Origin of the sequence: Vibrio sp. Vb2131, from assembly GCF_033338535.1 — a bacterium.
Lineage (GTDB): Bacteria > Pseudomonadota > Gammaproteobacteria > Enterobacterales > Vibrionaceae > Vibrio > Vibrio alginolyticus.
On the sequence record NZ_JAWOSW010000003.1, the window covers coordinates 313576 to 371246 of the forward strand.

Sequence of the window (57671 nt, forward strand, 5' to 3'; positions counted from 1 at the left end):
TGGTTTGCTTATTCATGATAGGGAAATCACTGAGTGCTGCACCTTGAAGTGAGCGGTAATACGGTGAATGACAGCATACCCATTCCAGGTGTTGCGTTAAATGTTGTTGCTGCCACGCTTCGACTTGTTCCCTTGAACCGAAAGGGCGGTAGCGGGTTCGCCAGAATTCTGAGATAAGCGTTATCACTTCATCCACCCTTCTTTGATTAGCTGCCGGATAGTTTCCTGACAATGTGAAGGCACGAAGCGAACAAAGTGGTGGGTTTGTTGGTAGCAACTTCTCAATTCGGAGAGGGTGTTTTTATAGGCATTTGTGTCATCGCAAAGCATGTTCGCCAGCCAATGCTGATCAATATTTTCACTCAAGCTCTCGATTAACCAGCATGCATCGGCGAGTAAGAATAGCCAACCTTGGTCTCTTTTAACCAGCAAGCCCACTTGGCCAGCTGCATGGCCTGGCAAGCTAACCATATAAATGAATCCGTCGTCGAACATGTCTTTACAGAGCAAATTAACACCTTGGCACTGAGGAAGAATTTGGCTGATTGGTACAGAAAAATCACTATGAATGAATAAGTTAGGTTCAAGCTGTGGAGGAAGTAGAGCTTTTAGGTATCCTTTTCTTACGCCTCCAATTCGACCACTTTTAGTAATTGCATCTACCCCTTTTTGTTGGCAATGCAATTGAGAGTGGGAAAACTCAGACACGGCAGCAATGTGATCAGCATGGAAGTGGGAGAGCACTAAGTGTTCAATATCATGAGGTTTGAGACTTGCTTTTGCTAACTGAGCAACAATTCCGTGTTCTTTTTTATAGCGACAAGGTGTTGTCCAAGCATAAAAACGTTCAGGGAAGGGGCGAGTCGCGCTAAAAAAATGCTCGTGATATCCCGTGTCAAACAGGATGTTGCCTTGTGTTGGGTGCTGAATTAACGCAACGGCTGCCGGAAATGCTCTAGGCTTGATACCAGAACCTGGTTTGACAACAAAGCCTGGGTGTACGCAGTGTCCAGCCTCAAAGATTTTTATTTTTAGACCAGTTTGCATACTGCTGTATTCCTTCTTGAATTGAAAAAAGCGGTTGGTAATTCAGTGTTTGTTTCGCCTTGCTGATATCCAGAGTTTGATGATAGTTAAACAATCCTGCGCTGTATGAGGTGAGCCTTGGTTCTGGCTGATGTGGTAAGTGCCTTCGTATTTGCTCACTGAGCTTTAATAATGGTGATACCACACCGTATGGTAATGATTGTAACGTTACTTTTAGGTTTAACCCCTCACATAAAGCTTGCAGAACAGTCTCAATTGGCATTGGTTCGTTGTTGGAAATGTTGAACACATCACCATGCTGAAGTCGGTCTGCCTGAGTGCAAGCGAGCATCGCTGCATGGGCAACGTTGTCGACATAGGTCAGATCAACCACAGGATTTCTACCCGATGGCAGAAGCAGAGTGTTGTTTTTTATCGCCTTAAGCACTCTTGGGATAATCGCGCGATCATTGGGTCCAAAAATGCCACGCGGTCTTAAAATGATCGCTTTACTTCGACCTTTTACGGCTTCAATTTCTGATAGATATTTTGTGTGTGCGTAATCATTACACCAGTATGAAGCTATGGCGTCGGTTTCTCTAATATTCCAACGGTCTTGATGGTCAAAGTAGACGCTGGTGGACGAAATATGGATAAAACGCGAGATTTGATGCGTATTAGCCGCATTGACGAGGTTTTTGGTGGCATCTACATTGGCTTGATAAAACGCCTGCCACTTTCCCCATGGGCTTGAGAGAGCGGCACAATGGATGACTGCATCCATACCTTGGCATACCGCATGAACTGCTGAGTGGTCTCTTAAATCGACTATATGGGGGATAACATCGAATTGCTCGGCGAGTTGTTTAGCGATGACTGTATTTCGTGCTATAAAATGCAGTTCATGCTGCTGGTGAAACATTCTCAGAATTGCGCTACCCAACATCCCGCTGCCACCAGTGACCAATATCTTCATAGTTTTAGCACTCCCATCCCTAGCGACAACCCTGCGGCGGTGCCAGCTAATAACACATGTTTTCCTGCGGTTTCTGGCTGATTACGCAGCCAGTGTAAGTTAATTGGGAGTGAGGCGGCGACTTGGTTTCCCAAAGTCGAAAAGTGATTAACGGTTTTCTCTGTTGGTAGCCCGGTGAGTGAAGGCAGTTTTTTTAATCCATGCGCGCTGGCTTGATGAGGAAGAAAATAATCAATATCGCCGAGTGTTACCGGAGAGGCGTCAAACCCTTTTTTTAGAAACGCTGGTAAGGCTTTACGCACATGTTTAAAGAGTGCTTTGCCCTCCATCTCAAACTGGCAACTTCTTAAATAGGCTTGATGCTCGGAGGTATGCGGATTGATATGACTACCTCCGCCCTTAATTTGACAAAATGAATACCCGGTATGATGCGTTTCAAAGTGACTGGTGAGCAATCCATCATCGTTGTGTTCTTCGAGCAAAAATGCGGCGGCACCGTCCGCGAATAAGGTTGCAACTTCTGGTTTGAGCGTAAAATTTCGATTCAGTGTGATGCCAGTGGCGAGTTCGCTGGTGACAATAAGAATCCGACGGTACCGTTTTGCTAAGAATAGACTCTGAGCAAGATCAAGCGCAGAGAGAAAGGATAAACAGGTGCTGTTCAAATCAAAGCTTTCTAGCCATGTTGGAGCGTCTAACGCGGCGAGAACCGCTGAAGCGTCGTAGGGTAGAGACTGGTGGTGTGTACCGCTAGCGTAGATAAGGAGATCAACGGAGCTTAAGGTATGTGTGTTTCCTAAACACTGCTCTATTGCCTGCACCGCCATGTAAATAGCGGTCTCTTTTGTATTGGCTACATGACGATATTCAACGTCGAATTTATTTCGGCAGGTCCCTGGCGCTAATTTTAGGAAGTGATCCATCTCTCGATCAGACCATTGATTCGTTGGCAGGTAGCTTCCACTGGAAACGATGTTAAAGCCCATTATTCTCTATACACTTATTAAAAACGTCGTTCAAAATAAACTACGTTGCATATTGAAGCTATGGTGAGCGAGATGAAAAATAAACAGAACAAAACAAATGGGAGTAAGAGCACGCTTTGGGTGCAATGCTGAGAATGAATTTTCAGGAATGAGCCAGGCTTTTATTTGCTGGCTCAATTTGAATAGAGTGAGGGTTACTTCTTAAATTTCGCCAAAATACGATCCAAATGGTTTGCAAATTCGCGTCGATCGGTTTGAGAAAGCGCGGCGGGCCCACCTGTCTGAATTCCGCTTGAACGCATGGTTTCCATAAAGTCGCGGATATTTAGGCGAGCTTTGATGGTGTCTTTTGTATAGAGCTCGCCACGAGAACTGAGGGCTTGAGCGCCTTTAGAGATAACCTCATCTGCAAGCGGAATATCTGACGTGATCACCAAATCGTTGGCTTCTACACGCTTGACGATTTCGTTGTCTGCGATGTCAAATCCCGCAGGGACTTGTAGCGAATGGATGTTGTCTCTTTTCGGCACAGGGACAACGTGGTTAGCGACAAACGTACATTCAATCCCCGTACGCTCGGCGGCACGCACAATGGTTTCGCGAATAACTTTTGGACACGCGTCTGCATCTACCCATAACTTCATGATGATTTCTCACTTAGCTTGGCTTCTAGCTCTTCAATACGAGCCACTAATTTTTTCACCGTGCTTTCTAGCGCTGCAAGACGATCATTATCGGTGTGCGCTTGTGCTGCGACTTCAACCTTGGGAACACGCTGAGCACTTTTCCAACTTTTTATTGCGGTGATTAATGCAGGCATTGGGACGGGCGTTTTCAAGCGTGCTTTCACTAACGCTACGGTTGGTTCTTTTCCTTGTTGTTGCAGTTGTTCCATTACCGCTTCTAATTCTTTAGTAACGTCTTGAGTTAACATTTTTAATCCTTAACAACGATATATCTATCATCATACGTTGAGTGCGCTAATTTGGCGAATGGCATTTTGGAGAGTGTAGTGTGAGAGATCTCTTACATAGGTTGTGAGAGAAAACGATTTCGTAAGCGGGAAAAGAGAAGATAAAGAGCTTAAGTTTATGATAAATAATGATTTAACAACTTGTTAACCAATGTGAGAGCCAAATATTTATCTTGGATAGATTGTCTATTTTTGGAAAAGGCGTAAATTGAGAGTTGTCAGCAGGAAGCAGACATGGAACAGGAAAGCACCAAGGATTTGGTTATCGTCAGGAAGACGATTTGGTTGGTCAGGATGATTAATCAAGCATGGAGCGTAGGACATTGTAAGGATACGATCATCAATAGGATGTTGATGACTAAGGATAGACAATGGACCCTCTAGGATTGAGGTTATGGACAGCATCAGGAAGATGCAAGGGACACCGCTCAAGGAACAAGTGACGTGTGCTAACGAGGAATGTTAGCAGTCAGGATGATAAGGACACCGCTAGGACGGCGACGTAAGGAATAAGCTGACGGAATCAGCCACTATTATGGATGATGCATGGAGCACTTTTAGTAGCCGGACTGCTGCGAGTAAGACCATGACCCCGATACTTATGTGTCGGGGTCTTTCTTATATAAAAACGATATCCAGTGTTCTCATTGAATTAAGCATCTCGATGTTGCTTGGGGATATCAATATCACAAAATATATAAATTCCTAATAACACTTAATAAAAAACAACTCAGATCAATATCCTTTCCAACCAGTTGGTTTAACTTTCGGCTTCTCTACAAGGTGTTATGCCCGCAATCATTGAGCATGTTCAGCTCATCGAGTTTGTGATCTGCGGATAGATTAAGTTTGTTGTAATCAAGGAACAGATGTGGCCATAGTAACCAGAAGAATGCTTCTTCTACCCTACAATGAGTCGTTGCAACTAGAATTCGTCATGCTGAATTGCTGTGCGAAAAACCGTGCTGAATTGAATGGTCCGTATACAGTTGCGTCTGCCAAACAGATGTTTGAGAAAATACTGGATGATGAGAACATTTATAGTATGGCAGTGCTAGAGAGCACCAGTCGTGACTATATGGGGCACGTGTTTATTGCTAATCTCGATTCCGAACCTGAATTAGGGTTTATTTTTGATAAATCATATTGGGGTAAAGGGTTAGCAACAGAAGCACTAAAAGCATTTTTCCCCAAAGCGTGCCGTGAGTTGGGCTTGAATAAGGTGAAAGCTAACGTGAATAGCAATCATCAAGCTTCTATGGCGGTACTGAAAAAGCTGGGATTTGTTAAAACAAAAGAAAGTAAGGATATATATGGTCCTTACTTTGAAATGGAATTTACAAGCGATGCGGTGGTAGGTGAAAGTTCTGCGGCCTGAAACCGACCATGGTTAACTCTCCTTGGTAGCAATCGTCACCAAGAGATGAAAACTCAAATTGATACACCGTATGCCAACGCCAGACTCCGTCTGGCGTTTTTAGTTTATGGGCACCAAAGGCGATGCTGATTAATTGGAGATCCAATTGCTCACATTTACGCGTGATGGCCGCTTTTGCGAGTTCGGCTTGGCGACGCTGTTGCCAAAACAGGTAACAGAAAAAGCAGAGCCCTAAAATTGCTAAAAGATCACCAATCATTCCTGAACCTTTCTTAGCTTTTTGTTGCTTGTTGTAAGCTTACTAGCGCATTTGCTAGTTCCTCTGATGGGTTTGAATGCAGCAAAGGCAATAACACCATTCTTAACTCTGGCAGCATCACTAAATCGGCAAATAACTGATTAAATAGGGCTTGATTACCGGTTTGAGCTAAACGCAGCAAAAACTGTTCTGCTACCTTTTCATTGGCGAGTAAGTGCCAAGCGCGACCCGCCACACCAATCAATACCTCCTGATGGCTTAAACGAGGGCTATGCAATATCGCATCTAATACTGGAGAGGCGACTTCTGTTGGTGCACCAGCAAGGGCTCGGATAAGTGCTGAAAGTAGGAAGAGATCAGGTTCGCTACTTGCGATTTCTTGCTGTGCCTTTTCCGCAATACGTTCTGCTAAACGCTCTTGAAGCTCTACATGCTCAAGCGCACCTAATAGGGCATAAAGTGGCTCATTTGGTAGGTGGTTCAACGCTTTGCGTATCATTACCCCGTTTTGCTCTTTGTCCAAACGAGCGGCCATGTCGGTGATCCCTTGCAGACCTACGGTTTGCCAATTATCCCAGCCTAAACCACCTGAAAAGTAATGCTGAGTGTGCTCATAATATTGGCTGGTAGGAAGATCGAGGTTCGCGCGGACCTGGCTATGAAACACGGCCATTTTGTCTTCGGAAGGTTTGAACGTATATGGGTTATTAGACAGCTTTTGCTGTTGCTCTTCAGAGATATCACCATTGAGGCGTGTTCCCATGGCTTCCACTACGTATTTAATGAAATTGCCGATATCCGCTTGCTTTAACAAACCGCGCTCGTCCAATTCAAACTTTAGAAACCAAATCCAAGGTTGCTTTTGTTCATTCCAATAAGCGATGGCAAGGTGTGCTTTACGCTGCATTGGGAATGGGTACGGTGCTTGACCTTTTTCTACATCGGCAAACTCTTTCTTAGCGATGGTTTTGATACGACGACCAAGATCGAAGATTTGATAATCACAGCGGCTGTTGTTCAACAGTTGAGTGAGGGTTTGAATGTTTTCCATTAAATACGACGTCCTAACGTTCTTTTCACAAGAAATGGTATCATTCTCGGCTAATTCAAGGTTCGAGATAGAATTAATGGTAACAAATACTCAATTGGTCGACTTACTTCACCAACTTGAAACGCAGCTTAAAGAACATAAGTTGTGGCAACACACTAGGCCTTCAGAGCAAGCCTTACAAAGCGTGGAGCCATTTGCGATTGATACATTGCATCCTCATGAGTGGTTGCAGTGGATCTTTATAGACAGAATGCACGTGCTAGTGGAAAACAACCAACCATTGCCAAGAGGGTTTTCTCTCGAGCCCTATTTTTCAGAAGCGTGGAAGCAGGAACCGCAGTTCGCAGAGCTGCTTGTTACAATCCGAACCATTGACGAACTGTGTAAGTAAACTAATGCTAGAACAAAAAATAGCGCGATCTTCAGAACCAGTTGAGCTGGAGATCGTTTATCAGGATGAATATTTTGTAGCGGTCAACAAGCCTGCCGGCATGTTAGTGCATCGCAGTTGGTTAGATAAACACGAAACTCAATTTGTCATGCAAACTTTGCGCGACCAAATTGGTCAGCATGTGTTCCCATTGCATCGTCTGGATCGTCCAACATCTGGTGTGCTTGTGTTTGCGTTGTCGAGTGAAGTCGCATCACAAGTCATGCCGATGTTTGCTGAACATAAAATGGAAAAGACATACCACGCAATAGTACGCGGTTGGATTGAGGAAGAGGGCGTCTTGGATTACGCACTCAAAGTGGAGTTAGACAAGATTGCTGATAAGTTCGCTTCACAAGAAAAAGAAGCGCAAGAAGCGGTGACGGAATATAAGCCGTTGGCTAAAGTGGAGGTTCCCTATTCGACGGGTAAATTTCCTACAACGCGTTATTGCTTAGTTGAGATGAAACCTAAAACGGGGCGTAAGCACCAACTTCGTCGTCATATGGCACATCTACGCCATCCGATCGTGGGTGATACAACGCACGGGGATGGAAAGCACAACAAGCTGTATCGCACAGAGTTTGATTCTCATCGTTTGCTACTGCATGCTTCAGAGTTACGGTTTGTCCATCCATTTACCGATCAAGAGATTGTCATGACGGCCAATCTTGATGAAACTTGGCAGCAATTGTTTACTCGATTTGAGTGGGATGAACCGATAATCGGCGCAGTTAGATCTAGATAATGATTGAGTACAAATAAAAAGGGTTAGCATCAATGCTAACCCTTTTTAATATTTAAGACTTAACGTTTTACTTTAGTTTTTCAAGATCCGCTTCGATCTCTGCGATCTTGCTCGAAACGACTTTTTCTAAATGACGAAGGTCTGAAAGAATTTTCTCTTTTACATCAACCTCAGGTTGTTTCGTTGGCTTAGTGATTTTATTCAGTTCATCAATGACTAATGTGAGGTTACGGTTGATTTCCGTTACTTCTTTATATTTGTGACTGCCACTGTCCACAAGAACATTTTTGATTTGGCGCGGGTATTTGAATTTAACGCTTTTAGCGAACAGTTCGCCTTTTTGCTTGTGGAAATAGATCTTGAGTACGTCTTTGTGTGCTTCTTGGCGTAGGGAATAACGTTCAATCTGCTTAGGGTCGTGAATACCCAAACCAGTGAGGTGGGGATACATAGGCTACCTCTATTACATCGAATTGATATTGATATAACTGTAGCAGCCTATGTATGAGCTAGATAGCTGATATTTAGCCAAAATGCTTAACTTGTGGGCAAGATCGCTCTCGCCCTGAACCGAAAAGATTGGCAGGTTTGATCTAAGCTGCGACCTCATCAGATAACTTTTCGATCAATCTCTCTCTTAGCTCATCCTGTTGTTCTTCACTTAATCTTCCCCCTGCATCACTGGTTAAAATAAACAAGTCTTCTGCTCGCTCACCAATGGTGGTGATTTTTGCACCATGAAGGTTGATATTTAAATCAGCAAACGTACGGCCTACTTTGGCCAACAGCCCTGGTGTGTCTAGCGCGACAAACTCCATTAAAGTGTGTTTTTTACCTTTGGTTGGTAAGAAGTCGACTTTGGTTTTCACGTTAAAGTGCTGAAGTTTGTTCGGAGTACGGCGCGTTTTAATCTTGGTTGGTCGGCCTGCCTCCAGTACATGAGTGAGGTGTTTAATCACCGCGGCGTGACGAGACTCATCGATCGCTTCGCCATGTTGATCGAGTACCATAAAGGTATCAATCACGTGCCCATCTTTGCTGGTCATGATTTGCGCGTCGTGTACATTAAAATTACGCCTATCTAACTCCGCCACGACTGTCGCAAATAAAGCAGGCTGGTCTTTCGTATATACAAACACCTCAGTGCCGCCACGAGTGGCTTTTTTACTGATCAACACCAAAGGCTTAGTCGGATCTTCCATGCGAAGTAAGTGTTCGCAGTGCCACGCGATTTGCGTATGGGTATGACGAAGGAAGTAGTCAGCTTTGAAGCGTTGCCACAATACTTCAATTTCGCGCGCGGCAAACCCCTCTTTGCGCAGCATTGCGGAGGCCATTTGTTGATTGTGGCGAATTCGCTCACGCACATCGACAGGGTTCTCTAGGCCTCTACGTAAAGCACGTTGTGTGGAGTAATACAGCTCCGCAAGTAAAGTTCGTTTCCAAGCATTCCAAAGTTCTGGGTTCGTTGCACAAATATCTGCAACTGTCAGGCATACAAGATAATCGAGAGATTCTTCGTCTCTGACTTTTTTGGCGAATTCGGTAATGACATCGGGATCATAAATGTCTCGGCGCTGTGCGGTGACAGACATTAATAGATGATGTCTTACCAACCAAGCGACAAGTTTGGCCTCGGGCTTCGATAAGCCATGCTCAATGCAGAAGTCGTACGCTTCTCCTTCACCGATAATCGAGTGATCGCCGCCACGACCTTTCCCGATATCGTGGAAAATAGCGGCAATAATCAGCAGCTCTTTCTTTTGCATCCGAGGGTAGACGTCACAGCAAATAGGGTGCTTCGCATGATTTTCTGGGTCACTAAAAGTGTTGATGTGTTTAAGTAAGCGAATACTGTGTTCATCAACGGTGTAGGCATGGAATAAGTCAAACTGCATTTGACCAACAATCTGACTCCATTGCGGTAAATAGGCCGCCATAACCCCTAATCGGTGCATGAGACTGAATGCTTTGTGCAGAGCATTAGGGTGACGACATAACGCCATGAACTTTTCACGCGCAGCAGGAATGGTGTGCAAAAACTTGTTGAGCCGACGGCGAGCGGTGCGAAGTTGACGCAGCGTTGGTGGGCTCACCCCTTCAATAGTTGAGTCGTTAGCAATATGTAAGAACATATCCAGAATAGTTTCTGGGCGAGCTTGGAACAATGCGGGTTTCCGCGCTTCAATTAAAGAACCGCGACGTTGAAAGTCCGTATCGAGAATCTCGGCACTTTCTGTCGCCCCACCATTAATGATCGCTTGGTCAAAGAGTTTGAGTAGCATTTTATTGAGCTCTGCCACACGACGAAGCGTGCGGTAGAACTCTTTCATCATCATTTCTACGCCTCGGTTGCCTTCTCCGACGTAGCCTAGATTTTCCGCAACTTGTGCTTGATGAGCAAAGGTTAAGCGGTTGTCATAGCGGCGAAGCTCCATGTGCAGAGCGAAACGTACTCGCCAAAGGAAGTCCTGACATTCAACCAATTCTCGGTATTCTGCGTCAGTTAAAAATCCGTATCGGCTCATTTCCAACAATGAAGTCGCACCAAAGTGACGTCGAGCGACCCAGCTTAATGTATGAATATCGCGTAGCCCGCCAGGGGTTGATTTAATGTCCGGTTCCAAGTTGTAGGTCGTGTCGTGATAACGCGCATGGCGTTCGCGCTGCTCTTGAATTTTAGCGCGGTAAAACGTCTCACTTGGCCAGAAGGAGTCTGATAACACGACTTTCTTCAGTGCCTGAAAGGTGTCCTCGCTTCCACACAGCAGTCGCGCTTCTTGCAGGTTTGTCGCGACCGTTAGATCGGCTTTACCAATTTCAGCACATTCAGTAACGGTGCGAACAGCGTGTCCGACCTCGAGTTTTAAATCCCACAACAGCGTAATGAATTCGCTGATTTTTGCTTCTAACGCGGTTGGCAGTTTATTGTTCGACAGAATCAAAATATCGATATCGGAGAGCGGATGCAGCTCGCCTCGTCCGTAGCCACCAACGGCAACTAGGGAAATGTTGTAAATATCCTTGAAACCAAAATGTTGCCACAAACGATTGAGAAGCAGATCCATATATTCAGCTCTGGCTAAAACCAAGCTTGTTACCGGATGATGATTGAGAAACTCTTGGTTTTGATTAGAGCTAAACTTCTCTAATTCTTGTTTGAGTTCACCGATATTGATTTGTTCATCGGAAAAGGTAAGAGGGGACTGAAGTGTCATATTTGCCATCCGTGCAAGCTAATCTAATAACAATCTAACAAATTTGCGGCAGATAAAAAATATCCCCGCCGAAGCAGGGATATAGTAAACAACGAGTGGTCGTCAGCTTTACGCGTTTTTCATTAGGCGAGGAATCGTATCGTCGCTACGAAGCGTCAGTACTTCACAACCTTCTTTTGTTACAACAATGGTATGTTCCCATTGCGCAGAGTTCTTGCCGTCGCCCGTGTAAACAGTCCAGTCATCTTGTGCATCAACAGAGCAACCAAATTTACCTGCGTTAATCATCGGCTCAATAGTAAAGCACATGCCTTCTTTTAATACGCGGCGGTCTTTGTTCTTGTAATGAACCACTTGTGGTTCTTCATGGAACTCATCGCCGATACCGTGGCCACAGAAGTCTTTCACAATAGAAAACTTGTTGCGAGGATTGTTCTTGTTATTCTCTTTGATGTACTTCTCGATAGCTGTACCGATGTCACCAACCGTTGAACCTGGCTTAACGGTACGCATACCAACGTACAGTGCTTCTTGAGCTACCATGCACAGACGTTTGTTTGCAGGCGAAACATCACCGACTAGGAACATCTTAGAAGTGTCACCATGGTAACCCTGAGGACGCACGCTCAGATCGGCATTCTCATCATTTGGAACGATTACGGTAATATCAACGTTTAAGATGTCGCCATCTTTTAGTACCGCCGGCTTCATTTGGCCGTTGCTACCGATTTCGTCTTTCTCCGCTGGAATACCATGGCATACGATATGGTTGATTGAAGTACAGATCGACTTAGGGAAACCATGGTAATCAAGCGGAGCAGAGTATGCGCCTTTTTCTAGAGCGTACTCATGACAGATTTTGTTTAACTCTTCTGTCGTCACACCAACTTTGATGTGTGGTTCGATCATTTCTAGAATCTCTGCGGCTAGCTTGCCCGCAATGCGCATGCGTTCTATTTCTTCAGCAGTTTTAATCTTGATTGACATTGGCTTTCTCTACTTATTCCTAAGCACGTAAACGTGCGAATGGCCGCATTCTATCAGACATCGGGGCGTTAACCCAAGTTAGATAGGAATATGCATCATTCTTAATTCGATCATATGTTTAAAGTTTTGCTTATAAATAGGAGAAAGTGGCTCGGTGAAGAAATAATTTTTACTAGCCACAGTGAGCTAAAATATGGTATAAAGCGCGCCGGAATAGAGGACTGTTCTCTTCGTTTAGCAAAGTTAAGCGGCGAAGCAAGCTTCATCCGAATAACCTTTTATCTTTAAATCACACACATTCCGTCACATATTCCGGGGTGCTGAGCAGAAGCTTGGTCGGAGTTATGGGGAATGTGGAGGCCTAACCCCATAGAGGATTTTAAAATGGCAACTGTATCAATGCGCGATATGCTAAAAGCTGGTGTTCACTTCGGTCACCAGACTCGTTACTGGAACCCAAAAATGAAGCCATTCATCTTTGGCGCTCGTAACAAAGTTCATATCATCAACCTAGAAAAAACTGTACCAATGTTCAACGACGCTCTAGCTGAACTAGCTAAAGTTGGCGAGAAGAAAGGTAAGGTTCTATTCGTAGGTACTAAGCGCGCTGCATCTGAAGCTGTTAAAGAAGCTGCAATCGCAAGCAACCAGTTTTACGTAAACAACCGCTGGTTAGGCGGTATGCTTACAAACTACAAAACAGTTCGTCAGTCTATCAAGCGTCTAAAAGAACTAGAGACTCAATCTCAAGACGGTACTTTTGACAAACTAACTAAGAAAGAAGCTCTAATGCGTACTCGCGAAATGGAGAAGCTAGAGAAATCTCTTGGTGGTATCAAAGACATGGGCGGCCTACCAGACGCTCTATTCGTAATCGACGCTGATCACGAACACATTGCAATTAAAGAAGCTAACAACCTAGGTATTCCAGTATACGCTGTGGTAGATACTAACTCTAACCCAGACGGCGTTGACTACGTAATCCCAGGTAACGACGACGCGATCCGCGCTGTACAGCTATACCTGAACGCTGCTGCTTCAGCAGTATCTGAAGGTCGTAACAAAGACGTAGCTGCAGTTGCTGAAAAAGACGGTTTCGTAGAAGCTGAATAATAGCGGCTCTGTGTCACACTTGGTCTATGTGAAACCTTTGTGTAGCATAAACTAAGTTATAGTTAGCAATGGGGGCCGACAATGTTAGGCCCCTGTTTTTTACCTTATTTCGAATCAAACGAGGAAGACAGAATGGCAACTGTAACTGCTGCTCTAGTTAAAGAACTTCGCGAGCGTACTGGCGCTGGCATGATGGAATGTAAGAAAGCGCTTGTAGAAGCAAACGCTGACATCGAACTAGCAATTGAAAACATGCGTAAATCTGGCGCAGCGAAAGCAGCTAAGAAAGCTGGTAACGTTGCAGCTGAAGGCGCAATCATCATCAAAGAAGAAAACGGCGTTGCTGTTCTTCTTGAAGTTAACTGCCAAACTGACTTCGTTGCTAAAGACGGTAACTTCACTGCATTCGCAGAAGAAGTTGCAGCTGCAGCTCTAGCTTCAAAAGCTTCTGTTGAAGAACTACAAGCACAATTCGAAGACGCACGTGTAGCTCTAGTAGCTAAAATCGGTGAAAACATCACTATCCGTCGCGTAGAATACGTTCAAGGCACTGCAATCGCTTCTTACCGTCACGGTGAGAAAATCGGTGTTGTTGTTGCTGGTGAAGGCGACGCAGAAACTCTTAAGCACGTTGCAATGCACGTTGCTGCTTCTAAGCCTGAGTTCGTTAACCCAGAAGACGTACCAGCTGACGTAGTAGAAAAAGAGAAAGCGGTTCAAGTTGAAATCGCAATGAACGAAGGCAAGCCTGCTGAAATCGCTGAGAAGATGGTTGTTGGCCGCATGAAGAAATTCACTGGCGAGATCTCTCTAACAGGTCAAGCTTTCATCATGGAGCCTAAGAAAACTGTAGGCGAAATGCTGAAAGAAAAAGGCGCTTCAGTTTCTACGTTCGTTCGCCTAGAAGTAGGTGAAGGTATCGAGAAGAAAGAAGAAATGAGCTTCGCTGAAGAAGTTGCAGCAGCTCAAAAAGGTTAATCCTTAGAGACTGTATAAAGATTAGACCGTAGCCAAGGCTGCGGTCTTTTTATGAGCAGTGAACGATTAGCCGTGATGAATAGCCATAACTGAAGTTGTGTCTATTCATGACTGTTAATCAACAACTCTCTTTGGAAGGTAAACTCCATGACTACGAACCCTAAACCAGCGTATCAACGTATTCTATTAAAACTGAGTGGTGAAGCTCTTCAAGGTGAAGACGGTTTTGGTATTGATCCTGCGGTCCTTGATCGTATGGCACAAGAAGTTAAAGAACTGGTTGAACTGGGTGTTCAGGTTGGTGTAGTTATCGGTGGCGGTAACTTGTTCCGTGGTGCAGGCCTAGCTGAAGCTGGTATGAACCGCGTAGTTGGTGACCACATGGGTATGCTTGCTACAGTAATGAATGGCCTAGCGATGCGTGATGCTCTTCACCGTGCATACGTAAATGCGCGCGTTATGTCTGCAATCCCTCTAAAAGGCGTATGTGACGACTATAATTGGGCTGATGCGATCCGTGAGCTTCGCCAAGGCCGAGTTGTCATCTTCTCTGCTGGTACTGGTAACCCGTTCTTTACAACGGATTCTGCTGCTTGTTTACGTGGTATCGAAATTGAAGCGGATGTCGTACTAAAAGCGACGAAAGTTGATGGTGTATTTACTGCTGACCCTGTAGCAAACCCAGACGCAGAGCTGTATGATAAGCTATCTTATGCGGAAGTTCTGGATAAAGAGCTGAAAGTTATGGACTTGGCGGCGTTTACGCTAGCTCGTGACCACAAAATGCCAATCCGCGTATTTAATATGAACAAGCCAGGCGCACTACGTCGCGTGGTTATGGGCGAAGCAGAAGGCACGCTCATCAACGAATAAGCTTGGCTTAAGGTGCCACTCCAAAGCGTTAGGGTGGTGCTTGCTTTGCTCAACCGTTTTAGGCTTTCTTCAGGAAAGATGACATTTTTAAGGTGAAACTGTGATTAACGAAATCAAAAAAGACGCGCAAGAGCGCATGGATAAAAGCGTTGAAGCGCTTAAGAACAACCTTTCTAAAATTCGTACAGGTCGTGCACACCCAAGCCTACTATCTGGTATTTCTGTAGAATACTACGGTGCAGCAACACCTCTAAACCAAGTAGCAAACGTTATTGCTGAAGATGCACGTACACTTGCAATCACGGTTTTTGATAAAGAGCTGACGCCGAAAGTAGAAAAAGCGATCATGACGTCTGACCTTGGTCTAAACCCTATGTCAGCTGGCACTATCATCCGCGTTCCACTTCCACCGCTAACGGAAGAACGTCGTAAAGACCTAGTTAAGATCGTCCGTGGTGAAGCTGAAGGTGGTCGTGTTGCTGTTCGTAACATCCGTCGTGACGCAAACAACGATCTTAAAGCGCTTCTAAAAGATAAAGAAATCTCTGAAGATGAAGACCGTAAAGCACAAGACGAAATTCAAAAGCTAACTGACGTTGCAGTTAAGAAGATCGATGAAGTTCTTGCTGCAAAAGAAAAAGAGTTGATGGAAGTTTAATACTCCCACACACATCACTGTTGGAAAACGCTGTGCTCACAGCTCAGCGTTTTTTTATGTTAGTCTATCCAACTGATGGAACTCAATTAACTCCCTATGCAAAATTCTCAAGCCTTCTCTGATTCCCTTCCTAAGCATATTGCCATCATTATGGACGGTAATGGCCGTTGGGCTAAGTCCAAAGGAAAACCTCGCGTATTTGGTCATAAAAAAGGCGTTAGTGCCGTTCGTAAGACCGTGGCTGCTGCTTCAAAACTAGGCATTAGAGCCATGACGCTGTTTGCTTTTAGTAGTGAAAACTGGCGTCGTCCGGAGGAAGAAGTGGGTCTTTTGATGGAACTGTTTATCACGGTCCTGTCTAGTGAAGTAAAAAAACTACACAAAAATAACTTACGGTTGCGCGTGATCGGTGATACCAGTCGATTTAGTGAGCGTCTACAAAAGAAAATTGTAGAAGCAGAAAACCTAACGGCAGATAACACGGGTATGGTGATCAACATTGCAGCCAACTATGGCGGTAAATGGGACATCACAGAAGCTGCTAAAACGTTAGCGCTAAAAGCACGTAACGGTGAAATTCGTGTAGAGGATATCAATGAGCAGCTAATCACTGAGCATTTGACCATGGCAGACCTACCGGAAGTGGATCTTTTAATTCGCACCAGTGGAGAGTGCCGCATCAGCAACTTTATGTTGTGGCAAATGGCTTATGCAGAAATGTACTTTACACCAGAGTACTGGCCAGAATTCGATGAAGACAGTTTGGTAGAAGCTGTGACTTGGTTTATCAACCGAGAACGTCGTTTTGGCTGTACAGGTGAACAAATAAAGGCATTGATGGCAGCTCAATAAGGACTAGTTAGTTTGAAACAGAGAATAATAACAGCACTAATTTTAGCTCCCCTGGTTATTTTAGGCATTTTTAAATTACCGCTAATGGGCTTTATTGCCGCTTTAACTGCAATAACGCTATTAGGTTTTTGGGAGTGGACTCAGTTTACAGGAAGCAACTCTCGCATTGCTGCCCTTGTGCCGGCAATCATTATTACCGGACTTAGTTTTCTATACATCTCGCCTGATGCATATAGCCTCAATCACTTAACGACACCTCATTATGTCGTCTTGGGTATTGGTTTTGTTTGGTGGATTATTGCTAGCTTAATGGCGATTACTTACCCCAAAACGACGAAATCTTGGCAAAGTAATTTTGTTTTACGTCATGTATTTGGTTTTCTGACATTAATCCCATTCCTTTGGAGTGTGATTATTCTCAGAGCGTATGACATCACTGTAGATCCATACCACGGCGCAAAGCTTGTGTTGTACGTTTGTTTCTTGGTATGGGCTGCAGATAGCGGCGCCTACTTTGCAGGCAAAAGCTTAGGCAAACGTAAGATGGCTCCTCATGTAAGCCCCAATAAAACCATTGAAGGGTTAATTGGTGGCATTATCACGGCATTAATCGTAGCGTGGGCATTTGCTGATTGGTTCGATATCCAGTTCACTAGCCCTGTCCATATGGTGCTGATTACGCTGGTTACTGTCGTTGTTTCAGTGCTTGGTGATCTGGTTGAAAGTATGTTCAAACGTGTCTCAGGCATTAAAGACAGCAGTAACATTATCCCAGGGCACGGTGGTGTGCTAGATCGTATCGACAGCCTAACCGCAGCATTCCCAGTTTTTGCTCTTCTTTACTACGTATTCTAATTTATCAGGAGCGGCGTCGTCGCTCCTGAGCTTTCTAACGGTCTTACAACATGCAAAAGTTAACGATTCTTGGTGCTACTGGATCAATTGGTGCAAGCACGCTTAAAGTGGTCGAACAAAACCCAGATCTGTTTTCTGTCGTTGCCTTAGCGGCAAGCACTAACGTTGAAAAGATGATCGGTTTATGTCGTCAGTGGCAACCTAAGTATGCGGTCATGGCAGATAAAGCTGCGGCGTCTCAACTTCAAGCTGAGCTACACTCGGTTTCGCCAGGTACCGAAGTGCTAGGTGGTACTGATGCGCTATGTCATATTGCTTCGCTGGACGAGGTCGACAGTGTAATGGCTGCTATTGTAGGAGCCGCTGGCTTATTGCCTACCATGGCTGCCGTGAAAGCAGGTAAGCGAGTCTTGTTGGCAAATAAAGAAGCACTTGTAATGTCAGGCCAGCTATTTATTGATGCCGTTGAAGAATTTGGCGCAGAGCTACTTCCCGTCGACAGTGAACACAACGCCATTTTCCAATGTTTACCACAGCAAGTACAAACCAGTCTAGGTCGTTGCAATTTACAAGAACATGGCATTTCTCATATTTTGTTGACTGGATCTGGTGGTCCTTTCCGTTACACTGACATCGCAGAACTGGAGCAGGTGACACCCGCGCAGGCGATTGCTCATCCAAACTGGTCGATGGGGCCAAAAATTTCTGTTGACTCTGCCACGATGATGAATAAAGGCCTTGAGTATATCGAAGCTAAGTGGCTATTTAATGCTGATCGCGAACAACTGAAGGTGGTTATTCATCCTCAATCGGTAATTCATTCTATGGTTCAGTATCGTGATGGTTCGGTCTTGGCACAAATGGGAGAAGCGGATATGGCGACGCCAATTGCGCTCACCATGTCATACCCGTCAAGAGTGGAAGCTGGGGTTAAGCCGCTAGACTTCACGAAAGTTGGTGAGCTGACGTTTTTGCAGCCTGATTTTGCTCGTTACCCATGTTTAAAACTCGCAATTGATGCCTGTTATGAAGGTCAACACGCAACAACAGCATTGAATGCAGCTAATGAAGTCGCTGTTGATGCATTTTTAAATAACAGACTAGGTTTTACCGATATTGCTCGCATCAATGAGTCTGTGTTGAATAAAATCAACGCAAGCTGCAAAGCTGAGAATGCGAATAGCTTGGAAAGCTTGCTCGAGCTAGATAGAATGGCACGAACTATTGCCCTAGAAACCATACGCGAGCGTAGCTGATGACTGGTATATTGTGGAATCTCATTTCTTTTATCGTCGCACTGGGCATTCTTGTTGCCGTGCACGAATTTGGGCATTTTTGGGTTGCTCGCCGTTGCGGCGTTAAAGTTGAAAAGTTTTCAATCGGTTTCGGCAAGTCTATTTGGAGTAAAGTAGGCAAAGACGGAACGGAGTACAGCATCTCAATGATCCCTCTCGGCGGCTATGTGAAAATGGTTGATAGCCGTGTCGATGAGGTGCCAGAGCATGAGAAGCACCTAGCGTTTGATAAGAAGCCGTTATGGAAACGAACCTCTATTGTTGCGGCTGGCCCCATCTTTAATTTTCTTTTCGCAATTTTTGCCTATTGGCTGGTATTTCTAATTGGTATCCCAGCAGTTAAGCCTGTAATTGGTGAAGTTACGCCCAATTCGATTGTTGCGGAAGCTGGAATTGAATCTGGAATGGAACTTAAATCGATATCTGGTATCAAAACTCCGGATTGGGAATCAGTAAATATGGGATTGATTTCTCATATTGGCGATGATTTGATGACGGTAACACTAACGTCAGCGAATGAAGTTGGTTCAGAAGTAACGAAAACGCTCGATTTACGTGAGTGGAAGTTCGACCCAGAAACTCAGTCAGCGATGCAGTCGTTAGGTTTTGCTCCGTATACACCGGAGGTGTATCGAGTTATCGAGCAGGTCTCGCAAGGTGGAGCGGCGGAAAAAGCCGGTGTGCTTCCAGGTGATGAGGTTGTCGCAATTGGTCAACAACGCGTAACCGAATGGAAGCAAGTGGTTGAAGCGGTTCGTTCTAATCCTGATACACCGCTTGAATTGACGGTGTTGCGTCAGGGTTATGAGCAAACATTGACGCTGACGCCCGGTAGCCGTGAGCTAGCTAACAAAGAAGTCGTTGGTTTTGCAGGTATTGCACCTAAAGTCGCAGAATGGCCAGAAAGTTATCGCTTCGATCTTCAGTTTGGTGTATTCGAGTCAATAGGTAAAGCAGTAGACAAAACTGGCCAAGTCATTGGTTTGACAATCAGCATGCTTAAGAAGCTGATTGTTGGAGACGTTGGTCTGAATAATCTGAGTGGACCAATATCAATAGCCAAAGGCGCAGGCGCGACAGCAGATTATGGTTTGGTCTACTTTTTAGGTTTTCTCGCTCTAATTAGTGTTAACCTAGGTATTATTAATCTCGTTCCTTTACCAATGTTGGATGGCGGTCATTTGTTGTTTTTTGCAATTGAAGCAGTCATTCGACGTCCTGTTCCTGAGAAAGTGCAGGAAATGGGCTTTAGAATTGGTGGTGCGATCATCTTCTCGCTCATGGCGTTAGCGCTATTTAATGATTTTACTCGTCTGTGATAGTTCAGAGACAAAAGCAGTAGCAAGGAATAATTAGAACAAGTATGGCGATTAAGCGAATTCTATTTGCAAGTTTACTGGCGACCAGTGTATCTGCAAATGGAGCAGAGAACTTCGTAGTTCAAGATATTGAAATCGATGGATTGCAGCGTGTAGCACTGGGTGCTGCATTGTTGAAAATGCCTGTACGTGTCGGTGATACCATTGGCCAAGGCGATGTTGCAGAAATTATCCGCGCCCTGTATGCATCTGGTAACTTTGAAGATGTGAAAGTGTTGCGTGACGGTGGTGTTCTGATGGTTCAAGTCAAAGAACGTCCTACCATTGCAAGCATCTCTTTTTCAGGTAACAAAGCAATCAAGGACGAGCAGCTACAAGAAAACCTGAACGCGTCTGGCGTTCGTGAAGGTGAAGCGCTTGACCGCACCACGCTAAGCAACATTGAAAAAGGCTTAGAAGACTTTTACTACAGCGTAGGTAAATACAACGCAACAGTAAAAGCGGTGGTGACTCCACTACCACGTAATCGTTCTGATCTTAAGTTTGTCTTTACTGAAGGTGTGTCGGCAAAAATTCAGCAAATCAACTTTATCGGTAATGAAGTGTTCAGTGATGAAGAACTGCTTTCGCGCTTTAACTTAAATGTTGATGTACCGTGGTGGAATTTCCTTTCTGATGAAAAGTATCAAAAGCAAGTTCTTGCAGGTGATATTGAAGCACTCAAATCATTCTACCTGGATCGTGGTTACTTAAAATTTAACGTTGATTCGACACAAGTTGCAATCTCTCCTGACAAGAAAGGGGTATACATTACTCTTGGTCTAGAAGAGGGCGAGGTCTACACCGTTAAGGACGTGAAGTTCCGTGGTGATTTGATTGGCGAGGAAGCGACGTTCGAAAGACTTGTGCCATTTGAAGACAATGAGACATACAACGGCTCGTTGGTTACTTCAATGGAAGAAGGGATTAAGCGTGTGCTTGGTGAGTCCGGTTATGCTTATCCTCAAGTGAATACCATTCCTGAGTTTGACGACGAGAATCAAGAAGTTTCTTTGGTCGTTAACGTAGATCCGGGTAACCGAATTTATGTTCGTGACATTCGCTTCACGGGTAATAACTCAACCAAAGATGAAGTCCTTCGTCGTGAAATGCGTCAGATGGAAGGCAGTTGGTTGAACTCGAAATCGATTGAAACGGGTAAAACTCGTCTAAATCGTTTGGGCTACTTTGAAAATGTTGAAGTACAGACGGTTCGAGTTCCTGGTAGTGATGATCAAGTTGACCTAGTTTACTCTGTCAAAGAAGCGAACTCTGGTAGCGTTAACTTCGGTGTTGGCTACGGCACAGAATCGGGTGTGAGCTTCCAGGTTGGCCTGCAACAAGATAACTTCATTGGTAGTGGTAACCGTGTTGGTATCAACGCGATGATGAATGACTACCAGAAAAACATCAGTCTAGATTACCGTGATCCGTACTGGAACTTAGACGGTGTAAGCTTAGGTGGTAAGGTTTTCTATAACGAATTTGAAGCGAAAGAAGCCAATATCGTTGACTATACCAACGAAAGCTATGGCGCGAGCTTAACGTGGGGTTTCCCATTCGATGAGTTGAACCGTTTTGAATTCGGTGTCGGTTATACGCACAACAAGATCGGTAACTTATCGCCTTACTTACAGGTAGAGCAGTTCTTACGAGCACAAGCAGACAACATTGATTCTAGTGGAGCGTTGAACACAAACGATTTCGACTTCAATATCTCTTGGACACGTAATAACTTAAACCGTGGCTACTTCCCTACGGCAGGTAACCATCAGCGTGCATTCTATAAAATGACCGTACCTGGCTCTGACGTTCAATACTTCAAAATGCAGTACGATGTTCGTCAGTATGTGCCATTGACTAAAAAGCACGAGTTTACCCTCTTGTTCCGTGGCCGCTTAGGTTACGGTAATGGTTACGGTCAAACGGATGGCAACGATAACTTGTTCCCATTCTACGAAAACTACTACGCAGGTGGCTTTACATCGCTTCGTGGCTTTGGCTCAAACTCTGTTGGTCCTAAAGCGGTTTACCGTGATACATCTGGTTCAAACAATGGCGCAGATACAGCAACAGATGACTCTGTTGGTGGTAACGCCGTAGCGCTAGCAAGTGTTGAGTTGATTGTCCCAACACCATTTGCATCAGAAGAAGTACAAAACCAAATTCGTACCAGTATCTTCTTTGATATGGCAAGTGTTTGGGATACGGAGTTTGACTACCGCGATTCAGGTGCGGAATATGGTGACCGTTACTACTACGATTACTCAGATCCAACCAACTACCGCTCTTCTTACGGTGCGGCGTTGCAGTGGATGTCTCCAATGGGGCCACTAGTCTTCTCACTAGCGAAACCAATTAAGAAATTTGATGGCGATGATGAAGAGTTCTTCACATTCACTATCGGTAGAACTTTCTAAAGAGGAAAATATTTTGAATAAAATGATCAAAGCGGCTGGGATTGGCCTTCTTGTACTGAGCTCTTCAATGTTTGCAAATGCGGCAGAAGCTGCACAGAAAATTGCTTACGTAAATACAGCTCAAGTCTTTCAAGCTCTTCCTCAACGTGAAGTTGTACTACAAAAAATGCAGAAAGACTTCAAAAGCAAAGCTGATGAACTGAAGTCAATCCAAGCACAAGCTAAAACAAAGATTGAGAAGCTACAACGTGACGGCGAGCTTTTGGGTCAAGACGAAGTTGAAAAGCTACGTATCGATATCGCGAAGCTAGACAGCGAGTACAAAGTGAAAGCACAAGCACTTGAAAAAGCAAGTGCGCGTCGTGAAGCTGAAGAAAAAGCGAAGCTTTTCAAAACGATTCAAGATGCAGTTAAGAAAGTCGCAGACAAAAATGGTTACGATCTTGTGATTGATATCTCTGCTTTGCAGTACGGCAAGCCAGAATACAATATCTCTGAAGACGTAATTAAAGCTCTAAAATAAGAAGTTATGAAGACATTGACATTAGCCGAATTGGCGACAATTACCGGGGGTGAGCTGTTTGGTGACGAGTCTCTCGTTGTAAGCCGTGTTGCCCCAATGGATAAAGCACAAGAAGGTGACGTAACCTTCTTGTCTAACCCAAAATACGCAAAACACCTTTCTGAGTGCCAAGCTACCGTTGTTATGGTAAAGGCTGAGCATAAAGATCAATGCGTTGGAAATGCGCTAGTGGTTTCAGACCCTTATGTCGCATTTGCTCGTGTGGTTCAAGCGATGGATACCACACCAAAACCGGCAGACGATATTGCACCAAGTGCTGTGATTGCCGCTGACGTTAAGATGGGTGAGAACGTTACAATCGGCGCTAACGCTGTGATTGAAACGGGCGTAGAACTCGGCGATAACGTAAGCGTTGGCGCTGGTTGTTTTATCGGTAAGAACGCCAAGCTAGGGAATAACACCAAGCTTTGGGCTAATGTCACTATCTACCATGAAGTGTCATTAGGTGATGACTGTCTTGTTCAATCGGGTACCGTCATTGGCTCTGATGGCTTCGGTTATGCGAATGACAAAGGCGAGTGGATCAAAATCCCTCAGCTTGGTTCAGTGCGTATCGGTAACCGCGTTGAGATTGGTGCTTGTACTACGATTGACCGCGGTGCACTCGAAGATACTATCATTGAAGACAATGTCATTCTGGATAACCAACTTCAAATCGCGCACAACGTGCAGATCGGATATGGTACCGTGATGCCTGGTGGTACTATTGTCGCGGGCAGTACAAAAATTGGTAAGTACTGCCAGATTGGCGGCGCGTCTGTTCTGAATGGCCATATCACTATCGCAGATGGTGTGGCGATTACAGGTATGGGCATGGTAATGCGCAGTATCGAAGAAAAAGGCCTTTACTCATCAGGTATTCCACTACAAACGAACAGAGAGTGGCGTAAAACTGCAACTCGAGTTCACCGTATTGATGAGATGAATAAGCGCCTGAAAGCGGTTGAAAAACAGCTGGAACAGAAAGAAGAAATTTAGAACAAGTTATCTTTCGCTCTGTATTTAACGTGAAAGCTAACAGGCTCTAGTTCCATATTCTGTACGAAGACTCGCGAAATGCGGGTCTTTTTCTTCTATAATGACGCGCTCTAAGTAGATTTAACTCCAAGATGGTGCGTATTTTGCTAGTATATTGCAAAGCGATTCGGCTTTACGACCTGTTGCCACGTTTGCCATCTTGGCGGCAAAAAATTGATATAGGAAGACGACTTTGACTACTGAAAAGAAAACGATGAACATCTCTGAAATTCAAGAGCTACTACCTCATCGCTACCCATTCTTATTGATCGACCGAGTGATAGACTTCCAAGAAGAGAAGTACCTTCACGCGATTAAAAACGTGTCGGTTAACGAACCTCAGTTCACAGGTCACTTTCCTCAACTACCAGTATTCCCAGGTGTTTTGATTTTAGAAGCAATGGCTCAGGCAACAGGCTTACTTGCATTTAAATCATTTGGTGCACCAACAGAAAATGAACTGTACTACTTTGCAAGCGTAGACGGCGCGAAATTCCGTAAACCAGTGGTTCCGGGCGACCAATTGGTTATTGAGGTAGAATTTCTGAAAGAACGTCGCGGCATTGCTGCATTTAGCGGTGTAGCAAAAGTTGACGGCGAAGTGGTATGTTCTGCAGAACTGAAGTGTGCTCGTCGAGAGTTTTAATATGATTCATGAAACCGCTAAAATCCACCCGGCAGCGGTGGTAGAAGAGGGCGCCAAAATTGGTGCTAACGTAACAGTAGGTCCTTTTACGTACATCACCTCTACGGTTGAAATTGGTGAAGGCACAGAAGTGATGTCTCACGTTGTGATCAAAGGTCACACAACTATTGGCAAAGATAACCGTATTTTCCCACATGCTGTCATTGGTGAAGAAAACCAAGACAAAAAATACGGTGGTGAAGACACAACTGTGGTTATCGGTGACCGTAACGTCATTCGTGAAGCGGTCCAAGTTCACCGCGGCACAGTGCAAGACAAAGCAACCACGATCATTGGTGATGACAACTTATTGTGTGTGAATGCACACGTTGCGCATGATGTTGTTATTGGTAACCACACTCATATCGGTAATAACTCGATTCTTGGTGGTCACGTTACTGTTGATGACTATGCCGGTGTGATGGCACTGTCTGCGATTCATCCGTTTTGTACAGTGGGCGCTTACGCATACATTGGCGGCTGTTCAGCTGTGGTGCAAGATGTCCCAGCTTATGTACTCGCGCAAGGTAACCACGCTACTCCATTCGGCTTGAACCTTGTTGGCTTGAAGCGTAATGGCTTTGAGAAACCAGAGATTCGTGCGCTACAAAAAGCGTATAAAGAAATCTACCGTTCAGGTAAGACGCTAGAAGAAGTGAAGCCTATTCTGGCTGAAATGGCTCAAGAGTGGCCGGCTGTGAAGCGTTTCTCAGATATTCTGGAAACGACGGAACGTGGCATTATTCGTTAATTGGCGAATGAACCAATAAATAAAAAGATCGTGACCAAATTTGAGGTTACGATCTTTTTGTGTTTTATGGATAAGGCAAACCGTTATCCATAGCGCACAGGAAAAATAGCGAAGTAGATATGGAAAGACCATTACGTATTGGCATCATTGCCGGAGAATTGTCTGGCGATACGCTAGGTGAAGGCTTTATCAAAGCAGTAAAGCAACAATATCCAGACGCAGAGTTCGTAGGCATTGGTGGTCCGAAAATGATAGCCCAAGGTTGCGAGTCTCTGTTTGATATGGAAGAGCTTGCGGTGATGGGATTAGTCGAGGTTTTAGGCCGCTTACCGAGACTTCTTAAAGTGAAAGCTGAGCTCGTTCAGTATTTTACTCAGAATCCGCCTGATGTTTTCATCGGGATCGATGCTCCTGACTTCAACTTACGCCTGGAGCTTGACCTCAAGCAAGCGGGCATTAAAACCGTTCATTACGTGAGTCCGTCTGTTTGGGCTTGGCGTCAGAAGCGCATCTTTAAAATAGAAGCGGCAACGAACTTGGTGCTAGCATTTCTTCCGTTTGAGAAAGCGTTCTACGACAAATTTAATGTACCTTGCGAGTTCATTGGTCATACCTTGGCTGATGCCATCCCACTAGAATCAGAACAAGCGCCTGCACGTGAGTTGCTTGGTTTAGAACAAGATAAAAAGTGGCTTGCTGTCCTGCCAGGCAGTCGTGGTAGCGAGTTAAAAATGCTCTCAGAGCCATTTATTGAAACCTGCAAGTTACTCCATAAAAAATTTCCAGAACTGGGGTTTGTTGTCGCGCTTGTTAATCAAAAACGCCGTGAGCAGTTTGAACAAGCATGGAAAGAGCTAGCGCCAGAGTTGGACTTCAAGTTAGTTGATGACACCGCACGCAACGTCATCACCGCATCCGATGCCGTGATGTTGGCCTCCGGTACCGTAGCGTTGGAGTGTATGCTTCTCAAGCGTCCAATGGTGGTGGGTTATCGTGTGAATGCATTTACTGCTTTCTTAGCTAAACGTCTATTGAAAACGAAGTATGTGTCATTGCCGAATATCTTGGCGGATGATGAGCTCGTCAAAGAATATCTACAAGATGAGTGCACACCAGACAATTTGTTTACTGAGGTTTCTCGCTTATTGGAAAGCGACAATAAACCGATGTTAGATAAGTTTACGGAAATGCATCATTGGATCCGTAAAGATGCGGATCAACAAGCCGCAAACGCGGTTCTAAAACTGATTGAAAAATAGAGATTTATCATGGCTGTTAAACCAAAAGCGACCAAAACCAAAGTTGAACTCCCTCCGTTTGAATATCCGCAAGGTTACCAGCTTGTGGCCGGAGTCGACGAGGTAGGACGTGGCCCTTTGGTGGGAGACGTCGTCACCGCTGCGGTTATCCTTGATCCTCACAATCCTATTGAAGGGTTGAACGATTCGAAAAAATTGACCGAAAAGAAACGCATGGCGTTGCTTCCTGAAATCAAAGAAAAAGCATTGGCGTGGGCGGTCGGGCGTTGTTCTCCTGAAGAAATCGATCAACTGAATATTTTGCAGGCGACTATGGTTGCGATGCAGCGTGCAGTGGCGGGGTTACAGGTTCAACCTGATTTGGTGTTGATTGATGGTAACCGTTGTCCGGAGCTGCCAATGGATGCTCAAGCTGTAGTAAAAGGCGATCTACGTGTTGCCGAAATCAGTGCGGCTTCAATTATTGCCAAAGTCGTGCGTGACCAAGAGATGGAAGAGTTGGATAAACTTCATCCACAATTTGGCTTCGCGAAGCACAAAGGTTACCCAACTAAAGCGCACTTTGAAGCGATTGAGCAACACGGAGTGATCAGTGAACACCGCAAGAGTTTCAAGCCAGTAAAAAAAGCGTTAGGCATAGAATAATCAAACGATCTAATTGGTGTTATAAACCCAACCTCTTTAGGTTAGAATCCCCAACAAAATAGAGTTACACGGTACCTGTTAATGTCAGATCCCAAATTCATCCACCTGCGTGTTCATAGTGACTTCTCGATGGTGGATGGCCTCAACAAAGTTCCGCCAATCGTAAAGAAAGTTGCTGAGCTCGGTATGCCCGCAATGGCGTTGACCGACTTTACCAACCTATGTGGTTTGGTGAAGTTTTACGGTACGGCGCATGGCAGTGGTGTTAAACCGATCATTGGTGCTGACTTTAAAATGCAGTCGGACGAGTTTGGTGAAGAGCTGACACAAGTGACTTTGCTTGCGGCGGATAATGTAGGTTATAAGAACCTGACGTTATTGATATCAAAAGCGTACTTACGTGGACATGTTCAACACCACCCTGTGATTGATAAAGCCTGGTTGGCTGAAATGTCTGAAGGCTTGATTGTATTATCCGGCGGTAAAAGCGGGGAAATTGGTCGCGGCCTTTTGAAAGGCAACCGTCAAATAGTGCAGGGGTGTGTTGATTTTTATAAACAGCATTTTCCAGATCGCTTTTATCTTGAGCTACTTCGTACCGGTCGTCCAGATGAAGAAACTTATCTTCACTTTGCGGTTGAATTGGCAGAGCAGCAAGACTTGCCAGTAGTGGCGACCAATGAAGTTGTATTCCTGAGTCCAGACCTATTTGATGCTCATGAAATACGCGTAGCGATTCACGATGGTTACACATTAGAAGATCCGCGTAGGCCAAAAAACTACAGTCCGCAGCAATATCTTCGTACAGAAGAAGAAATGTGTGAGCTGTTTGCTGATATTCCTGAAGCGTTAGAAAACAGTGTCGAGATAGCGAAGCGTTGTAACGTGACTGTGCGCTTAGGTGAGTACTTCCTACCAGCTTTCCCAACCGAAGGGATGAAAGAGACTGAGTTCCTAGTCATGAAATCCCGAGAGGGGTTGGAAGAGCGTTTAGAGTTCCTATTTCCAGATGAGGAAGAGAGAAAACGTCGCCGCCCTGAATATGATGAACGTCTTCAGATAGAGCTAGATGTTATCAACCAAATGGGATTTCCTGGTTACTTCTTGATCGTAATGGAGTTCATCCAGTGGTCAAAAGATAATGGAATTCCTGTCGGTCCTGGACGTGGTTCCGGTGCTGGTTCTTTGGTGGCTTACGCACTAAAAATCACCGATCTGGATCCACTAGAATATGACTTGCTGTTCGAACGTTTCTTGAACCCAGAACGTGTTTCGATGCCCGATTTCGACGTCGATTTCTGTATGGATAAACGTGACCAGGTTATTGACCACGTTGCGGAAATGTACGGTCGCGACGCGGTATCTCAGATCATCACGTTTGGTACCATGGCGGCAAAAGCGGTAATCCGTGACGTTGGCCGCGTATTGGGCCACCCATTTGGTTTTGTTGATCGTATTTCAAAGCTGATCCCGCCCGATCCAGGCATGACGCTAGATAAAGCGTTTAAAGCTGAACCTGCACTACCTGAATTGTATGAGGCCGATGAGGAAGTTAAAGAACTCATCGACATGTGTCATATTTTGGAAGGCTGTACGCGAAACGCCGGTAAACACGCTGGTGGAGTTGTAATTTCACCTACAACAATTACCGATTTTGCGCCAATTTATGCAGACGCTGAAGGTCACTTTCCGGTTACTCAATTTGATAAAAACGATGTTGAGACCGCTGGCCTAGTTAAGTTTGACTTCTTGGGTTTACGTACCTTAACCATTATTGACTGGGCGTTAGGACTGATTAACCCACGCCTAGAGCGAGAAGGGAAAGAACCGGTTCAAATTGAATCCATACCGTTAGAAGACCCTGCCTCTTTCCGTTTGTTGCAAAACTCTGAAACGACAGCAGTATTCCAGCTTGAATCTCGAGGCATGAAAGAGCTGATCAAACGACTTCAGCCAGACTGTTTCGAAGACATTATCGCATTGGTAGCACTCTTCCGTCCGGGTCCTTTGCAATCGGGCATGGTAGATAACTTTATCGACCGTAAACATGGTCGAGAAGCGATCTCTTATCCAGATGAAAAGTGGCAACACGAGTCGCTAAAAGAGACGCTTGATCCAACCTACGGCATCATCCTGTATCAAGAGCAGGTAATGCAGATTGCGCAGATCTTAGCAGGTTACACGCTAGGTGGTGCGGACATGCTTCGTCGTGCAATGGGTAAGAAAAAGCCAGAAGAGATGGCAAAACAACGTGCTATCTTTGAAGAAGGTGCGATAAAGAACGGTATCGATGGCGAGTTGGCGATGAAAATCTTCGACTTGGTAGAGAAGTTCGCCGGTTATGGTTTTAACAAATCGCACTCTGCTGCTTATGCATTGGTTTCTTATCAAACTCTTTGGCTGAAAACACATTATCCTGCCGAATTTATGGCTGCGGTAATGACAGCCGATATGGATAACACGGAAAAAGTCGTTGGCTTGGTCGATGAGTGTTTCCGTATGAAGCTCACCGTGCTGCCACCAGACATCAACTCTGGCCTATATCGCTTTAATGTTGATGAAAATGGCGCAATTGTTTACGGTATTGGTGCGATAAAAGGGGTTGGTGAGGGCCCTATCGATGCGATTCTTGAGGCGAGAAATAAAGGTGGTCACTTTAAAGACCTATTTGATTTCTGTGCTCGAGTTGATCTAAAACGTGTCAATAAACGAGTGATAGAGAAGCTGATTTACGCGGGCGCGTTGGATCGACTTGGCCCACACCGCGCTGCGATGATGGCTTCACTCAATGATGCGGTAAAAGCCGCAAGTCAACATCACCAAGCTGAGGCGTTTGGTCAAACGGATATGTTTGGTGTGCTAACGGATGCGCCTGAAGAAGTAGAGCATAAGTATACGCAGGTTCCGCCTTGGCCAGAAAAAGTGTGGTTAGAGGGCGAGCGTGATACCCTAGGCCTATATTTGACAGGGCACCCAATTAACGCCTACGTAAAGGAACTAAACAAATACACCAGTTGTCGACTAAAAGACGCAACGCCCACTCGCCGCGATCAATCTGTCACGGTAGCCGGCCTGGTTATTGCCGCTCGTGTAATGACGACCAAGCGTGGTACACGAATTGGTATTATGACATTGGATGACCGAAGTGGTCGTATGGAAGTGATGTTGTTCTCAGATGCGCTGGATCGATACGCTGAACTTCTCGAAAAAGACAGAATTTTGGTCGTTTCTGGACAGGTCAGCTTTGATGACTTCAACGGTGGCCTTAAAATGTCGGCGCGTGAAGTTATGGATCTTGGCAGTGCGCGCGAGAAATACGCTCGTGGTTTGTCGGTATCGATAGATGCAAATCAGATCAATGATCAGTTTTTTGAGCAGTTCAGCCGTATTTTAGAACCGCACAAAGCCGGAACCGTACCCGTCAATGTATACTACCAGCGTGCCGACGCCAGAGCGCGGTTAACATTGGGCACCGAGTGGCGAGTAACGCCAAGTGATACATTACTCGACGATTTAAAACAGTTACTTGGCAAAAGCCAGGTAGAACTCGAATTTAACTAAAAATTCAGCGCAATATGTTAGACGCTGAGTAAACAAGGATTCATAGATGAGCCTAAACTTTCTTGAATTTGAAAAGCCAATTGCAGAACTAGAAGCGAAAATTGAAGCATTACGTGATGTCTCTCGTCACGGTGGTGATTCTGCGATTGACCTGGATAAAGAAATCGAACAGCTTGAGAAGAAAAGCTTAGAGCTGAAGAAAAAAACCTTCAGCGACCTAGGCGCATGGGAAACAGCTCAACTGGCTCGTCACCCACTACGTCCTTACACGCTGGATTACATCCAACACGCTTTTGAGGAGTTTGATGAATTAGCGGGTGACCGCGCATTTGCAGACGACAAAGCGATTGTGGGTGGCATGGCTCGCCTTGAAGGCCGCCCTGTGATGATCATTGGTCACCAAAAAGGTCGTGAAACCAAAGAGAAAGTGAAACGTAACTTTGGTATGCCAAAACCAGAAGGTTACCGTAAAGCGCTACGTTTGATGGAAATGGCAGAGCGTTTCAACATGCCGATCATCACATTTATCGACACGGCTGGCGCGTATCCAGGTGTGGGCGCAGAAGAGCGTGGTCAATCTGAAGCTATCGCGAAAAACCTAAAAGTGATGTCTGGTCTTAAAGTGCCAGTAATCTGTAACGTTGTTGGTGAAGGCGGTTCTGGTGGTGCACTAGCAATCGGTGTAGGCGACTATGTGAACATGCTTCAGTACTCTACGTACTCAGTAATTTCTCCTGAGGGTTGTGCTTCAATCTTATGGCGTGATTCAGACAAAGCGCCACAAGCGGCAGAGGCAATGGGTCTAACTGCTCCGCGTCTTAAAGAGCTTGAACTGATCGACGAAATCATTGAAGAGCCACTAGGCGGCGCTCATCGCGATCATGTTCAAATGGCAGCGAATATGAAAGCGACACTACTTCGTCAGCTAAAAGATCTAGAACAATTGGATGAAGAGACGCTACGTGAGCGTCGTTACCAGCGTCTAATGAGCTACGGTTACTGTTAATTTCGGTGATTGCTATTAAGCGTTAGCTGATATCTCAAGTGATAACAGTTAAAATAGAAAGGGTTGGATGAGAGTCCAGCCCTTTTTTTGTACCTATCGGATCGCTTATGGAATCGCTTTACCCGCATTTTGCTCAAGTTCTCGGCCGCTACTATCAATTAGGCACTAAGGTTGTCTTGGCGTTTAGCGGAGGAGTGGATTCACGTCTTTTACTCGAATTACTCAGTCGCTACCAACAGGCGCACTCTGCAGAGTGTCACGCTGTGTATGTGCACCATGGTTTAAGCTCGAATGCCGATAATTGGGCCGATAAATGCTTACTTTGGGCACAACAAGTGGGGATATCGTGCTCGATCGAGCGAGTGAGCTTAGACATCAGCAATGGTGAAAGTATTGAACTTCTTGCTCGTGAAGCTCGCTACCAAGCCTTAACTAAGTACATTCAAGAAGGCGATATACTGTTGACTGGTCAACATGCCGACGATCAAATAGAGACTTTTCTCCTTGCGCTTAAGCGCGGCAGCGGGCCTAAAGGGTTATCTTCGATGGCGGAGAGTATGCCGTTTTCTTGCGGATCTCTAGTTCGACCATTGCTTACTATCAAGCGGAAGACCATCGAAGAAGCCGCTACTAAATTAGGCTTGGAGTGGGTGGAAGACGAAAGCAATCAAGATACCCGTTATGATCGTAACTTTCTTCGTCATTGTGTTATTCCTGAATTGTCTGGTCGCTGGCCGAGTATCCATCAAGCGGTTCAGCGCAGTGCAAGTTTATGTGCTCAACAAGAAGCGCTATTGGATGAACTATTGAGCGCGGTGTTTGAACGCGCTTTACAAACGGATCTTAGTTTGAGTATTGAAGAACTGGCTAAGCACAGTGGATTAGCGCGTGCGCGCTTGATTCGTATGTGGCTGGCTAAGCTTAATACTAGTATGCCGACTCAGGTACAACTCAACCTTATCTGGAATGAAGTCGCATTAGCTCAGCAAGATGCCAACCCCAAACTACAACTTAAACAAGGTGAAGTGCGCCGTTTTCGAAATCGTCTCTATTGGGTAACGGAAATGGCTGATGTCACTGAGTGGCAAAGTACGATTCAAGTTGATGCGACTTTGTCGCTGCCTGAGCGGCTAGGGGAGCTGATCTTAACGACGAGTTCTAGCAACGCAACGATTGCGCTACCGAGTCAGCCAGAGTTGCTTCGCGTGACCTTCAATCCGGAAGGCTTATCAGCGCATCCAACCACGCGTAATCACAGTCGAAAACTGAAGAAGTTATTCCAAGAATACAATGTGCCAAGCTGGCTGCGTCGTCAAATTCCGATTTTAATGTACCAAGACCGAGTCGTTGCTGTGGCAGATCTGTTCGTTGATCAGGCGTTTAATGGTCAAGATTGTGAACTTATTTGGCGCAGGTAATGAAAATTCATGCCACAATGTCGATTATAAAATATAAAAATCCTTAAATAATAATTGATTAGGTGAAGCAATGAAGAAAACAATCATGGGTGCAATGGTGGCGTTAACCATGTTCAGTGGGCAGGCTCTAGCTGCGGGAGATGCTGCAGCAGGTCAAGCAAAGTCGGGAGTATGCGCGGCGTGTCATGGCGCTGATGGTATTGCTGTCATTCCGGGTTACCCAAATCTGAAAGGGCAAAATGAGCAATATATTATCAGTTCAATTAAAGCTTATAAAAATAAAGAGCGAACAGGTGGGCTTGCTGCTGTGATGCAAGCTCAAGCTTCATTGTTGTCTGATGAAGATATCGCTAACCTAGCGGCTTACTACGCAAGTTTGAAGTAAACGCGAGTCTGAAAAAGCTTGGACGATTGGGCATTGAGCAGTCCTCATTGGGTTTTATCAACTCACGATATTCGCTATGTTAATTTGCTCAGCCTGGATTTTCGCTGGTGGATCAGAGACAAACATTGAATGTTGCGAAACGCTAAACGATAATAAGCGCAATCGATTGAAGCTTAAGGGATGAACATGAAAAAAATTGAAGCGATTATCAAGCCATTTAAACTGGATGATGTTCGAGAAGCGCTAGCTGAAGTTGGCATTACAGGGATGACCGTCTCTGAAGTGAAAGGTTTTGGTCGCCAAAAAGGTCACACAGAGCTTTACCGTGGTGCAGAGTATATGGTGGACTTTCTACCTAAAGTGAAGCTCGAAATCGTTGTAACGGAAGATGTGGCTGATAAATGCGTAGAGACAATCATTGAAACCGCGCAAACTGGTAAGATTGGTGATGGTAAAATATTCGTCACTGATATTGAGCGTGTGGTTCGTATTCGTACTGGTGAAGAAGACGAAGACGCGATCTAAGGTTTCTTGTCACCTGTTTCGTATTTATTATGCTAAAAGGGAGCCAAGTGGCTCCTTTTTTGTTGTTTGCTTATTAGTGAAATCATTTAACCCGAGATTGGTTGTTCTAGATTTCGGGTGCCTACATTCAGGTTTGTCGTATGTTTAAGCGTTTTTTTCTGGCGTTAGCTTTTCTTATTATGGCGGTATTGGTCGGCTTCCAGGTTATTTTCACCGTACCAGATCAGCCGCAAATCATTACTCAAAGAGGCTCAGAGTTGACGCAGGATATTAGGTGTATCGAATTTAGCGGCTCAAAAGCTCTGGATCAGGGCGGTGAAATCAATGTACTTGTCTGGAATATCTACAAACAGAACCGAACGAATTGGCAAAGTGCACTCAATGAATTCTCTGCTGATAAGCAGCTGCTGTTATTGCAAGAAGCCAGCATGACACCATCATTTAAACAGTGGTTGGTGGATGGTCGCTGGGTTAGTAATCAAGTGAGTGCTTTTAAGGCGCTGGGTAGCGGTGCCGGTGTAATTAGTATTGCTCAAGGGCAACCAGAAAAAGCCTGCGCTTACACCTCTAAAGAGCCGTGGCTTCGCTTACCTAAGTCTGCATTATATAGCCAGTATCACTTGAGTAATGGCGAGAAACTCGCAGTGGTGAATGTACATGCGATTAACTTCACCGTAGGTACAAAAGAGTATATATCTCAGTTAACGGCGCTTGAAATGCTTTTAAAGCATCATGTGGGGCCAATTCTATTTGCTGGAGACTTCAATAGCTGGAGTAAATCTCGCGTTAATGCGATGAGGCAGGCCTTAAAGGCTGCGGACTTACAAGAGGTGACGTTCTTGCCGGATCATCGAGTCCAATTTATAACAGGGTTACCACTGGACCATGTGTTTTACCGAGGTCTGACGCTTAAGTACGCAAAAGCGCCGCAGAGCGACGCTTCCGATCATAACCCATTGTTATTGTCATTTACGTTAAATGACTAGCTTAGGTTACCACAATATAAAGTGCCCAAATAACGTAGAAGAATACCCATGGCAGGCTTGCAATCACCAAAGCTTGGCCACGTTCAAACTCCGTCCACGTCAGTACAACGCCGTAGCCGAGCACAATGTACCAAGGCAGAAGCAAAGGTAACGAGCTAGCGAAATGAGACCATTCGTTAGTAAGAGGCAGCTTTAATAGACCATTGAGGCTATTTAAATCGGCAGCGTAAGTCATTACCTGACCATGCTTGAGTAGCAAGCTCGCGTAACTTGCTACATCGCCCAATACTGCTGGGAATAAGATAGCACACGATGCGGCAAACCATTTCCAGTAACCGTATTGTTGTTTGCTTGCCTTTGTTGCAAGAAAGAACCAAAGCGCGAGCAATAGTAAGGTGGCAAAGCGGTTGAATACATCATTGATGATCGCGCTTGCCATTAGCGTGTTTGGTTCTAATAGCTCAATCTGCTTCGGGTCGATTTGCTGAAATTGCGCAGCAAGTTGGTCACTGAGCCACGTGAAATCGACATTCGAAAAGTAAGCACCCCAGAATAAAAACGGACTAAGCATCAGGAAGATGAACGGTTGCCATCCCCATCCACCGCGTTGATAAAGCGCGAGAAAACAAGATGTTGGAGAACGAAAAATGTCCAACAGCATCACAAGTGGATTGCTTGATGGGTTCATACACTTACCTTCGTTACGTCAACGTACAACTTAAGCTTTTGACCTGGTTGTAAGTATTTTTTCTTGTGTAGCGAGTTCCATTTCACGATGTCGTTCGTTTTTACTTTGAACTTGCTTGCAATGCCGCTAATGGTGTCGCCAGAGCGAACGTTGTAGAAAACGGTACGGATCACAGAACCTTTGTCTGAGTCCTTCCATATCACTAGCTTTTGACCCACAAGCAATGGATCTTTAGGGCTCATACCATTCCATTTAGCTAACGATTTATACGACACTTTATTGTTACGTGCGATTGACCACAAACTTTCTCCAGACTGAACGACATGGGTGAGCTTGAGTTGACCACGAGCACGAGATTGAGTCTTGTTTAATCGGTTTTGTGCCGTTAATGCGTATTTTGCATCGTCTTTTGTTGATGTCGGAATCAACAGGTATTGACCAATACGAATATTGTTATTCGATAGGCCGTTGGCACGTCGAATGACTTTCGTGGTTGTGCCGTATTTATTAGCTAGCACGCTTAAAGAGTCGCCAGATTTCACCTTGTAGCGAGCGACCTTCATCCCTTTACCGCGATTTTTCTCCACCTTGGTGAGAAAAGTCTCTTTTTTCTCTACGGGAATCAAAAGTTGGTGCGGCCCCTCAGGCGCTGTCGACCACTGGTTGTATGCTGGGTTGTAACTCTGCAACTCTTTTACGCTAATGCCGGCATAATCTGCGGCAATAGCCAGATCTAACTGCTCTTCTGGATCAACAAGCGTTAGAACAGGCTTGTTTGGAATTGCAGGAATATTAAGTCCGTACTTGTCTTGGTTTGCGATAACGTCAGCCAAGGCCAATAGCTTAGGAACGTAACTACTGGTCTCTTTTGGTAAGTCTAATGAGAAGAAATCGATAGGTTTACCGAGCTTTTTATTCTTACGAATTGCGCTAGAAACACGGCCACCACCGCTGTTATAAGCGGCGATTGCATGTTCCCAGTTACCATCAAAACGCTCGTTTAGTTGTACTAGGTAGTCCAGCGCTGCATCCGTTGCTGCTGCCACATCTCTGCGACCGTCATACCAGTAGTTTTGCTCTAGTCCCATCATTTTTCCGGTGCCAGGGACAAATTGCCACAACCCAGCCGCGCTACCATGTGAGTAGGCAAAGGCATCGAATGAACTTTCCACTACAGGAAGTAAAGCAAGCTCCATTGGAAGTCCGCGCTCTTCGATACGTTTTGTGATCATGTATAGAAAAGGAGTCGCACGCTTAGATACCGTGTAAAGGTGATTTGGGTGCTTTAAATACCACGTACGGTAGTAGTCCACTTTCTTGTGGTTTGGGATATCCATGTCCAGCTGCATGGCGATACGTTGCCACACATCTTCTTGTTCTTGGGGGGAGAGAACTTTAGGCGCGTCGTTAGCGGATTTTTTTGCTAGTGACGATTTATTGCCCGGTTGAGCTTTTACTGCATTTTGCTTTGCAGTCTGCTCAGATTTATTGGTTTCTGGTGTAGAAGACGTTGAATCTGACTGAGTCAATTGACAGCCAGATAATAACAACGCCAACGCCCAAGTATACTTCAAACGCATGGATTCAGCCTATTTAGGGCCTGTTTATCTTCACCTGCCTGTCGCGCAACGTAATGTGCGTGGCAGTCGCAAGATAATAGACATCTTTAAACACTAACTAATTTATAGAGGCAAAGAGCTTCTAATTATGCAATGGGGAGAAATTCAAATAGATTTATATCAACCCCAAACGTAAGAGAAGCGCCAGTGGCGCTTCTCGAAAAATCAGTCCCTGATAATACTGGGGTCTTGCAAACTTACAAGCAGAAAATGGTTAAAATTCGTTCTTCCACTCGCGTAAAGCAGTAAAAACCGAGCATGGATCGCTATTTTTAACGCGACTAGCAACAGATTGAACCACGTCAGGGTTAGAGGTTCGCAAGAACGGATTAATCCACTTTTCTTTGCGTATTGTTGTTGGAAGTGTCGGAATGTTGCGTGCTCGCAGTCGGTTTACATCGTCGCGATATTGGCGAAGTTGCTCATTGTCAGGTTCAACCGCTAGAGCAAACGCCACGTTACTCGCCGTGTATTCATGCGCGCAGAAGACCTGAGTTTCTTCTGGTAGAGACGTTAGTTTGCTCAGTGATTCAAACATTTGCTCAGGCGTACCTTCAAAAATACGACCGCAGCCAGCAGAAAAGAGCACATCACCGCAAAACAGTTTTCCGTCCCCAACGTAACCGATATGGCCCAAAGTATGACCGGGTAACCCAAGTACTAAGAAAATCTCACCAAACAACTCTAGCTTGTCGCCTTCTTCCATTGGTGTCGTTAGGGTTGGAATTGGCTCTGATTTTGGGCCCACAACGGCGACGTTAGGAAATGCACGCACTAAGTCTGGAACGCCACCAATGTGATCGTTGTGGTGGTGCGTAATTAAAATCGCTTCTAAAGTTAATTCGTTAGCCTGCAGAAATTCTAATACTGGCTTCGCATCGCCCGGATCAACGACTGCGCAGCGCTTATCGTTATTTTGTATCAGCCAGATGTAATTATCATTAAATGCGGGTATGCTTTTGATCTCTAACACGATTCGTTCTCCGTCACCCATTTTAGTCAGGTGGTTAATGAAACCAGCACTCAGCAACAAAACTATACCACACCCGTCGACTTGGTCAGCAATGAACAACGGTCCGTGGGTGCTTGAGTCAATCCAGACCCGACTTGATGAATGGTGCCCGAAACTCTTCGGCTACCATATGCTCAAACTGGGCGGGTTGAGCTGTGAGCTAACCAGCTGTAATTGTAACATTCAACACCAAGTCAACGTAGATATCCAGAACCCGTTGCATAATGTGATTGCAGATGGTTACGAATTGCCCTTTTTGGAAAAAAGCTTTGATGTTGTGATACTCGCTCATCAGCTCGACTATGCAAGCGATCCACACCGTTTGTTGCGTGAAGTCGATAGAGTGATGATGGATGATGGCTATGTAATTATTACTGGATTCAATCCATTAAGCTTGACTGGATTAGCGAGTTTACTTCCATGGCGTAAACATAATTTGCCTTGGAGTGGACGAATGTTTACGTCGAACCGCATCAAAGATTGGTTAGGGTTACTTAATTATCAAGTGATTCATTGTGATCGTTATGCGCTGTTTCCGATGAAACGTTACCGTACGATGTGGACATGGTTGGAAAATAGTCTTGGTGATTGGGCATCACCCGCTGGGAGTTTGTATTACATAGTCGCGCGGAAACGGACATACCCTCTCAAGCCTATCAAACCGCATTGGCGCTTGAAGAAAAAGCTCACACCACTTGGGGTGATGAATCGAGAGGGTAACACTATGAGGAAAGAATCTCGCTAAGAGGGTTGGTAACCTGTATCTTCCTCAGTTGGGTTTTCTGCAGCAGTCCGGGCTAGCTCATCACACATTTCGTTCTCACGATGGCCCGCGTGGCCTTTTACCCAATGCCATTCAACTTGATGGCGTGCGGTTTCTTTGTCTAGAGCTTGCCATAAATCGGCATTCTTCACGGGTTTTTTATCCGCTGTTTTCCAACCACGCTTCTTCCAGTTATGGATCCACTGAGTAATACCTTGGCGCACATATTGGCTGTCAGTCGTTAAAGTGACTTTACAAGGTTGTTTTAACGTCTGTAGCGCGACGACAGCCGCCAACATTTCCATGCGGTTGTTGGTAGTTAACGTATAGCCTTTGGAAAGTGTCTTTTCTACGTCTTTGTAACGCAATACTATGCCGTAACCACCTGGTCCTGGGTTACCTAAACAAGAACCGTCAGTGAAAATCTCAACGTGTTTGGTCATATTTTTTGGTACTATTAGCCGAAACATTTAATAAAGCATAGTCTGACATACATAACCTTATGAATACCAGCAGCAATTCTGAATATAACCGCATTGTCGTTCTCGATACCGAAACCACAGGTATGAACCGCGAGGGTGGTCCTCACTACATGGGACACCGCATTATTGAAATCGGTGCCGTGGAGATCATCAACCGTAAGCTGACTGGTCGTCACTTCCACGTTTATTTAAAACCCGATCGTGAAATCCAACCAGAAGCGGTTGAAGTTCACGGTATTACGGATGAATTCTTGGTTGATAAACCGGAATACGCGAGCGTGCACCAAGAGTTTCTTGAGTTTATTAAAGGCGCAGAACTTGTTGCCCACAACGCGCCCTTCGATACCGGCTTTATGGATTACGAGTTTGGCATGCTCGATCCTAACATCGGCAAAACGGACGACTACTGCAAGGTGACCGACACCCTTGCTATGGCGAAGAAAATCTTCCCTGGTAAGCGAAACAACCTTGATATCTTATGTGAACGTTACGGTATTGATAACTCGCACCGTACTCTCCACGGAGCTTTGCTCGATGCGGAGATTCTAGCCGACGTTTACCTCTTTATGACGGGTGGTCAAACGAGTCTAGAATTTAACGCGAATAAACAAGAGGGTGGAGTAGAAACCATTCGTCGTATTGAAGGAAGAAAAGCGCTAAAGGTTTTGCGCGCAAGTGCCGATGAACTAGAAGCTCACCAAAAAAGATTAGAGTTGGTGAACGACTGTATTTGGCATCAATAGGAGAAGCTATGTTGAGGGCTTTGTTGGTCGCGTTTTTAGCGATATGGAGTAGTCTCTCGAGTGCTGCGAGTGAATCTACAATGTCTTTGTTAGACAATCGCTTTCGAGTTGATCCAACCATCGAGCAGATCACGTTTTTGGTTTATCGTGAGCAAAGTTCTCAGCCAGTTGTTTTAGTCCGTCCTGACGGTAAAAAATACTATGCTTGGGGCTCTTACGACAATGTACGTTGGTATCAAGAAGCCTCACTCGATATTATTTCCGTTGATAACCCTATGCCAGGTCCATGGCAGGCTGTGGGGAAAGTTACGCCTAAAAATAACATCCGCTTAATTTCTCACCTAAAGCTCAGTACGGATCTGTTCCCAAACCGATTATATAATGGGGAAGCGCTTAAGTTTACAGCTCGCCTGACCTCCGACGGCAAACCTCTTGTATTGCGCGACTTCCTTGATCGCGTGAATCTGCGCGTGACATTTACCAAGTTTGTCGAAAATGAAGATGAGCTGATCAAAGAAGCACGTCCAGTGCCGATGGTTGTGGGTGAGTTTTCTGATGACGGCCGAGGCTTGGATGAAAAAGCAGGGGATGGTGTGTTTACGGTTCAGCTCCCAATAGACGTTGAGCCTGGTAAGTACCGCGCGCGCATCACGTCTGGCAATGGCGTATTCTTACGAGCGCAAGAACAAGTCATCTTGGTTTATCCGAACCCAATCTCTCGTACTTTTATTCAGGCTCGTAATTCCGATAAGCCACACCAATTAGTGGTGAGTGGCGAGCAAGGTATGATTGCACCAGGCTCTATAGCAGTCACAGTGAAAAAGGACGCTCCCGATGGTTTCATTAGTTACAGCCAAGGACAGGTCTCTAAAGATGGAATGAGAGTTACGTTGAACCTCAATAACGATTCTGAACTTGGTAAGTACGCCTGGCGCGGCGAGATCTTTGCCACTGATTTTGCAACCCAGCGTCCGTTGGTGCTTCCTATTCCAGAGCAAACCTTCAGTGTTGTTGATGAAGTTGATCTAGAAGCTGCTCGAATTGCAAAAGAAGCTGAATTAGCCGAGCAGCGCCGTATTGAAATGGAAAAGCAAATTATCGCTGAGCGGGAGGCTGAGCGTAAGCGCAGCATGATTATTATCGCGGTGGGTAACGTGATAATGCTGCTGATTGTGATCATTGCATGGATAGTCTGGCGCAAAATTAAAGCGAAGCGCGATGCCATGCCAGAGATGCAATTAGAAGTACCAAAGAAATAGTAGTAACACACATAAAGCGAGAAACGGAGCCAATCGGCTCCGTTTTTTTCAGTTTAAGTTTGAGACAGAGTTTGATGTTTCTCATGGTCATTAATCATTTTATTTTAAAGTAACACCATGATTTAACGTTGATTAATCATAATAAAGCTCGCATGATATTGTTTACGTTTCGACTTTATTTTAGTGCGTATCGACGGAGTGAATTATGACAATTGGAGAGTTAGGACTAGAACATTTACCACGACAAAAGGCCTTGGTTGAGTCAGCTTATGATGCCTTTTGTTCTGAAAAAGACGTTGTTGCCGCGGTATTGCTTGGTTCATTGTCATCAGGACAAGGTGACCGTATTTCGGACGCTGATGTTGTTGTATTTACTCAAAACAACTTCCATAAAGCCTCAGAGCCTTGCTTTACCCAGTTTGAAGCTAATAAAGACATTTTTTATTGCCTTGAGGGAGAGCACAACGAAAATGCGTGTTTCAAAAAATACATTTTTAATGACCTAACCAGTGCAGAGATTCATTGTTTAGATCTCTGTGAGCCCTTCAAACTTTCTAAGCCATTTAAGACTTTATTTGATAAAGCTGATGTGATTGGGGGCATAGTTACTGATGAACCTGCTCCAAAGCATGAAGATTTCCCAGTTTATACCAGTGGTGATCAAGGACTGATCTGGGAACTCTTTGATTGTATTAAGTGGTTGAGCAGAGATAACCATGAGCTTGCTAAGTCCTATTTGAAAAAACTCTCTGAGAAACTCTAATTTGAGAGTCATCTCCGTTCCTCCCACTGAAGTTAGCTAGGCGGTTAGGTTATGAAATACAAAAAGCGTCAGAAGTATAAATACACTCTCCATTCTGAAGAAAAGATTGAGACTCACATTTCAGTGAGTAACGCGTATGACAGCCCTTTTCTTAGTTTGTCCAAACAAGGCGTGTTAACGATTAAAAAGGGCTATGCATGGGATGGAGCGAGTGGGCCAGCGTTAGACACAAAAAACATTATGAAAGCTTCTTTAGTGCATGATGCTCTTTACCAACTCATGAGGGAAGAGGTGTTGCCACAAAGTGCTCGAAAGCATGCGGATACGTTGTTGAGAGAAACATGTTTAGAAAAAGGAATGTCTAGCTTCAGAGCAACTTATATCTATTATGGCGTCAGAGTTGTCGGCGGGTTCTTTTCTAGACCCGATACTTTGTGTGCTTAATGGGAACATCTTTCCAACGTTTAACTGTTTATTTATACAGTTTAGTTATGTAAGCTCCAAGGTGATACAAAGGAGTAGTACATAATGACAATAAGATATGAAGAGCATGTGCCAAGCCCGAAAGAATACTGTGATATGCGTATCAAAGCCGGGCTATCACCCAAATCGTTGAAAGCTGCTGAAGTTGGTCTACCCAATTCGTTATATGGCGTATCTGTTCGGGATGAAGGAAAGCTCATTGCAATGGGTCGGGTTGTTGGTGACGGGGCGTGTAACTTCGAAATTGTCGACGTTGCCGTTGATTCTGATTATCAAGGCAACGGTTTAGGTAGAAAAGTCATGGAATACATCGACGGTTATCTTTCTTCTGTTGCACTTGAAGGCTCTTACGTTTCTATGATTGCTGATGAACCGGTCTTTTACGAAAAGCTTGGTTATAGGCTGGTGGCTCCTAAAAGCCAAGGGATGACAAAAAAGTTTAAGCCAAAGGCGTAACACGTATTCAGCTGTGAAGATAAGCACTAGAAAACAGGAGTTTAATTTCCTGTTTTCTATATTAAATTTCTATTTAAGCCACTTCTGGAATTGGTTTGGGTGGCTGCTCTAAATCAGGCTCTTTTTGAACAGTAGGAATTTGTCCCTCACCCACAGCACTGATGTAACAGCCACTAAGTTTAATGGCAAGGTACATATCAGCTCGCAGTAAGATGCCTCCTTCACTGGTGCTGATACCAGTAAGCTCACACCATTGACGAAGACGTCGTTTCCTTCCTGCGAGGATTAAGCGTACGCCTCTCTTTTTCAAAGTATTGTGAATATCTGCCAGTGTTGCCATCACACTGAGATCCAAGTGAGTAAAGCTCGACACGGCGTCGATGACAACGCAACTTGCGTCTTTGTGATGCTCTGCCTGCTCTAACACTCTACGTTTAAAGTAAGGAGCGTTGAAGTAAGTTAGCGGTGAGTTAAAGCGGTAAATCACCATTCCAGGAATAGGCGAAGCTTTTCCTGAGTCGTCGATGGTCCGAATGGTACCTTTTTCATCCAAGCCAAGTAGCTGATCACTCGGTCGCATGACAATCCGTAAAAATTGAAACAGCCCTAGCAATACCGCCAAAGTGATCCCCGGTATTACACCCACGATCAACACAGAAATAAAAGTAATGATGGCCAGATAAAATGCATCCTTGTCACGAGATTTTAATTTCCAAATTGCTTTAAGATCGAGCAGCGATAGGGACGCAATGATCAATACAACACCAAGTGAAGCGATAGGGATGAACTGCAAAGGCTCGTAAATAAATACCGCAATAATGGCAATGGTGATTGCAGCGACAATCGAAACTAATTGAGATTTACCGCCATTTGCATCATTGACGGCTGTGCGTGAGTCAGCGCCGCTTATCGCGAAACCTTGTGAAAACGCTGAGGCAATGTTGGCAAAACCCAACGCCTGAAACTCTTTATTTGCATCAATATCATAACCGTTTTTAGCCGCGAAACTGCGGGCGGTGAGCATCATGCTAACAAAACTGACAATCGCAAGGTTGAGCGCCGGGACTACTAGTTCACGAACTTCACCTAGCTCAAATTCCGGTGTTTGAAACTGAGGGAAGCCACCTTGAGTGAGTCCGACAACCGATACGCCCATCTCTTGTAAATGGAAAAACCAAACTGACGCAGTAGTTACGAGGATCGCCAGCATGGCAGCAGGCCAAGTTGGTCGGTAGCGTTTGGTGAGCAAATAAACGACAACTGTCACGATACTCAGAGTTACAGTAGGCCAATGAAGATCGGTTAATCGTTGTGGAGCTTCCCATAAACGTTCCAGTAAATAACGTTGCTCGTATTTCAAACCGACTACTTTCGCAAACTGACCAACGATAATTGTGAGAGCAACACCGTTGAGTAGACCCAAAAGAATCGGGCGAGAAAGGAAATCTGCAAATACCCCTAGCTTGAAACGACTTGCCAGTACACACCAAATCCCCGTCATCGCTGTCATGGTCATAACCAACTGCCAATGTTTTGTGGGGTCACCTGCGGCAAGTGGTGTCACAACAGCAGCAATCACTGCACAGGTTGCTGCATCGGGTCCGACAATGAGTTGTCGAGATGTGCCCATCATAGCGTAAACCAACATTGGCAGTACACACGAATACAGACCGACAATTGCGGATACACCAGTTAACTGTGCGTAAGCTATGGCAACTGGCAGTGCAACCGCGACAACAGAAAAGGCGGCTCTAAAGTCGTTAACAAACCATTCTTTTTGATAATGCTTAAGCTGAACAAGCCCTGGGAACCACTGTGCGAGTAATATTTTAGCCAACGGATTTACCATATATGTGAGTGAGTTACTTAAAGTATACACCGCTTAGTTGGAACGTCTGTGAGTTAGTTATCACTGGAAATCGGGGGAAAGATTGGAGTGCGAGGATTTTATTGCGCAGGGGGGCTTTGTAGTGTGAGGTGTTATGAATCCGATTCTGGAAGCAATAAAAAACGGGAGCTGATACTCCCGTTTGTGGTCTCAGATTCTAGAGTTACGCGACACTATCCATCTGAGGGTATAGCGGCTTTGCGGCAAGCAGTTCCGGCTCAAAATCGTCAACGTTGATTGTATCTAGACGATGCTGTTCCGCTTCTCTGAGTAGATCGGCTTCTTCTTGCGTGATAAAGCCTTGCTCTAGCCCTTCCTGAGCAATCATATCCAAACGTAAGAATGGGCGACGCTTACCTTGCGCTTTACATACTTTGTCAAACACAGGTTCAGCTTGAAGAATGACTGACAGCGCAAGCTCAATCTTACCTGCTGCGTTGTGCTCGGTTGGTTCAAGGTATTGACCGCGACCAATGCGTGAGCGCGTTGCACTTGGCGTTTGTAGAATGCGCGCCACTTTACTGTCTAGTTTATCGCTTGGCGCTTTGCGTACACGACCGAATGGCATGATTAACACGCGCAGTGCACGACCAATCACTTTGTTCGGGAAGTTTGCTAAGAATTCGTCTACCGCCACTTCCGCTTGTTTCAAACTGTCTTGTAGACCCCAGTGTACTAATGGTAAATCTTCGACTGGGCGGCTATCTTGCTCAAAACGTTTCAACGTCGCAGAGCTTAAATATAGCTGGCTTAGAATGTCACCAAGACGCGCTGATAGACGCTCTTTACGCTTCAAAGAGCCACCTAGCACTGCCATTGAGATATCCGATAGCAGAGCAAGGTTTGCACTGTAACGGTTCAATTGTTGGTAGTAACGCTTGGTTGCATCCCTGGTTGGTGATGAAGAGCCCAGACCGTCGCTCAAACCAAACCAGATACTGCGCACTAGGTTACTCATTGTAAAGCTCACGTGACCAGCAAGCGCTTTATCAAATTTCTCGACAGCATTACTTGCTTCAGAATACGCCGCGTTCATTTCTTCAAGAACGTACGGATGGCAACGGATTGCGCCTTGGCCAAAGATGATCATTGAGCGTGTTAGAATGTTAGCACCCTCAACCGTTACTGCGATTGGCGCACCTTGGTAACCACGAGCTAGGAAGTTAGAAGGTCCCATACAGATACCTTTACCGCCTACGATGTCCATTGCATCGATGATGCTTTGCTGGCCGCGGTGCGTACAGTGATACTTCACGATAGCTGAGATAACTGAAGGTTTTTCACCTAAGTCGATACCCGCAACGGTTAAGTTGCTTGCTGCATCCATCACGTAAGCATTACCACCCAAGCGTGCTAATGGTTCTTCAACTCCTTCCATATGGCCGATCGGCTGTTTGAACTGACGGCGAATACGTGAGTAAGCACCGGTTGCCATTGCCGCAGTTTTGATGCCACCTGTTGAGTTTGAAGGTAGCGTGATACCACGTCCAACCGACAGACACTCAACCAGCATACGCCAACCTTGGCCCGCCATTTTTTCACCACCGATAATGAAATCGATAGGAACAAAGATGTCTTTACCGCGCGTTGGACCATTTTGGAATGGTACATTGAGCGGGAAGTGTCGGTTACCAATCTCAACACCTTTGACATCAGTTGGGATAAGCGCACAAGTGATGCCAAGATCTTCTTTGTCGCCTAGCAAACCTTCAGGATCGCGAAGTTTAAATGCTAAGCCTAGTACCGTTGCGACTGGCGCTAGGGTGATGTAGCGCTTGTTCCAAGTCAGGCGCATACCCAGTACTTCTTTTCCTTCCCATTCGCCTTTACAGACCACACCGTAATCTGGAATAGATCCAGCGTCAGAACCCGCTTCTGGACTTGTTAGGGCGAAACAAGGGATTTCCTTACCTTCAGCTAGACGCGGTAAGTAATGATTTTTTTGATCTTCAGTACCGTAGTGTTGCAGTAGCTCACCTGGGCCCAAAGAGTTAGGAACACCAACGGTAGACGATAGAACGCCAGAAACACCCGTTAGTTTTTGTAGCACCAAAGATTGCGCGTATGCTGAGAATTCCAGACCACCGTACTTTTTCTTAATGATCATGGCGAAGAACTTATGATCTTTCAGGTATTGCCAAACTTCTGGCGGTAAGTCCGCGAGTTCATGGGTCACTTGGAAATCACTCACCATGGCGCACACTTCATTCACAGGGCCGTCTAAAAAGGCTTGTTCTTCCGCACTTAACTTAGGTGCTTGAATTGCGTGTAGCTTTTGCCACTCTGGTTTGCCTTTAAATAGTTCGGCTTCCCACCAGACGGTACCTGCGTCTAACGCTTCTTTTTCGGTTTGAGACATAGCTGGCAGCACTTTCTTGAAAAGCACTAACGCTTTGCGGCTAATTAAAGACTGACGTACGCCAGGAACCGCGAGCACAGCTGCGGCGAGAACGTAAATAGCCCAACCAATAACGCCGACAGTACCAGCTACTGTAAGAGCCAGCATGGCTGCGGTGAGTAAGCTAATAGATTTCACGAGAGACATGCGGTGGTAGAGCGTAATGCCTAGCACGATCGCCATCGTGATGATTGAGAGCAAGATGTCCATATGTATTTTCCTTTTCAGACTTTATAAGTTTTGTACGTCTGTATGTTAGGTAAGAGGTCTAACCAGTTGGTTTAAGTGTAATCAAAATATTAAGGAAATGTAAAACATAAGATTGGATAAAAAGTGATCTAAGTAGAGTTAAAATTCTAAAGTTGAGATTTGAGTGATGGTTTCATGAGCAAGTTGACAAGTTTATTACCATCACTAATCTAAATCTGTTGGTTCACTATCGACACTAATTCTCGTTTGTGGGTAAACTCAGAGTAATCAAACCCGAGTTCAGGTTTATGAAATGTCCGATACCAAATTGGTATCAGAACAATTTGCTCAGTGAGTCAAGAGCTGACTGAAGCCGAAATAATAAAGAGAACGTCTTATGTACCATGATCTGATTAGAAGTGAATTAAACGAAGCTGCTGAAGTGCTCAACAAATTTTTAAGCGATGACCATAACATTGCGCAAATCGAAGCAGCGGCGAAAATGATTGCTGACTCATTCAAGCAAGATGGTAAAGTATTGTCATGTGGTAACGGTGGTTCTCACTGTGATTCAATGCACTTTGCCGAAGAGCTAACAGGCCGTTACCGAGAAAATCGTCCTGGCTATGCTGGTATTGCTATTTCAGATCCAAGCCACCTTTCTTGTGTGAGTAATGACTTTGGTTATGACTTCGTGTTTTCACGTTATGTAGAAGCGGTTGGTCGAAAAGGTGACGTACTGTTTGGTCTGTCGACTTCAGGTAACTCAGGTAACATCCTGAAAGCGATAGAAGCAGCACAAGCGAAAGGCATGAAGACGATTGCGCTAACAGGTAAAGATGGCGGCAAAATGGCAGGCCTTGCAGATATTGAAATCCGCGTGCCACACTTTGGTTATGCAGACCGCATTCAGGAAATTCATATTAAGATTATTCATATCATCATTCAGTTGATCGAAAAAGAGATGGAATAATCGTTTACGGCCACCGTTTCGAGCTGTGTTGTTAGGGAGTTTTTTAAACCATGTGTGAATTGCTCGGTATGAGCGCTAATGTTCCAACGGATATTTGTTTCAGTTTTACTGGGCTCATGCAGCGTGGAGGTCGAACCGGCCCACACCGTGACGGATGGGGGATCACCTTCTACGAAGGGAAGGGCTTTCGAACCTTCAAAGATCCCAAGCCAAGTTGTGAGTCTAAAATTGCAGAGTTGGTACAAAATTATCCCATCAAAAGTCGTGCGGTCGTTAGTCATATCCGACAGGCGAATCGTGGTGGTGTTAATTTAGAAAATACTCATCCCTTTACACGTGAGCTGTGGGGTAGGTATTGGACGTTTGCGCATAACGGTCAGCTCTCTGGCTATCAAGACTTGCATACAGGTCGACATCGACCTGTCGGTGAAACAGATAGTGAACTGGCATTTTGCTGGTTATTGAAGCAAATGGAAGATCGATATCCTGAGCCACCAAAGGATATGGAGTCGGTATTCTTATATGTTGCTAAATGTTGTGATGAGCTAAGAGAGAAGGGTGTATTTAACATGCTTCTGAGTGATGGTGAGTATGTAATGACGTATTGCACCAATCATTTGTATTGGATCACAAGACGCGCACCGTTTGGAAAAGCCGCGTTGCTTGATGAAGATGTGGAAATTAACTTCCAAGAAGAAACAACGCCACACGATATCGTTTCTGTGATCGCAACTCAACCTTTGACGGGCAACGAAGCTTGGCAGCGTATGAAACCTGGCGAATACGGCTTGTTTCACCTAGGTGAACTAGTCAAAAATAATGCCTCTGAACTGGTAAATGTGCCGTTTGCGGCGGCTAAGCCGGGCAATCAAGCGCCAACCGAACCGTTAGAGTGATGGTCTCTTACTCTGAATATAAAAATAAAGCTCGCTTAATCGCGAGCTTTATTTTTATGCGTTTTAAACCGAGGGCGGATACGGATGAGCATTCTTACTTTCTAGAGTGCTGGTAGTAGAGTCCTAGTCTCGCTAAGGCTTGCTGTAAAGACGTAACTGATAGAAATTTCTCATAAAACACCTCGTCAGTCTGAACGGTGAAGAACGAACCAGATTCAGAATCTACTTTCCGAGTGTTATGTTACTCAAGTGGTTATGGGATTTTTTAGAATGTTGGGTTTTAGGTTTCTAGTCTCACCATGGTTTTCTTGAATCAAGTTTATAAGTATTAAAACAACCAAGAGCAGCCCTCAGGCTGCTCTTTTGTGCTTGGAGTTTATTATTCAGGGCTACTCATCTGAGGCGTACCCATGTACGCCAAGCTCTGCGCCATCTAAATAGGCTTTACCATCCTTCATGATCAACCGCTCGTCTACCAGCCACTTAGCCACCATAGGGTAGATTCGGTGCTCCTGCGCCTGAACACGTGCCGCAAGTACACTAGCATCATCGTCTTCGAACACAGGAACTTTTGCTTGCAGTATGACAGGGCCACCATCAAGCTCTTCCGTTACAAAGTGCACACTCGTACCATGTTCTTTATCGCCAGCATCAATTGCTCTCTGGTGTGTGTGTAGCCCAGGATATTTTGGTAGAAGAGAAGGGTGGATATTGATCATCTTACCCATGTAATGAGAAACAAATGCGCTGCTCAGAATGCGCATGTAACCAGCAAGAATAATCACGTCTGGTTGGTATTCATCTATTTGACTCATTAGCTCTGCATCAAAGCTTTCACGCGAGCTGAATGCTTTAGGGTCGACAAAGTGACCCTCTACATCAAACTTTTTTGCACGTTCTAAACCAAAAGCATCTGCTTTGTTAGAGAACACGGCTGCCACTCGTGCGTTTGGCATGCTGTCTTCGCAAGCTTCCAAGATAGCTTGCAGGTTACTTCCGTTACCCGAGATGAGGACCACAAAGTTTTTTAGGGTATGGTTTTTCATGATGTCGAGAGCGCCTTGGTATTGTAGGTTGGAGTTATGTAGCTTCTAAACTACCTACTAATAGAATGGTTTTTAGTGTTCTAGATAGCAAAATGAGGACCTAGTCATCTAGTGTCCTCATTCTTCTTATCTTTTGAGCTCGATTTGCAAATTATTGGATTTCAACTTGCTCTTCGTTCGCGTCTGCTTGTGCGATTTGACCAATCACCCACGCGTTTTCGCCTTCTTCTTTAAGAAGAGCAACTGCTGCGTCTGCCTGGTCTTTCGGTAGTGCGACGATTAGACCTACACCACAGTTGAATGTGCGGTACATTTCGTGTGTGTCGACGTTGCCTTTCTCTTGTAGCCACTTGAAGATAACTGGCCATTCCCAACTGTTACCATCGATAACTGCTTTCGTGCTTTCAGGCAGTACGCGTGGGATGTTTTCCCAGAAACCACCACCAGTGATATGAGAAATCGCATGGATGTCGTGTTTCTCAATCATCTTAAGTGCTGACTTGATGTAAATTTTTGTTGGTTCTAGTAGGTGCTCACCAATAGTGCGGCCTGCTAGCTCTTCGCTCTTATCTGCACCAGATACTTCTAGGATCTTACGGATAAGGGAGTAACCGTTTGAGTGTGGGCCGCTTGAGCCAACAGCGATAAGTGCATCACCAGCAGCGACTTTCGTGCCGTCAATCACGTCTTCTTTTTCTACTACGCCAACACAGAAACCAGCTACGTCGTAGTCTTCGCCTTCATACATGCCAGGCATCTCCGCAGTTTCGCCACCAATTAGGGCACAACCTGCTTGAACACACCCTTCTGCGATACCTGAAACAACATCCGCTGCGGTATCAACGTCTAGTTTGCCTGTTGCGTAGTAATCTAGGAAAAACAGTGGCTCTGCGCCTTGCACGATAAGATCATTTACACACATTGCCACTAGGTCGATGCCAATCGTGTCGTGCTTGTTCATATCCAGTGCTAGGCGAAGTTTTGTGCCAACGCCATCAGTACCAGAAACCAGTACAGGTTGTTTGTATTTAGTTGGCAATTCGCATAGCGCGCCAAAACCACCGATACCACCCATAACTTCAGGGCGACGAGTACGTTTTACCGCACCCTTAATACGATCCACAAGCGCGTTGCCTGCATCAATATCTACACCAGCGTCTTTATAGCTAAGAGAAGAGTTGTTACCACTCACAGGGAAGTCCTCGGTATTAAGTTGGATATGAAAACGGCGCTATTCTAACAGTGCTTAAACATAGATAGCAAACGTTTGCGTCTGTTTTTTTCTTTAGTGATTTATCCTGATATCCCTGTGAAAATCATGTATAATCTGAAGGTTTGTTTAAATATTGCCAACTATAGCCGGAGATGGACATGAAAGTTGTTGAAGTAAAGCACCCTCTAGTAAAACATAAAATTGGTCTAATGAGAGAAGGTGACATCAGCACAAAACGTTTTCGTGAGTTAGCGACTGAGGTCGGTAGCCTACTTACTTACGAAGCAACGTCAGACTTTGAAACAGAAAAAGTGACCATTGATGGTTGGAACGGTCCGGTAGAAGTAGACCAGATTAAAGGTAAAAAAGTAACCGTAGTGCCAATCCTACGTGCAGGTCTAGGCATGATGGATGGAGTTCTTGAGCACATGCCAAGCGCACGTATCAGTGTTGTGGGTATTTACCGTGATGAAGAAACGCTTGAGCCAGTTCCTTACTTCAACAAGCTTGCTTCAAACATCGAGGAGCGTATTGCGCTTGTTGTTGACCCAATGCTTGCAACAGGTGGTTCTATGATTGCTACGATCGATCTCCTAAAAGAGAAAGGTTGTAACCAAATCAAAGTGCTGGTACTTGTTGCTGCACCAGAAGGTATTGAAGCGCTAGAAAAAGCACACCCAGATGTTGAGCTATACACTGCGGCAATCGATGAGAAGCTTAATGACAAAGGCTACATCGTTCCGGGTCTAGGCGATGCAGGTGATAAGATCTTCGGTACTAAGTAATTCTTTGATGTATTACTATGACTGAACAGAAAAAGGCTTGGTGAAAACCAAGCCTTTTTTGTATCTACAAGAGGAGAAGAGTAAGGCACGCCACCTAATAAAGCGGCGCAAACGAACTATTTCGCGCTTTCTTCTTCCATTTGTGCGTTATCCACAACGTGGTTTTCACCTAAATCGTTTGGTAGCACAAGGTTAAGAATAATTGCCACGATACCGCATAGGCTCACACCCTGTAGACTGAACTCACCAATACCGAAAGCCATACCACCAATGCCAAACACAAGTGTTACGGCAACAATCACTAGGTTACGAGACTTATGTAAATCAACGTTATTCTTGATCAGTGTGTTGAGGCCTACCGTTGCGATGGAGCCGAACAGCAGAATCATGATGCCGCCCATGACAGGAACTGGAATCGTTTGAAGAACCGCACCTAGCTTACCTACCAATGCAAGTACGATTGCGGTGATTGCTGCCCAAGTCATGATCACAGGGTTAAATGCTTTGGTTAGCATTACCGCTCCTGTTACTTCACTGTAAGTGGTGTTTGGTGGAGCACCCACCATCGAAGCTGCGATAGTTGCCACCCCGTCACCTGCGATTGTGCGGTGAAGGCCTGGTTTTTTCAGGTAGTTTCTACCTGTAACGTTTGAGATAGCAAGCATGTCACCTACGTGCTCAACCGCAGGTGCGATAGCGACAGGAATCATGAACAAAATTGCGTTGATATTGAACTCTGGCGCGGTGAAGTTTGGCATGGCTAGCCAAGCCGCTTGCTCTACGGGAGTGAAATCAACCACCCCGTAGAATAGAGAAACAGAGTAACCAGCAAGAATACCACCAACAATAGGAACGAGCTTCAAAAAGCCTTTTGCAAAAACGCTGAGTACAATGGTTGTGAGCAGTGAGACCGCCGAGATAATGATCGCAGCATCACCATTAACTAGCTGTGCAGCTCCATCACCAGTTTTACCTACCGCCATGTTCACTGCTGTTGGGGCAAGGCCAAGGCCGATAACCATGATCACAGGGCCAACGACAACGGGCGGGAGAATTTTATGGATAAATCCAACACCACGCACTTTGATCATAGCCCCTAGAGCCACATAAACTAAGCCCGCTGCCATCAAGCCGCCCATCGTTGCACCGATACCCCAAGTTTGGATACCGAACATAATAGGAGCAATAAACGCAAAAGAAGAGGCAAGGAAGATGGGAACAGAACGTTTAGTCATTAACTGGAAGAGGAGAGTACCGACACCGGCACCAAAGAGGGCTACGTTTGGATCAAGGCCAGTTAGGAGCGGCACAAGCACCAAAGCACCAAAAGCGACAAAGAGCATTTGAGCGCCTTGTAACGCGTTTTTCATAATAATTCCCTATTTTCAAGATACGCAGACAAATCCGGCGAATACTATCATCCTGCAATCGTTTGCAATGTTGCATAGATCAAACTTTCGATTGAATTTTTCTCATAAATAGCACTTTTGAGAGTTGCTTGCTTGCAAATTGTCCTCTTTTACGTGTCTTGCGTGAAGATGAAAAATAGACACCCTAACTTGTTGAGATAGCTTAATAAGCAATGAGTTTATTATAAAAAATAGCACTGAAGCGCTGGTTGAGGCCCGAGTTAACAAAGCTGGTCATAATACAGACAATTTACTCAGTACTTACCTTGCTCAAGGTTTGATAGTTGCTTATTATTCGGGTTCTTGTTCAGAGGATTATAAAAACTATGCGCTATTTAGCTCTCTTACTGATAGGTTGGTTGTCCCTACCAGTATATGCATTAACTCAGGTGGATATCTATCGTGCCGAAGTGGTTATCGACAGTGAGCAGAACGACGGTGAGTCTTTGGCTCGTCAACAAGGTATGCAGGATGTGATTGTTCGAGCGACCGGTTCTCAATCCTCTTTAAGCAATCCAGTGATTAAAAAGGCACTTAGCTCAAGTGCGCGTTACATTTCTCAACTAAGCTATGGGCAGGTTGATGGAAAAGCGAGCTTAAAAATGTTGTTTAACAACGACCAAATCAGCTCTCTTTTAACACAAGCACAATTGCCATCTTGGTCGCCAAATCGTGCCAATATTTTAGTTTGGATGGTTGAAGAACAGGGTTACGATCGTAACATTGCGTGGGAACATTCTGAATCTTCAAATGTTGCAGCACTTCGTAGCGCAGCGAAATTAAGAGGCCTACCAATCACTATCCCGGTTGGGGATTTTGATGATGTAACCGGTGTTAATGTCTCTGATCTTTGGGGCGGCTTTATTGAGCCAATTGGTCAAGCCAGCCAGCGCTACCCAGCTGACGCCGTTTTGGTTGTACGGGCTCAAGGTGAACAAATTCGTTGGACACTCTACGACCAGTCGCCAACGAGAATTGTAGAAGCGCAACGTTCTCCGCGTAGCGAGTCTGCATCAGGTGCTAATGCTATTGCAGAAATGGTGGATGGCATCGCAGACTACTATGCAAGTAAGAGTGCAGTTGTGGTTTCAGGAAAGTCTTCAAAAGCGCTAGCAGTGAAAGTCCTTAATGTAACCTCTGCCACGGACTTCTTCCGTTTAGAGAATGCGCTAAAACAACTTAATTCGGTTGCGGGTACAGAGATTAAGCGTGTTCAAGGGGACGAGTTAACGCTCAACATCCACCTTTTGGCATCACAACAAGCTTTTGAGAAAGAAGCTTCTTCTATTTCTCAATTAATGGTTTTTGAAGATCCTTTAGGTGAAGTTGATGCCCCAGCTTCAACTCAAGAAGAAGAGCCATTGGTTCAGAGTAATGAAGCAAAAGACGCCGCGACGCCAAAAGAAGCGCAGCCTGAAGTACCAGTAAATGTTGTGGCAGAAGCAAGTGACGAAACACAACCAACTCAGCCGATGATTGTGGAGCCTGTCCGAGAACAGTATGACTTGATCTACGAGTGGCGCTCGGCATCGTAATCTCCTTGGTAGCGTTCCAGGCGTGAAACGCAAGGATCAAACACCAATGTGGTAAGCATAAAAAAGAGTCGCAATAGCGACTCTTTTTGTTTTCTAAATTCGTATTCGAACCAATGATCAGTGATTGACTGCGATTGGCGTTATTTATTGAATTTCGCTTTTTCTTCTTTTTCTACTTGAGAGAGGCGTTTCAACTTAAGGCCTAGCTCTTTGCCTCTCGCTCTAGCAAACAAAATATTGCCAGCGAAACCGAGTGAAGTCAGTATCAGTTCCACTGCCGCAAGCCAGCGTTCACCCCCATCCACATAGAGGATGGTCAGCGCATGCAAGAAATACAGCATAAGAACAAAGTTAGCCCAAGCATGAGTGTAAGGCTTACCAGCTAAAATACCAGGCAACGGAAGTAGTAGCGGAATACACCAAGCAATAGCAAGTGTTGTGCTGCTGAGGTGAGGGTGAGGGGATAACGCAAGCTGCCAAATAGCGACCCAGGCTAATAAGGCTAAGTTGCCAAATAAAGCCAGGTAACGATAGGTTTTAGCCTGTGTACCGAGTGGTGTTTGGTCTAAAGAGTCAGACATCGATTAACTATCCTTGATTTTACTAACAGACTTTTAGTTTTAACGCTGCAGTTGCCAGCCTTTTGCCTAATTGTTGTGCCAGGCGAATCTCTTCACTGCTTAGGGTTGCCTCATGGCCTACACTGCTGGCGCCATACGGAGTGCCTCCGGACTGCGTAGTGTGTAACTCTGGCTCGGAATAAGGAATGCCCAAAACCATCATCCCGTGATGCAATAAAGGGGTCATCATGCTTTGTAACGTTGTTTCTTGACCACCATGCATCGAGGACGAAGAGGTAAAGACACAAGCAGGCTTATCGATTAAGTCACCACTGACCCATAAAGATGTAGTCTGATCCCAGAAGTGCTTTAAAGGCGCAGCCATGTTGCCAAACCAGACGGGACTGCCAAACGCTAGACCGTCGCACGTTTTTAGTTCCTCTAGAGTAACAATTGGATCAGAAGGGGAGTGTGAGTGAGGTGACAATTCTTCAACTGTACGCAAAATTGCTTGGCATTGAGGAGTCGATTCGACTCCTCTTGCTATTTGTCTTGCCAGTTGTTTTGTCGAGCCATGACGGCTGAAATACAAAATAAGGATCTGGCAATCCATTTATAAAATATCCAACACTTGCTCTGGTGGGCGACCAATTTTTGCTTTGCCGTTAGCAACAACAACCGGACGCTCAAACAACTTTGGATTTTTCGCCATTGCTTCGAATAATTGCTCATCGCTGACGGAGTCTTCGCCTAAGCCAAGCTCTTTATATTCACTTTCTTTAGTGCGCATCATTTCACGTACAGATGAAAAGCCAAGCTGGGCGTACAGCGCTTTTAGTTCATCCACGTTAAGTGGTGTGTCTAGGTATTTGACGACTTCCGGTGTAACACCATTTTGCTCAAGCAGTTCAAGTGTTTGACGGCTCTTTGAGCAACGAGGGTTGTGATAAATCACGACTGACATGGTTTTCTCCATTTCGTTATTGTAATGCCATGAATCGATCTCTTTGGATCATGAGTTGGTCGATACGGGCATCGTATCGTGCTTGCTCTAAGCTGCCCAACTTGGCCATTTTACTTGCTTCACTATAATATTGAATCGCTTTATTCCAATTTGCTCGCAATGCCAAAATTTCTGCTCGAGCAGCCAACTCTTCATCGCTACGCCCCAGCGCGTGGTAGCTCTTCGATATTAGGTGCCAGCCATTTGTATCTTCAGGATAGTCATGAGTGTATCTTTGAAGAACTCGCGTGGC

General features: G+C 45.0%; 58 protein-coding genes (2 of these 58 only partly in view). 34 read left to right on the top strand and 24 right to left on the bottom strand.

What is annotated here, in order from left to right; genetic code table 11:
• From R7E38_RS05455 to R7E38_RS05480, 6 genes are all read right to left on the bottom strand, one after another.
• Positions 1-196, bottom strand: partial view of a F390 synthetase-related protein gene (locus R7E38_RS05455; RefSeq protein WP_411978670.1) — the start only. The gene continues 1073 nt to the left of window position 1, outside the view; the window shows 196 of its 1269 coding nt (coding positions 1-196); its start codon is at positions 194-196; its stop codon lies beyond the left edge, outside the window.
• Positions 184-1047 (bottom strand): MBL fold metallo-hydrolase, encoded by an 864-nt coding sequence (locus tag R7E38_RS05460; RefSeq protein WP_226083468.1) that lies wholly within the window; start codon positions 1045-1047, stop codon positions 184-186. The genes R7E38_RS05455 and R7E38_RS05460 overlap by 13 nt, the downstream gene beginning before the upstream one ends.
• Positions 1016-2002, bottom strand: coding sequence for an NAD-dependent epimerase/dehydratase family protein (locus tag R7E38_RS05465; protein ID WP_005380308.1), 987 nt, complete (start codon positions 2000-2002; stop codon positions 1016-1018). The genes R7E38_RS05460 and R7E38_RS05465 overlap by 32 nt, the downstream gene beginning before the upstream one ends.
• Complete coding sequence (locus R7E38_RS05470; protein ID WP_226083466.1) at positions 1999-2988, bottom strand: ketoacyl-ACP synthase III; 990 nt, start codon at positions 2986-2988, stop codon at positions 1999-2001. Before R7E38_RS05470 ends, R7E38_RS05465 begins: the two co-directional genes overlap by 4 nt.
• Positions 2989-3182: 194 nt before the next feature.
• Positions 3183-3632, bottom strand: a complete 450-nt coding sequence (locus R7E38_RS05475; protein WP_005380310.1) for a YaiI/YqxD family protein — start codon at positions 3630-3632, stop codon at positions 3183-3185.
• On the bottom strand, positions 3629-3922 hold the full coding sequence (locus tag R7E38_RS05480; RefSeq protein ID WP_012841496.1) for a hypothetical protein: 294 nt from the start codon (positions 3920-3922) through the stop codon (positions 3629-3631). The genes R7E38_RS05475 and R7E38_RS05480 overlap by 4 nt, the downstream gene beginning before the upstream one ends.
• Before the next feature lie 931 nt (positions 3923-4853).
• Here R7E38_RS05480 and R7E38_RS05485 point away from each other — a divergent pair.
• Positions 4854-5339, top strand: coding sequence for a GNAT family N-acetyltransferase (locus R7E38_RS05485; RefSeq protein WP_005385338.1), 486 nt, complete (start codon positions 4854-4856; stop codon positions 5337-5339).
• Here R7E38_RS05485 and R7E38_RS05490 read toward each other — a convergent pair.
• Positions 5299-5598: a DUF3301 domain-containing protein gene (locus R7E38_RS05490; RefSeq protein WP_005380315.1), complete on the bottom strand. Its 300-nt coding sequence runs from the start codon at positions 5596-5598 to the stop codon at positions 5299-5301. The genes R7E38_RS05485 and R7E38_RS05490 overlap by 41 nt on opposite strands.
• Positions 5599-5611: 13 nt before the next feature.
• Positions 5612-6649 carry a DUF3549 family protein gene (locus R7E38_RS05495; protein WP_005391782.1) on the bottom strand — a complete coding sequence of 346 codons (1038 nt, stop codon included), beginning with the start codon at positions 6647-6649 and terminating at the stop codon, positions 5612-5614.
• Positions 6650-6725: 76 nt separating this feature from the next.
• On the opposite strand from R7E38_RS05495, the gene R7E38_RS05500 reads away from it, so the two are divergent.
• Together R7E38_RS05500 and truC are read left to right on the top strand one after the other, a co-directional pair.
• Positions 6726-7040 carry a YqcC family protein gene (locus tag R7E38_RS05500; RefSeq protein ID WP_005391784.1) on the top strand — a complete coding sequence of 105 codons (315 nt, stop codon included), beginning with the start codon at positions 6726-6728 and terminating at the stop codon, positions 7038-7040.
• Between the two features lie 4 nt (positions 7041-7044).
• Complete coding sequence (truC, locus tag R7E38_RS05505; RefSeq protein ID WP_005391793.1) at positions 7045-7827, top strand: tRNA pseudouridine(65) synthase TruC; 783 nt, start codon at positions 7045-7047, stop codon at positions 7825-7827.
• 67 nt (positions 7828-7894) lie between these two features.
• Here truC and R7E38_RS05510 read toward each other — a convergent pair whose 3' ends face one another.
• The 3 genes from R7E38_RS05510 to map form a co-directional block, all read right to left on the bottom strand.
• The gene (locus R7E38_RS05510; protein WP_005380322.1) at positions 7895-8278 is read right to left on the bottom strand and encodes a DUF3461 family protein; all 384 of its coding nucleotides are present in this window, start codon (positions 8276-8278) and stop codon (positions 7895-7897) included.
• Positions 8279-8420: 142 nt separating this feature from the next.
• On the bottom strand, positions 8421-11045 hold the full coding sequence (gene glnD, locus R7E38_RS05515) for a bifunctional uridylyltransferase/uridylyl-removing protein GlnD (protein WP_017636037.1): 2625 nt from the start codon (positions 11043-11045) through the stop codon (positions 8421-8423).
• Positions 11046-11153: 108 nt separating this feature from the next.
• Positions 11154-12032, bottom strand: a complete 879-nt coding sequence (gene map, locus R7E38_RS05520) for a type I methionyl aminopeptidase (protein ID WP_005380326.1) — start codon at positions 12030-12032, stop codon at positions 11154-11156.
• A gap of 384 nt (positions 12033-12416) precedes the next feature.
• On the opposite strand from map, the gene rpsB reads away from it, so the two are divergent.
• The 21 genes from rpsB (at position 12417) to R7E38_RS05625 (ending at position 35255) form a co-directional block, all read left to right on the top strand.
• On the top strand, positions 12417-13145 hold the full coding sequence (gene rpsB, locus R7E38_RS05525; protein ID WP_005380327.1) for a 30S ribosomal protein S2: 729 nt from the start codon (positions 12417-12419) through the stop codon (positions 13143-13145).
• A gap of 132 nt (positions 13146-13277) precedes the next feature.
• Positions 13278-14123 carry a translation elongation factor Ts gene (tsf, locus tag R7E38_RS05530; protein ID WP_005380328.1) on the top strand — a complete coding sequence of 282 codons (846 nt, stop codon included), beginning with the start codon at positions 13278-13280 and terminating at the stop codon, positions 14121-14123.
• 147 nt (positions 14124-14270) lie between these two features.
• The gene (gene pyrH, locus R7E38_RS05535) at positions 14271-14996 is read left to right on the top strand and encodes a UMP kinase (protein ID WP_005380329.1); all 726 of its coding nucleotides are present in this window, start codon (positions 14271-14273) and stop codon (positions 14994-14996) included.
• A 100-nt stretch (positions 14997-15096) separates the two neighbouring features.
• Entirely contained in the window at positions 15097-15654 is a 558-nt protein-coding gene (gene frr / locus R7E38_RS05540) for a ribosome recycling factor (protein ID WP_005380330.1), read from the top strand.
• A 96-nt stretch (positions 15655-15750) separates the two neighbouring features.
• Positions 15751-16506, top strand: a complete 756-nt coding sequence (locus R7E38_RS05545; protein ID WP_005380331.1) for an isoprenyl transferase — start codon at positions 15751-15753, stop codon at positions 16504-16506.
• Between the two features lie 12 nt (positions 16507-16518).
• Positions 16519-17361, top strand: a complete 843-nt coding sequence (locus tag R7E38_RS05550) for a phosphatidate cytidylyltransferase (protein WP_031779042.1) — start codon at positions 16519-16521, stop codon at positions 17359-17361.
• A 50-nt stretch (positions 17362-17411) separates the two neighbouring features.
• Entirely contained in the window at positions 17412-18617 is a 1206-nt protein-coding gene (ispC, locus tag R7E38_RS05555) for a 1-deoxy-D-xylulose-5-phosphate reductoisomerase (protein ID WP_226083464.1), read from the top strand.
• A complete protein-coding gene (gene rseP / locus R7E38_RS05560) occupies positions 18617-19975 on the top strand; it encodes a sigma E protease regulator RseP (RefSeq protein ID WP_005380334.1) in 1359 nt (452 codons plus the stop codon). Before ispC ends, rseP begins: the two co-directional genes overlap by 1 nt.
• A 44-nt stretch (positions 19976-20019) precedes the next feature.
• Complete coding sequence (bamA, locus tag R7E38_RS05565) at positions 20020-22434, top strand: outer membrane protein assembly factor BamA (RefSeq protein WP_005391802.1); 2415 nt, start codon at positions 20020-20022, stop codon at positions 22432-22434.
• Between the two features lie 13 nt (positions 22435-22447).
• Positions 22448-22957 (top strand): OmpH family outer membrane protein, encoded by a 510-nt coding sequence (locus R7E38_RS05570; RefSeq protein ID WP_005391804.1) that lies wholly within the window; start codon positions 22448-22450, stop codon positions 22955-22957.
• A 6-nt stretch (positions 22958-22963) separates the two neighbouring features.
• A complete protein-coding gene (lpxD, locus tag R7E38_RS05575) occupies positions 22964-23995 on the top strand; it encodes a UDP-3-O-(3-hydroxymyristoyl)glucosamine N-acyltransferase (RefSeq protein ID WP_005380347.1) in 1032 nt (343 codons plus the stop codon).
• 232 nt (positions 23996-24227) lie between these two features.
• Positions 24228-24680: a 3-hydroxyacyl-ACP dehydratase FabZ gene (gene fabZ, locus R7E38_RS05580; protein ID WP_005380349.1), complete on the top strand. Its 453-nt coding sequence runs from the start codon at positions 24228-24230 to the stop codon at positions 24678-24680.
• Position 24681: 1 nt separating this feature from the next.
• A complete protein-coding gene (gene lpxA, locus R7E38_RS05585) occupies positions 24682-25470 on the top strand; it encodes an acyl-ACP--UDP-N-acetylglucosamine O-acyltransferase (protein ID WP_005380357.1) in 789 nt (262 codons plus the stop codon).
• 119 nt (positions 25471-25589) lie between these two features.
• A complete protein-coding gene (gene lpxB, locus R7E38_RS05590; protein ID WP_017636041.1) occupies positions 25590-26729 on the top strand; it encodes a lipid-A-disaccharide synthase in 1140 nt (379 codons plus the stop codon).
• Between the two features lie 9 nt (positions 26730-26738).
• Complete coding sequence (rnhB, locus tag R7E38_RS05595; protein ID WP_085570097.1) at positions 26739-27374, top strand: ribonuclease HII; 636 nt, start codon at positions 26739-26741, stop codon at positions 27372-27374.
• An 81-nt stretch (positions 27375-27455) separates the two neighbouring features.
• The gene (gene dnaE / locus R7E38_RS05600; protein ID WP_005385364.1) at positions 27456-30935 is read left to right on the top strand and encodes a DNA polymerase III subunit alpha; all 3480 of its coding nucleotides are present in this window, start codon (positions 27456-27458) and stop codon (positions 30933-30935) included.
• 46 nt (positions 30936-30981) lie between these two features.
• Positions 30982-31941 carry an acetyl-CoA carboxylase carboxyl transferase subunit alpha gene (accA, locus tag R7E38_RS05605; RefSeq protein WP_104975538.1) on the top strand — a complete coding sequence of 320 codons (960 nt, stop codon included), beginning with the start codon at positions 30982-30984 and terminating at the stop codon, positions 31939-31941.
• Positions 31942-32048: 107 nt separating this feature from the next.
• On the top strand, positions 32049-33359 hold the full coding sequence (gene tilS / locus R7E38_RS05610) for a tRNA lysidine(34) synthetase TilS (RefSeq protein WP_213911175.1): 1311 nt from the start codon (positions 32049-32051) through the stop codon (positions 33357-33359).
• 70 nt (positions 33360-33429) lie between these two features.
• Positions 33430-33744: a c-type cytochrome gene (locus R7E38_RS05615; protein WP_017636043.1), complete on the top strand. Its 315-nt coding sequence runs from the start codon at positions 33430-33432 to the stop codon at positions 33742-33744.
• Positions 33745-33930: 186 nt separating this feature from the next.
• The gene (gene glnB, locus R7E38_RS05620) at positions 33931-34269 is read left to right on the top strand and encodes a nitrogen regulatory protein P-II (protein ID WP_005380372.1); all 339 of its coding nucleotides are present in this window, start codon (positions 33931-33933) and stop codon (positions 34267-34269) included.
• 140 nt (positions 34270-34409) lie between these two features.
• Positions 34410-35255 (top strand): endonuclease/exonuclease/phosphatase family protein, encoded by an 846-nt coding sequence (locus tag R7E38_RS05625; RefSeq protein ID WP_005391818.1) that lies wholly within the window; start codon positions 34410-34412, stop codon positions 35253-35255.
• 1 nt (position 35256) lies between these two features.
• Here R7E38_RS05625 and R7E38_RS05630 read toward each other — a convergent pair whose 3' ends face one another.
• The 3 genes from R7E38_RS05630 to gloB all read right to left on the bottom strand — a co-directional run bounded on the left by R7E38_RS05630 (position 35257) and on the right by gloB (position 38535).
• Positions 35257-35943 (bottom strand): YIP1 family protein, encoded by a 687-nt coding sequence (locus R7E38_RS05630; protein ID WP_005380375.1) that lies wholly within the window; start codon positions 35941-35943, stop codon positions 35257-35259.
• On the bottom strand, positions 35940-37523 hold the full coding sequence (locus R7E38_RS05635) for a LysM peptidoglycan-binding domain-containing protein (RefSeq protein WP_226083461.1): 1584 nt from the start codon (positions 37521-37523) through the stop codon (positions 35940-35942). The genes R7E38_RS05630 and R7E38_RS05635 overlap by 4 nt, the downstream gene beginning before the upstream one ends.
• Positions 37524-37776: 253 nt before the next feature.
• Positions 37777-38535, bottom strand: coding sequence for a hydroxyacylglutathione hydrolase (gloB, locus tag R7E38_RS05640; RefSeq protein ID WP_213911174.1), 759 nt, complete (start codon positions 38533-38535; stop codon positions 37777-37779).
• 37 nt (positions 38536-38572) lie between these two features.
• On the opposite strand from gloB, the gene R7E38_RS05645 reads away from it, so the two are divergent.
• Complete coding sequence (locus tag R7E38_RS05645) at positions 38573-39319, top strand: class I SAM-dependent methyltransferase (RefSeq protein WP_017636046.1); 747 nt, start codon at positions 38573-38575, stop codon at positions 39317-39319.
• On the opposite strand, the gene rnhA is transcribed toward R7E38_RS05645, so the two are convergent.
• Entirely contained in the window at positions 39316-39780 is a 465-nt protein-coding gene (gene rnhA / locus R7E38_RS05650; protein WP_005380384.1) for a ribonuclease HI, read from the bottom strand. The two genes, R7E38_RS05645 and rnhA, sit on opposite strands and share 4 nt — an antisense overlap.
• A gap of 59 nt (positions 39781-39839) precedes the next feature.
• Between rnhA and dnaQ the strand changes: the two genes are divergently transcribed.
• The 5 genes from dnaQ (at position 39840) to R7E38_RS05675 (ending at position 43523) form a co-directional block, all read left to right on the top strand.
• Positions 39840-40562 (top strand): DNA polymerase III subunit epsilon, encoded by a 723-nt coding sequence (gene dnaQ, locus R7E38_RS05655; protein WP_005380385.1) that lies wholly within the window; start codon positions 39840-39842, stop codon positions 40560-40562.
• 8 nt (positions 40563-40570) lie between these two features.
• Complete coding sequence (locus tag R7E38_RS05660) at positions 40571-41821, top strand: TIGR03503 family protein (RefSeq protein ID WP_226083459.1); 1251 nt, start codon at positions 40571-40573, stop codon at positions 41819-41821.
• Positions 41822-42026: 205 nt separating this feature from the next.
• The gene (locus R7E38_RS05665) at positions 42027-42584 is read left to right on the top strand and encodes a hypothetical protein (RefSeq protein WP_226083457.1); all 558 of its coding nucleotides are present in this window, start codon (positions 42027-42029) and stop codon (positions 42582-42584) included.
• Positions 42585-42635: 51 nt separating this feature from the next.
• Complete coding sequence (locus R7E38_RS05670) at positions 42636-43028, top strand: DUF1353 domain-containing protein (protein WP_017633769.1); 393 nt, start codon at positions 42636-42638, stop codon at positions 43026-43028.
• A gap of 84 nt (positions 43029-43112) precedes the next feature.
• Entirely contained in the window at positions 43113-43523 is a 411-nt protein-coding gene (locus R7E38_RS05675; protein WP_169628595.1) for a GNAT family N-acetyltransferase, read from the top strand.
• 73 nt (positions 43524-43596) lie between these two features.
• Here R7E38_RS05675 and R7E38_RS05680 read toward each other — a convergent pair whose 3' ends face one another.
• On the bottom strand, positions 43597-45372 hold the full coding sequence (locus tag R7E38_RS05680) for a SulP family inorganic anion transporter (protein ID WP_005380390.1): 1776 nt from the start codon (positions 45370-45372) through the stop codon (positions 43597-43599).
• A 202-nt stretch (positions 45373-45574) separates the two neighbouring features.
• Positions 45575-48019: an acyl-CoA dehydrogenase FadE gene (fadE, locus tag R7E38_RS05685; protein WP_238970038.1), complete on the bottom strand. Its 2445-nt coding sequence runs from the start codon at positions 48017-48019 to the stop codon at positions 45575-45577.
• A gap of 376 nt (positions 48020-48395) precedes the next feature.
• On the opposite strand from fadE, the gene lpcA reads away from it, so the two are divergent.
• Both lpcA and R7E38_RS05695 read left to right on the top strand, forming a co-directional pair.
• Complete coding sequence (lpcA, locus tag R7E38_RS05690; protein ID WP_005380392.1) at positions 48396-48971, top strand: D-sedoheptulose 7-phosphate isomerase; 576 nt, start codon at positions 48396-48398, stop codon at positions 48969-48971.
• A gap of 50 nt (positions 48972-49021) precedes the next feature.
• The gene (locus tag R7E38_RS05695) at positions 49022-49867 is read left to right on the top strand and encodes a class II glutamine amidotransferase (RefSeq protein WP_005380394.1); all 846 of its coding nucleotides are present in this window, start codon (positions 49022-49024) and stop codon (positions 49865-49867) included.
• A 389-nt stretch (positions 49868-50256) separates the two neighbouring features.
• On the opposite strand, the gene purN is transcribed toward R7E38_RS05695, so the two are convergent.
• Both purN and purM read right to left on the bottom strand, forming a co-directional pair.
• Positions 50257-50913: a phosphoribosylglycinamide formyltransferase gene (gene purN, locus R7E38_RS05700; protein ID WP_226083453.1), complete on the bottom strand. Its 657-nt coding sequence runs from the start codon at positions 50911-50913 to the stop codon at positions 50257-50259.
• A 151-nt stretch (positions 50914-51064) separates the two neighbouring features.
• On the bottom strand, positions 51065-52105 hold the full coding sequence (gene purM / locus R7E38_RS05705) for a phosphoribosylformylglycinamidine cyclo-ligase (protein ID WP_226083451.1): 1041 nt from the start codon (positions 52103-52105) through the stop codon (positions 51065-51067).
• Positions 52106-52284: 179 nt separating this feature from the next.
• On the opposite strand from purM, the gene upp reads away from it, so the two are divergent.
• Positions 52285-52911: a uracil phosphoribosyltransferase gene (upp, locus tag R7E38_RS05710; protein ID WP_005380401.1), complete on the top strand. Its 627-nt coding sequence runs from the start codon at positions 52285-52287 to the stop codon at positions 52909-52911.
• 116 nt (positions 52912-53027) lie between these two features.
• On the opposite strand, the gene R7E38_RS05715 is transcribed toward upp, so the two are convergent.
• A complete protein-coding gene (locus R7E38_RS05715) occupies positions 53028-54281 on the bottom strand; it encodes a uracil-xanthine permease family protein (RefSeq protein ID WP_226083450.1) in 1254 nt (417 codons plus the stop codon).
• 365 nt (positions 54282-54646) lie between these two features.
• Between R7E38_RS05715 and R7E38_RS05720 the strand changes: the two genes are divergently transcribed.
• Positions 54647-55855, top strand: a complete 1209-nt coding sequence (locus R7E38_RS05720; RefSeq protein WP_054577598.1) for a DUF2066 domain-containing protein — start codon at positions 54647-54649, stop codon at positions 55853-55855.
• Between the two features lie 140 nt (positions 55856-55995).
• On the opposite strand, the gene R7E38_RS05725 is transcribed toward R7E38_RS05720, so the two are convergent.
• The 4 genes in view from R7E38_RS05725 to R7E38_RS05740 are tightly spaced (at most 22 nt apart) and all read right to left on the bottom strand, a layout consistent with a single transcriptional unit that may run on beyond the window.
• Positions 55996-56436 carry a DUF2069 domain-containing protein gene (locus R7E38_RS05725; protein WP_005380407.1) on the bottom strand — a complete coding sequence of 147 codons (441 nt, stop codon included), beginning with the start codon at positions 56434-56436 and terminating at the stop codon, positions 55996-55998.
• 22 nt (positions 56437-56458) lie between these two features.
• Positions 56459-57028: an NAD(P)H:quinone oxidoreductase gene (gene wrbA, locus R7E38_RS05730; protein ID WP_005380409.1), complete on the bottom strand. Its 570-nt coding sequence runs from the start codon at positions 57026-57028 to the stop codon at positions 56459-56461.
• On the bottom strand, positions 57029-57379 hold the full coding sequence (gene arsC / locus R7E38_RS05735) for an arsenate reductase (glutaredoxin) (RefSeq protein ID WP_005380410.1): 351 nt from the start codon (positions 57377-57379) through the stop codon (positions 57029-57031). It abuts the gene before it with no gap.
• 16 nt (positions 57380-57395) lie between these two features.
• Positions 57396-57671, bottom strand: the 3' portion of a protein-coding gene (locus tag R7E38_RS05740) for a tetratricopeptide repeat protein (protein WP_005394337.1). Its footprint extends 1176 nt past the window's final position; the window shows 276 of its 1452 coding nt (coding positions 1177-1452); the start codon falls outside the window, past its right edge; the stop codon is at positions 57396-57398.

What these genes read in the sequence shown, in the direction of transcription:
- R7E38_RS05460 (WP_226083468.1), bottom strand. Translation starts at nt 1,047, where the DNA reads ATGCAAACTGGTCTAAAAATAAAAATCTTTGAGGCTGGACACTGCGTA.
- R7E38_RS05465 (WP_005380308.1), bottom strand. Translation starts at nt 2,002, where the DNA reads ATGAAGATATTGGTCACTGGTGGCAGCGGGATGTTGGGTAGCGCAATT.
- R7E38_RS05470 (WP_226083466.1), bottom strand. Translation starts at nt 2,988, where the DNA reads ATGGGCTTTAACATCGTTTCCAGTGGAAGCTACCTGCCAACGAATCAA.
- R7E38_RS05475 (WP_005380310.1), bottom strand. Translation starts at nt 3,632, where the DNA reads ATGAAGTTATGGGTAGATGCAGACGCGTGTCCAAAAGTTATTCGCGAA.
- R7E38_RS05480 (WP_012841496.1), bottom strand. Translation starts at nt 3,922, where the DNA reads ATGTTAACTCAAGACGTTACTAAAGAATTAGAAGCGGTAATGGAACAA.
- R7E38_RS05485 (WP_005385338.1), top strand. Translation starts at nt 4,854, where the DNA reads ATGCTTCTTCTACCCTACAATGAGTCGTTGCAACTAGAATTCGTCATG.
- R7E38_RS05490 (WP_005380315.1), bottom strand. Translation starts at nt 5,598, where the DNA reads ATGATTGGTGATCTTTTAGCAATTTTAGGGCTCTGCTTTTTCTGTTAC.
- R7E38_RS05495 (WP_005391782.1), bottom strand. Translation starts at nt 6,649, where the DNA reads ATGGAAAACATTCAAACCCTCACTCAACTGTTGAACAACAGCCGCTGT.
- R7E38_RS05500 (WP_005391784.1), top strand. Translation starts at nt 6,726, where the DNA reads ATGGTAACAAATACTCAATTGGTCGACTTACTTCACCAACTTGAAACG.
- truC (WP_005391793.1), top strand. Translation starts at nt 7,045, where the DNA reads ATGCTAGAACAAAAAATAGCGCGATCTTCAGAACCAGTTGAGCTGGAG.
- R7E38_RS05510 (WP_005380322.1), bottom strand. Translation starts at nt 8,278, where the DNA reads ATGTATCCCCACCTCACTGGTTTGGGTATTCACGACCCTAAGCAGATT.
- glnD (WP_017636037.1), bottom strand. Translation starts at nt 11,045, where the DNA reads ATGACACTTCAGTCCCCTCTTACCTTTTCCGATGAACAAATCAATATC.
- map (WP_005380326.1), bottom strand. Translation starts at nt 12,032, where the DNA reads ATGTCAATCAAGATTAAAACTGCTGAAGAAATAGAACGCATGCGCATT.
- rpsB (WP_005380327.1), top strand. Translation starts at nt 12,417, where the DNA reads ATGGCAACTGTATCAATGCGCGATATGCTAAAAGCTGGTGTTCACTTC.
- tsf (WP_005380328.1), top strand. Translation starts at nt 13,278, where the DNA reads ATGGCAACTGTAACTGCTGCTCTAGTTAAAGAACTTCGCGAGCGTACT.
- pyrH (WP_005380329.1), top strand. Translation starts at nt 14,271, where the DNA reads ATGACTACGAACCCTAAACCAGCGTATCAACGTATTCTATTAAAACTG.
- R7E38_RS05545 (WP_005380331.1), top strand. Translation starts at nt 15,751, where the DNA reads ATGCAAAATTCTCAAGCCTTCTCTGATTCCCTTCCTAAGCATATTGCC.
- ispC (WP_226083464.1), top strand. Translation starts at nt 17,412, where the DNA reads ATGCAAAAGTTAACGATTCTTGGTGCTACTGGATCAATTGGTGCAAGC.
- rseP (WP_005380334.1), top strand. Translation starts at nt 18,617, where the DNA reads ATGACTGGTATATTGTGGAATCTCATTTCTTTTATCGTCGCACTGGGC.
- bamA (WP_005391802.1), top strand. Translation starts at nt 20,020, where the DNA reads ATGGCGATTAAGCGAATTCTATTTGCAAGTTTACTGGCGACCAGTGTA.
- lpxD (WP_005380347.1), top strand. Translation starts at nt 22,964, where the DNA reads ATGAAGACATTGACATTAGCCGAATTGGCGACAATTACCGGGGGTGAG.
- lpxA (WP_005380357.1), top strand. Translation starts at nt 24,682, where the DNA reads ATGATTCATGAAACCGCTAAAATCCACCCGGCAGCGGTGGTAGAAGAG.
- lpxB (WP_017636041.1), top strand. Translation starts at nt 25,590, where the DNA reads ATGGAAAGACCATTACGTATTGGCATCATTGCCGGAGAATTGTCTGGC.
- rnhB (WP_085570097.1), top strand. Translation starts at nt 26,739, where the DNA reads ATGGCTGTTAAACCAAAAGCGACCAAAACCAAAGTTGAACTCCCTCCG.
- dnaE (WP_005385364.1), top strand. Translation starts at nt 27,456, where the DNA reads ATGTCAGATCCCAAATTCATCCACCTGCGTGTTCATAGTGACTTCTCG.
- accA (WP_104975538.1), top strand. Translation starts at nt 30,982, where the DNA reads ATGAGCCTAAACTTTCTTGAATTTGAAAAGCCAATTGCAGAACTAGAA.
- tilS (WP_213911175.1), top strand. Translation starts at nt 32,049, where the DNA reads ATGGAATCGCTTTACCCGCATTTTGCTCAAGTTCTCGGCCGCTACTAT.
- R7E38_RS05615 (WP_017636043.1), top strand. Translation starts at nt 33,430, where the DNA reads ATGAAGAAAACAATCATGGGTGCAATGGTGGCGTTAACCATGTTCAGT.
- glnB (WP_005380372.1), top strand. Translation starts at nt 33,931, where the DNA reads ATGAAAAAAATTGAAGCGATTATCAAGCCATTTAAACTGGATGATGTT.
- R7E38_RS05625 (WP_005391818.1), top strand. Translation starts at nt 34,410, where the DNA reads ATGTTTAAGCGTTTTTTTCTGGCGTTAGCTTTTCTTATTATGGCGGTA.
- R7E38_RS05630 (WP_005380375.1), bottom strand. Translation starts at nt 35,943, where the DNA reads ATGAACCCATCAAGCAATCCACTTGTGATGCTGTTGGACATTTTTCGT.
- R7E38_RS05635 (WP_226083461.1), bottom strand. Translation starts at nt 37,523, where the DNA reads ATGCGTTTGAAGTATACTTGGGCGTTGGCGTTGTTATTATCTGGCTGT.
- R7E38_RS05645 (WP_017636046.1), top strand. Translation starts at nt 38,573, where the DNA reads ATGAAACCAGCACTCAGCAACAAAACTATACCACACCCGTCGACTTGG.
- rnhA (WP_005380384.1), bottom strand. Translation starts at nt 39,780, where the DNA reads ATGACCAAACACGTTGAGATTTTCACTGACGGTTCTTGTTTAGGTAAC.
- dnaQ (WP_005380385.1), top strand. Translation starts at nt 39,840, where the DNA reads ATGAATACCAGCAGCAATTCTGAATATAACCGCATTGTCGTTCTCGAT.
- R7E38_RS05660 (WP_226083459.1), top strand. Translation starts at nt 40,571, where the DNA reads ATGTTGAGGGCTTTGTTGGTCGCGTTTTTAGCGATATGGAGTAGTCTC.
- R7E38_RS05665 (WP_226083457.1), top strand. Translation starts at nt 42,027, where the DNA reads ATGACAATTGGAGAGTTAGGACTAGAACATTTACCACGACAAAAGGCC.
- R7E38_RS05670 (WP_017633769.1), top strand. Translation starts at nt 42,636, where the DNA reads ATGAAATACAAAAAGCGTCAGAAGTATAAATACACTCTCCATTCTGAA.
- R7E38_RS05675 (WP_169628595.1), top strand. Translation starts at nt 43,113, where the DNA reads ATGACAATAAGATATGAAGAGCATGTGCCAAGCCCGAAAGAATACTGT.
- R7E38_RS05680 (WP_005380390.1), bottom strand. Translation starts at nt 45,372, where the DNA reads ATGGTAAATCCGTTGGCTAAAATATTACTCGCACAGTGGTTCCCAGGG.
- fadE (WP_238970038.1), bottom strand. Translation starts at nt 48,019, where the DNA reads ATGGACATCTTGCTCTCAATCATCACGATGGCGATCGTGCTAGGCATT.
- lpcA (WP_005380392.1), top strand. Translation starts at nt 48,396, where the DNA reads ATGTACCATGATCTGATTAGAAGTGAATTAAACGAAGCTGCTGAAGTG.
- R7E38_RS05695 (WP_005380394.1), top strand. Translation starts at nt 49,022, where the DNA reads ATGTGTGAATTGCTCGGTATGAGCGCTAATGTTCCAACGGATATTTGT.
- purN (WP_226083453.1), bottom strand. Translation starts at nt 50,913, where the DNA reads ATGAAAAACCATACCCTAAAAAACTTTGTGGTCCTCATCTCGGGTAAC.
- upp (WP_005380401.1), top strand. Translation starts at nt 52,285, where the DNA reads ATGAAAGTTGTTGAAGTAAAGCACCCTCTAGTAAAACATAAAATTGGT.
- R7E38_RS05715 (WP_226083450.1), bottom strand. Translation starts at nt 54,281, where the DNA reads ATGAAAAACGCGTTACAAGGCGCTCAAATGCTCTTTGTCGCTTTTGGT.
- R7E38_RS05720 (WP_054577598.1), top strand. Translation starts at nt 54,647, where the DNA reads ATGCGCTATTTAGCTCTCTTACTGATAGGTTGGTTGTCCCTACCAGTA.
- R7E38_RS05725 (WP_005380407.1), bottom strand. Translation starts at nt 56,436, where the DNA reads ATGTCTGACTCTTTAGACCAAACACCACTCGGTACACAGGCTAAAACC.
- wrbA (WP_005380409.1), bottom strand. Translation starts at nt 57,028, where the DNA reads ATGGATTGCCAGATCCTTATTTTGTATTTCAGCCGTCATGGCTCGACA.
- arsC (WP_005380410.1), bottom strand. Translation starts at nt 57,379, where the DNA reads ATGTCAGTCGTGATTTATCACAACCCTCGTTGCTCAAAGAGCCGTCAA.